The sequence below is a fragment of the Microbacterium meiriae genome (assembly GCF_025143875.1).
GTDB classification, from domain to species: Bacteria; Actinomycetota; Actinomycetes; order Actinomycetales; family Microbacteriaceae; genus Microbacterium; species Microbacterium meiriae.
Map to the genome: position 1 here is coordinate 1 of NZ_JAMBDU010000013.1, position 56870 is coordinate 56870.

Annotated in this window: 51 protein-coding genes (1 of these 51 running past the window's edge); 33 read left to right on the forward strand and 18 right to left on the reverse strand. The window is 70.6% G+C overall.

What is annotated here, in order from left to right:
• The first annotated feature begins 40 nt into the window (after positions 1 to 40).
• From M4D53_RS09550 to M4D53_RS09565, 4 genes are all read left to right on the forward strand, one after another.
• Positions 41 to 787, forward strand: coding sequence for a YaaA family protein (locus tag M4D53_RS09550; protein ID WP_259953680.1), 747 nt, complete (start codon positions 41 to 43; stop codon positions 785 to 787).
• A 136-nt stretch (positions 788 to 923) separates the two neighbouring features.
• Positions 924 to 1757 carry a large exoprotein gene (locus tag M4D53_RS09555; protein WP_259953681.1) on the forward strand — a complete coding sequence of 278 codons (834 nt, stop codon included), beginning with the start codon at positions 924 to 926 and terminating at the stop codon, positions 1755 to 1757.
• 243 nt (positions 1758 to 2000) lie between these two features.
• Positions 2001 to 2798, forward strand: coding sequence for a PP2C family protein-serine/threonine phosphatase (locus M4D53_RS09560; protein ID WP_187663825.1), 798 nt, complete (start codon positions 2001 to 2003; stop codon positions 2796 to 2798).
• Between the two features lie 57 nt (positions 2799 to 2855).
• The gene (locus M4D53_RS09565) at positions 2856 to 5621 is read left to right on the forward strand and encodes an FtsK/SpoIIIE domain-containing protein (protein WP_259953682.1); all 2766 of its coding nucleotides are present in this window, start codon (positions 2856 to 2858) and stop codon (positions 5619 to 5621) included.
• A 31-nt stretch (positions 5622 to 5652) separates the two neighbouring features.
• Here M4D53_RS09565 and M4D53_RS09570 read toward each other — a convergent pair whose 3' ends face one another.
• Positions 5653 to 6648 carry an asparaginase gene (locus tag M4D53_RS09570; RefSeq protein ID WP_259953683.1) on the reverse strand — a complete coding sequence of 332 codons (996 nt, stop codon included), beginning with the start codon at positions 6646 to 6648 and terminating at the stop codon, positions 5653 to 5655.
• 84 nt (positions 6649 to 6732) lie between these two features.
• Between M4D53_RS09570 and M4D53_RS09575 the strand changes: the two genes are divergently transcribed.
• Positions 6733 to 7230: an OsmC family protein gene (locus M4D53_RS09575; protein WP_259953684.1), complete on the forward strand. Its 498-nt coding sequence runs from the start codon at positions 6733 to 6735 to the stop codon at positions 7228 to 7230.
• A gap of 9 nt (positions 7231 to 7239) precedes the next feature.
• Here the strand turns inward: M4D53_RS09575 and M4D53_RS09580 are convergent, their stop codons facing one another.
• Positions 7240 to 8019 (reverse strand): lysophospholipid acyltransferase family protein, encoded by a 780-nt coding sequence (locus tag M4D53_RS09580; RefSeq protein WP_259953685.1) that lies wholly within the window; start codon positions 8017 to 8019, stop codon positions 7240 to 7242.
• A gap of 124 nt (positions 8020 to 8143) precedes the next feature.
• On the opposite strand from M4D53_RS09580, the gene M4D53_RS09585 reads away from it, so the two are divergent.
• A complete protein-coding gene (locus M4D53_RS09585; protein WP_187663830.1) occupies positions 8144 to 9106 on the forward strand; it encodes an FKBP-type peptidyl-prolyl cis-trans isomerase in 963 nt (320 codons plus the stop codon).
• A gap of 42 nt (positions 9107 to 9148) precedes the next feature.
• The gene (dxr, locus tag M4D53_RS09590) at positions 9149 to 10231 is read left to right on the forward strand and encodes a 1-deoxy-D-xylulose-5-phosphate reductoisomerase (protein ID WP_259953686.1); all 1083 of its coding nucleotides are present in this window, start codon (positions 9149 to 9151) and stop codon (positions 10229 to 10231) included.
• A gap of 12 nt (positions 10232 to 10243) precedes the next feature.
• On the opposite strand, the gene M4D53_RS09595 is transcribed toward dxr, so the two are convergent.
• From M4D53_RS09595 to M4D53_RS09605, 3 genes are all read right to left on the reverse strand, one after another.
• Positions 10244 to 11860 (reverse strand): Mur ligase family protein, encoded by a 1617-nt coding sequence (locus tag M4D53_RS09595; protein WP_259953787.1) that lies wholly within the window; start codon positions 11858 to 11860, stop codon positions 10244 to 10246.
• Between the two features lie 94 nt (positions 11861 to 11954).
• A complete protein-coding gene (locus tag M4D53_RS09600) occupies positions 11955 to 12629 on the reverse strand; it encodes a YcnI family copper-binding membrane protein (RefSeq protein ID WP_187663832.1) in 675 nt (224 codons plus the stop codon).
• A gap of 89 nt (positions 12630 to 12718) precedes the next feature.
• Positions 12719 to 13303, reverse strand: coding sequence for a hypothetical protein (locus M4D53_RS09605; RefSeq protein ID WP_187663833.1), 585 nt, complete (start codon positions 13301 to 13303; stop codon positions 12719 to 12721).
• A 66-nt stretch (positions 13304 to 13369) separates the two neighbouring features.
• Here M4D53_RS09605 and M4D53_RS09610 point away from each other — a divergent pair, with 66 nt between their 5' ends.
• Positions 13370 to 14683, forward strand: a complete 1314-nt coding sequence (locus M4D53_RS09610; protein WP_259953691.1) for a M50 family metallopeptidase — start codon at positions 13370 to 13372, stop codon at positions 14681 to 14683.
• A 15-nt stretch (positions 14684 to 14698) separates the two neighbouring features.
• On the opposite strand, the gene M4D53_RS09615 is transcribed toward M4D53_RS09610, so the two are convergent.
• Positions 14699 to 16582, reverse strand: coding sequence for a chorismate-binding protein (locus tag M4D53_RS09615; RefSeq protein WP_259953699.1), 1884 nt, complete (start codon positions 16580 to 16582; stop codon positions 14699 to 14701).
• Between the two features lie 210 nt (positions 16583 to 16792).
• Between M4D53_RS09615 and ispG the strand changes: the two genes are divergently transcribed.
• Genes ispG through M4D53_RS09630 form a run of 3 tightly spaced genes read left to right on the forward strand, consistent with a single transcriptional unit; the run spans position 16793 to position 19187 of the window.
• Complete coding sequence (ispG, locus tag M4D53_RS09620; protein ID WP_025103167.1) at positions 16793 to 17923, forward strand: flavodoxin-dependent (E)-4-hydroxy-3-methylbut-2-enyl-diphosphate synthase; 1131 nt, start codon at positions 16793 to 16795, stop codon at positions 17921 to 17923.
• Positions 17924 to 17936: 13 nt separating this feature from the next.
• Complete coding sequence (locus tag M4D53_RS09625) at positions 17937 to 18269, forward strand: nuclear transport factor 2-like protein (protein ID WP_259953701.1); 333 nt, start codon at positions 17937 to 17939, stop codon at positions 18267 to 18269.
• Positions 18270 to 18320: 51 nt separating this feature from the next.
• Positions 18321 to 19187 (forward strand): alanyl-tRNA editing protein, encoded by an 867-nt coding sequence (locus tag M4D53_RS09630; RefSeq protein WP_259953702.1) that lies wholly within the window; start codon positions 18321 to 18323, stop codon positions 19185 to 19187.
• 85 nt (positions 19188 to 19272) lie between these two features.
• Here M4D53_RS09630 and M4D53_RS09635 read toward each other — a convergent pair whose 3' ends face one another.
• Positions 19273 to 19965 carry a nucleotidyltransferase domain-containing protein gene (locus M4D53_RS09635; RefSeq protein WP_259953703.1) on the reverse strand — a complete coding sequence of 231 codons (693 nt, stop codon included), beginning with the start codon at positions 19963 to 19965 and terminating at the stop codon, positions 19273 to 19275.
• Between the two features lie 103 nt (positions 19966 to 20068).
• Complete coding sequence (locus tag M4D53_RS09640; RefSeq protein ID WP_259953704.1) at positions 20069 to 21484, reverse strand: RNB domain-containing ribonuclease; 1416 nt, start codon at positions 21482 to 21484, stop codon at positions 20069 to 20071.
• 78 nt (positions 21485 to 21562) lie between these two features.
• Between M4D53_RS09640 and M4D53_RS09645 the strand changes: the two genes are divergently transcribed.
• Together M4D53_RS09645 and M4D53_RS09650 are read left to right on the forward strand one after the other, a co-directional pair.
• Entirely contained in the window at positions 21563 to 22333 is a 771-nt protein-coding gene (locus tag M4D53_RS09645) for an isocitrate lyase/PEP mutase family protein (RefSeq protein ID WP_187663840.1), read from the forward strand.
• 39 nt (positions 22334 to 22372) lie between these two features.
• Positions 22373 to 24133 carry a proline--tRNA ligase gene (locus M4D53_RS09650; protein ID WP_187663841.1) on the forward strand — a complete coding sequence of 587 codons (1761 nt, stop codon included), beginning with the start codon at positions 22373 to 22375 and terminating at the stop codon, positions 24131 to 24133.
• 22 nt (positions 24134 to 24155) lie between these two features.
• Here M4D53_RS09650 and M4D53_RS09655 read toward each other — a convergent pair whose 3' ends face one another.
• Entirely contained in the window at positions 24156 to 24659 is a 504-nt protein-coding gene (locus tag M4D53_RS09655) for a pyridoxamine 5'-phosphate oxidase family protein (RefSeq protein WP_187663842.1), read from the reverse strand.
• A gap of 134 nt (positions 24660 to 24793) precedes the next feature.
• Here M4D53_RS09655 and M4D53_RS09660 point away from each other — a divergent pair, with 134 nt between their 5' ends.
• The 6 genes from M4D53_RS09660 to M4D53_RS09685 all read left to right on the forward strand — a co-directional run bounded on the left by M4D53_RS09660 (position 24794) and on the right by M4D53_RS09685 (position 32891).
• Positions 24794 to 25834 carry an LOG family protein gene (locus M4D53_RS09660; protein ID WP_259953705.1) on the forward strand — a complete coding sequence of 347 codons (1041 nt, stop codon included), beginning with the start codon at positions 24794 to 24796 and terminating at the stop codon, positions 25832 to 25834.
• A 186-nt stretch (positions 25835 to 26020) separates the two neighbouring features.
• Complete coding sequence (gene nusA / locus M4D53_RS09665) at positions 26021 to 27004, forward strand: transcription termination factor NusA (RefSeq protein ID WP_187663844.1); 984 nt, start codon at positions 26021 to 26023, stop codon at positions 27002 to 27004.
• Between the two features lie 62 nt (positions 27005 to 27066).
• Positions 27067 to 27321 (forward strand): YlxR family protein, encoded by a 255-nt coding sequence (locus M4D53_RS09670; protein ID WP_083391685.1) that lies wholly within the window; start codon positions 27067 to 27069, stop codon positions 27319 to 27321.
• 94 nt (positions 27322 to 27415) lie between these two features.
• Positions 27416 to 30145 (forward strand): translation initiation factor IF-2, encoded by a 2730-nt coding sequence (gene infB, locus M4D53_RS09675; protein WP_187663846.1) that lies wholly within the window; start codon positions 27416 to 27418, stop codon positions 30143 to 30145.
• Between the two features lie 105 nt (positions 30146 to 30250).
• On the forward strand, positions 30251 to 30676 hold the full coding sequence (rbfA, locus tag M4D53_RS09680) for a 30S ribosome-binding factor RbfA (RefSeq protein WP_187663847.1): 426 nt from the start codon (positions 30251 to 30253) through the stop codon (positions 30674 to 30676).
• Positions 30677 to 30884: 208 nt separating this feature from the next.
• The gene (locus tag M4D53_RS09685) at positions 30885 to 32891 is read left to right on the forward strand and encodes a helix-turn-helix domain-containing protein (protein ID WP_259953708.1); all 2007 of its coding nucleotides are present in this window, start codon (positions 30885 to 30887) and stop codon (positions 32889 to 32891) included.
• A gap of 7 nt (positions 32892 to 32898) precedes the next feature.
• Here the strand turns inward: M4D53_RS09685 and M4D53_RS09690 are convergent, their stop codons facing one another.
• A complete protein-coding gene (locus M4D53_RS09690) occupies positions 32899 to 33795 on the reverse strand; it encodes an iron-sulfur binding domain-containing protein (RefSeq protein WP_187663849.1) in 897 nt (298 codons plus the stop codon).
• A 52-nt stretch (positions 33796 to 33847) separates the two neighbouring features.
• On the opposite strand from M4D53_RS09690, the gene truB reads away from it, so the two are divergent.
• The 6 genes from truB to M4D53_RS09720 all read left to right on the forward strand — a co-directional run bounded on the left by truB (position 33848) and on the right by M4D53_RS09720 (position 40126).
• Positions 33848 to 34741 carry a tRNA pseudouridine(55) synthase TruB gene (gene truB, locus M4D53_RS09695; RefSeq protein ID WP_187663850.1) on the forward strand — a complete coding sequence of 298 codons (894 nt, stop codon included), beginning with the start codon at positions 33848 to 33850 and terminating at the stop codon, positions 34739 to 34741.
• The gene (locus M4D53_RS09700) at positions 34738 to 35106 is read left to right on the forward strand and encodes a hypothetical protein (RefSeq protein WP_187663851.1); all 369 of its coding nucleotides are present in this window, start codon (positions 34738 to 34740) and stop codon (positions 35104 to 35106) included. Before truB ends, M4D53_RS09700 begins: the two co-directional genes overlap by 4 nt.
• Positions 35107 to 35162: 56 nt before the next feature.
• Positions 35163 to 35600 (forward strand): hypothetical protein, encoded by a 438-nt coding sequence (locus M4D53_RS09705; protein WP_232089220.1) that lies wholly within the window; start codon positions 35163 to 35165, stop codon positions 35598 to 35600.
• The gene (locus tag M4D53_RS09710) at positions 35597 to 36547 is read left to right on the forward strand and encodes a bifunctional riboflavin kinase/FAD synthetase (RefSeq protein ID WP_187663852.1); all 951 of its coding nucleotides are present in this window, start codon (positions 35597 to 35599) and stop codon (positions 36545 to 36547) included. Before M4D53_RS09705 ends, M4D53_RS09710 begins: the two co-directional genes overlap by 4 nt.
• Before the next feature lie 201 nt (positions 36548 to 36748).
• Positions 36749 to 38893, forward strand: coding sequence for a DEAD/DEAH box helicase (locus tag M4D53_RS09715; protein ID WP_187663853.1), 2145 nt, complete (start codon positions 36749 to 36751; stop codon positions 38891 to 38893).
• 204 nt (positions 38894 to 39097) lie between these two features.
• Positions 39098 to 40126: a 6-phosphofructokinase gene (locus M4D53_RS09720; RefSeq protein WP_187663854.1), complete on the forward strand. Its 1029-nt coding sequence runs from the start codon at positions 39098 to 39100 to the stop codon at positions 40124 to 40126.
• A gap of 197 nt (positions 40127 to 40323) precedes the next feature.
• Here the strand turns inward: M4D53_RS09720 and M4D53_RS09725 are convergent, their stop codons facing one another.
• Positions 40324 to 41187: a DUF559 domain-containing protein gene (locus tag M4D53_RS09725; RefSeq protein WP_259953724.1), complete on the reverse strand. Its 864-nt coding sequence runs from the start codon at positions 41185 to 41187 to the stop codon at positions 40324 to 40326.
• A gap of 285 nt (positions 41188 to 41472) precedes the next feature.
• Complete coding sequence (locus M4D53_RS09730) at positions 41473 to 43566, reverse strand: S9 family peptidase (RefSeq protein ID WP_259953726.1); 2094 nt, start codon at positions 43564 to 43566, stop codon at positions 41473 to 41475.
• 154 nt (positions 43567 to 43720) lie between these two features.
• Between M4D53_RS09730 and M4D53_RS09735 the strand changes: the two genes are divergently transcribed.
• From M4D53_RS09735 to M4D53_RS09750, 4 genes are read left to right on the forward strand one after another with little or no spacing between them, the layout of a single operon-like run.
• On the forward strand, positions 43721 to 45085 hold the full coding sequence (locus M4D53_RS09735; protein ID WP_259953728.1) for an inorganic phosphate transporter: 1365 nt from the start codon (positions 43721 to 43723) through the stop codon (positions 45083 to 45085).
• Positions 45082 to 45417: a peptidase gene (locus M4D53_RS09740; protein WP_187663858.1), complete on the forward strand. Its 336-nt coding sequence runs from the start codon at positions 45082 to 45084 to the stop codon at positions 45415 to 45417. The genes M4D53_RS09735 and M4D53_RS09740 overlap by 4 nt, the downstream gene beginning before the upstream one ends.
• Positions 45418 to 45464: 47 nt before the next feature.
• Positions 45465 to 46394 (forward strand): phosphodiesterase, encoded by a 930-nt coding sequence (locus M4D53_RS09745; protein WP_259953731.1) that lies wholly within the window; start codon positions 45465 to 45467, stop codon positions 46392 to 46394.
• A gap of 52 nt (positions 46395 to 46446) precedes the next feature.
• Positions 46447 to 47907: an aspartate ammonia-lyase gene (locus tag M4D53_RS09750; protein WP_187663860.1), complete on the forward strand. Its 1461-nt coding sequence runs from the start codon at positions 46447 to 46449 to the stop codon at positions 47905 to 47907.
• A gap of 65 nt (positions 47908 to 47972) precedes the next feature.
• On the opposite strand, the gene M4D53_RS09755 is transcribed toward M4D53_RS09750, so the two are convergent.
• Positions 47973 to 48842 (reverse strand): fumarylacetoacetate hydrolase family protein, encoded by an 870-nt coding sequence (locus tag M4D53_RS09755; protein WP_259953733.1) that lies wholly within the window; start codon positions 48840 to 48842, stop codon positions 47973 to 47975.
• A gap of 89 nt (positions 48843 to 48931) precedes the next feature.
• On the opposite strand from M4D53_RS09755, the gene M4D53_RS09760 reads away from it, so the two are divergent.
• The 3 genes from M4D53_RS09760 to M4D53_RS09770 all read left to right on the forward strand — a co-directional run bounded on the left by M4D53_RS09760 (position 48932) and on the right by M4D53_RS09770 (position 51548).
• Positions 48932 to 50233, forward strand: coding sequence for a PrsW family intramembrane metalloprotease (locus M4D53_RS09760; protein WP_259953736.1), 1302 nt, complete (start codon positions 48932 to 48934; stop codon positions 50231 to 50233).
• Positions 50234 to 50447: 214 nt separating this feature from the next.
• A complete protein-coding gene (locus M4D53_RS09765) occupies positions 50448 to 50816 on the forward strand; it encodes an FKBP-type peptidyl-prolyl cis-trans isomerase (RefSeq protein ID WP_025103196.1) in 369 nt (122 codons plus the stop codon).
• A gap of 177 nt (positions 50817 to 50993) precedes the next feature.
• Positions 50994 to 51548, forward strand: a complete 555-nt coding sequence (locus M4D53_RS09770) for a YceI family protein (protein WP_187663862.1) — start codon at positions 50994 to 50996, stop codon at positions 51546 to 51548.
• Positions 51549 to 51576: 28 nt separating this feature from the next.
• Here M4D53_RS09770 and M4D53_RS09775 read toward each other — a convergent pair whose 3' ends face one another.
• Entirely contained in the window at positions 51577 to 52872 is a 1296-nt protein-coding gene (locus tag M4D53_RS09775) for an MFS transporter (RefSeq protein WP_259953741.1), read from the reverse strand.
• A gap of 186 nt (positions 52873 to 53058) precedes the next feature.
• Here M4D53_RS09775 and rpsO point away from each other — a divergent pair, with 186 nt between their 5' ends.
• A complete protein-coding gene (gene rpsO, locus M4D53_RS09780; protein WP_017203073.1) occupies positions 53059 to 53328 on the forward strand; it encodes a 30S ribosomal protein S15 in 270 nt (89 codons plus the stop codon).
• A 141-nt stretch (positions 53329 to 53469) separates the two neighbouring features.
• Here rpsO and trxA read toward each other — a convergent pair whose 3' ends face one another.
• From trxA to M4D53_RS09800, 4 genes are all read right to left on the reverse strand, one after another.
• Positions 53470 to 53793 carry a thioredoxin gene (gene trxA, locus M4D53_RS09785; protein WP_025102859.1) on the reverse strand — a complete coding sequence of 108 codons (324 nt, stop codon included), beginning with the start codon at positions 53791 to 53793 and terminating at the stop codon, positions 53470 to 53472.
• 68 nt (positions 53794 to 53861) lie between these two features.
• Positions 53862 to 54836 (reverse strand): thioredoxin-disulfide reductase, encoded by a 975-nt coding sequence (trxB, locus tag M4D53_RS09790; protein ID WP_187662777.1) that lies wholly within the window; start codon positions 54834 to 54836, stop codon positions 53862 to 53864.
• A 79-nt stretch (positions 54837 to 54915) separates the two neighbouring features.
• Positions 54916 to 56532: a murein biosynthesis integral membrane protein MurJ gene (gene murJ / locus M4D53_RS09795; RefSeq protein ID WP_259953744.1), complete on the reverse strand. Its 1617-nt coding sequence runs from the start codon at positions 56530 to 56532 to the stop codon at positions 54916 to 54918.
• A protein-coding gene (locus tag M4D53_RS09800; protein WP_259953745.1) for a DUF6049 family protein crosses the window boundary here: on the reverse strand, positions 56525 to 56870 show its 3' end. It continues 1850 nt past the right edge of the window; the window shows 346 of its 2196 coding nt (coding positions 1851-2196); its start codon lies off the right edge, out of view; its stop codon occupies positions 56525 to 56527. The genes murJ and M4D53_RS09800 overlap by 8 nt, the downstream gene beginning before the upstream one ends.

The window sequence follows — 56870 nt, forward strand, 5'->3', positions numbered from 1 at the left end:
GGGCCGCCCCCCCCCCCGCGTCTCTTTCCCCTGAGGTCCCATGAAGATCCTGCTTCCGCCGTCCGAGACCAAGCGCGAGGGCGGTGACGGCGGCCCGCTGGATGTGCCCGCGCTGGCACTCCCGGACCTCACACCGCAGCGGACCGCCGTGATCGACGCTCTCGTCGCTCTCGCCGCCGATGAGGACGCGAGCCGGCGCGTGCTGAAGCTGAGCGATCGGCAGCGGGGGGACATCGCGCACAACCGTGTCATGAGGAGCGCGCCCACGATGCCCGCGGTGGACCGCTACACCGGTGTACTGTTCGACGCCCTCGACGCGGCGTCGCTCTCGACCGCCTCCCGTCGCTGGCTGGACGCCCACGTGTGGATTCACAGCGCTCCGTTCGGCCCGGTCGCGGCCCTGGACGCGATCCCGACCTATCGCCTGGCAGCCGGCACCACGCTTCCGGGGATGCCGCCGCTGCGTCGCCACTGGGCCGATCCGACGGCGGCGGCGATCGCGGCCGATGCCCCGGCTTTCGTGCTCGATCTGCGCAGCGAGGCGTACGCGGCACTCGGACCCGTGCCGGCCGGGGTGCCGTCCGTGTACGTGCGGGTCGTCACGGCGCAGGGGAGGGCGCTGAACCACTTCAACAAGAAGTCCAAGGGGCTGCTCGTCCGGGCACTTTCCGAGGACCGGCCGCGTCTCGGCTCGCTCCGAGGGCTGCACCGGTGGGCGCGGGCGCACGACGTCGTTCTGCGGGACGGCGCCGCACCGGGGGAGATCGAGCTGGTCGTCGCCGACTGACGGTCCCGAGGCCGGCGAATCGCCCCCGGCGGTCGTTGCCGCCCCCTGGGCGCACCGCTACCATGTCCAATGCGAGGCGGGGAGTCTCGTGGCGGGGGACGAGAGCCGTCTCCCCTGACCAGAGAATGTGAGCCTCATGGGTTACGACGACTACGGAGCGGGCTATCTCGGCCTGCTCTTCGCCTACTTCTTCGTCATTCTGCTGATCGCGGTCGCCGGGTACGTCCTGGTGTCGCTCTTCTACATGAAGATCTTCCAGAAGGCCGGCGTGCAGGGCAACTGGCGTGCCTGGGTGCCCGTCTACAACATGATGATCTTCTTCAAGCTCGGTGACCTGAGCCCGTGGCTCGTCCTGTACGGCATCGCCGGCACGGCCCTGCTGAGCTGGATCGGCATCGGCTTCCTGTTCTCGCTCGCGCTCTCGGTGCTCTCGGTCATCGCCGCGTGGCGCGTGGGCCTCAAGCTCCAGAAGGACGCCGTCTGGGTCGTCCTCTACGTCTTCCTCTCCATCGTCTGGCTCGGTATCAACGCGTTCGACAAGTCGCGCTGGAACCCGAACATCCAGCCGGCGTCCTGGGCGGGCAACGGCTTCCTCGGCGACCGCACGGTGTGGGACGGCATTCCCGTCCAGCCGGCAGCGGCCGCCCCGCAGCAGGGCTACGGTGCGCCGCAGGGATATGGGGCACCGCAGGGCTACGGCACCCCGCCGCAGGGCTACGCGCCGCCGACGCAGGCGTACACGCCGCCTTCGGCACCCGGCTACACGCCGCCTTCGGCACCCGGCTACGCGCCGCCCGCCGGCCCCGCCGCCCCGGCGACGGGTGCGCCGATCCCTCCGGTGCCGCCCACGACGCCTCCGGCGCCTCCCGCGGCTCCGCCCACGACGCCTCCGGCCCCGCCCGCGGCTCCTCCCGCCGCTCCTCCGGCTCCGCCGACCACACCGAACGATCCCACGCAGCCGCCTGCGTGACGACGTGAGGAGAACCCCCGGTCTTCGGATCGGGGGTTCTTCGCGTCCGTGGCTCCTCCGTGTCCCCACATGCCGCTAACGTGGAGACATGGACTCGTCGCAGCGGAGGGAAGTCGTCCCTCCTCCCGTCGCCCCGCGCCCCGTCCACCGCCATCCCGGTGCGGTCCCGAGGAGCGAGTTCCACTACGATGTGTGAGTATCCTGCGCCCGCCCCATCCGCCGCAGGTCCATCGGAGGCAGTTCGTGGCTGAGACCAAGACGCACACCCTCACGGTTGCGCATCGTCCGTTGCGGCTGTCCTGGGCCGGCGTCACCGACCAGGGGCGCCGCCGGGAGACGAATCAGGACGCCCTCCTCGCCGAGTACCCGCTCTTCATCGTCGCGGACGGCATGGGAGGTCATGCCGGCGGGGAGATCGCGAGTCAGAGCACAGTCGCGCGCCTGCGGGCGATGGTCGATGCCGACGACGTCACCCCCTCCGCGATCGAGAAGGCTCTCGCGCTCGCGGTGGACGACATCGCCGAGCACCCGGACACCACCGACGAGGGGACCGGCACCACGCTCACCGGCGTCTACCTGGACGAACAGGGAGACGAGCCGCACTGGGTGGCACTGAACATCGGTGACTCGCGCGTGTACCTGCTGCGCGACGACCGGCTGCTGCAGGTCACGACCGATCACTCCGTCGTGCAGGAGCTCATCACCGCCGGCAAGCTCAGTCCCGAAGAGGCGGAGGGCCACCCGTACAGCAACGTGATCACCCGCGCGGTCGGTGCGAGCGAACTCACGGCGCCGGACTACGTCACCATCGACGTGCGGCCGGGCGACCGTTTCGTCATCTGCTCCGACGGTCTCACGAAGGAGCTCACGGACTACGGCATCCAGCACTTCCTCCGCGCTCATGCCGACCCCGCGGAGAGCGTCGACGCGATGCTCGCGGCGGCCCTCGACAACGGAGGGCGCGACAACGTCACCGTGATCGTGCTGCAGGTCGACGATCCCGAGGATCCTTCCTCCCCACCCGCGGACTCGGGGGAGTAGCGCTCCGTCCCCTGTGGAGAGGCCCTATCCGCCCCGGTGGTGGGCTCCACTGGAGGCATGCACTCCTCGCCCCTGGTCCTCCCGTCCGCCATGGCGCCGGCCCGGCGGCGCCCGCTTCCCGTCATCGCCGCCGTCGTCCCCGTGGGAGTCGGTCTGGCTCTCTGGTTCACGACCGGTGCGGTGCATGCGCTCTGGTTCGCGGCTCTCGGGCCGCTGATGCTGGGCGCGTCGCTCCTCGACGCAGCCCGCGGACGTCGTCGCGAACGGCGAGCCGAGGCGCTCCGGATGGACGACGCATGGGCAGAGGTCGAAGCCCAGCTGCACCGCCGCCACGCGGAGGAGCGCGCAGACGAGGAACGTCGTCACCCGGATGCCGCCTCGTGTCTGCGCAGCCGCCCGTTGCAGGATGCCCGGCCGCCCGACCACGACACTCCGCTCGTCGTGGGACGCGGATCCCGGGTCAGCACCGTGCGCTGCGAGGGCGGTGACGACGAGCGCGCCGCTGCGTTCCGCCGCCGGTGCGGTGTCCTGGAAGACGCGCCGCGGGTCGTCCTCCTCGGTGGAGGAGTATGCCTGCGGGGCCCGCAGCCGCTCGCCAGGGCCGCCGCACGTGCGCTCGTCGTCCAGCTCTGTCTCCGCTTCTCCCCGAGTGTGCTCTCCCTCGTCGGCGACCCGGCGCGGGACGGGGCGCTGGCGGGCTTCCCGCACATGCAGCAGGCGCGACGCGGTGGTTTCCGGCTCGCCCTCGCAGAGGAGGCCTCATCGGCCCCGAGCGCCGATGCGGTGATCTGGACCCTGCCGACCGGTGCGGACGTTCCGGACGGCATCACGACGGTGGTCGACATCGTGGAACCCGGTGCGGCGACTCTGCGCACCCCGGACGGCGAGGACGGGGTGGACGTCGAGTACCTGTCGTCGGCGCAGGCGACGGCGGCCGCCGAGCTGTGCGGCGGGAAAGGGTCCGCGACGGAGGCGACCGGGGCGGCGGTGGCGCTCCGGGACCTTCCGCAGCCACCGGTGGGCCCAGGCCTCCTCGTGGCGCTCGGTCGCGGAGCACACGATGCCGCGGTGGTGGCCGACATCGTCGAGGACGGCCCGCACGCGATCGTGACGGGGATGACGGGGACAGGCAAGAGCGAACTCCTCATCACATGGGTCGCCGCCGTCTGCGCGGGGTACGGGCCGGAGCGGGTGAGTGTCCTCCTCGCGGACTTCAAAGGAGGAACGGCCTTCGATCGCCTGCGTGAGCTGCCGCAGGTCGTCGGCGTCCTCACGGACCTCGACGAGACGGAGGCGCGGCGCGGCGTCGCCAGCCTGGCCGCAGAGATGCGCCGCCGTGAGGGTGCCCTCGCGGCGGCGCAGGCGCGCGACGTGCGTGAGACCGACCTTCCCCGACTCCTGATCGTCGTCGACGAGTTCGCCGCCCTGCTGCAGGAGCACACAGAGCTGGCGGCGGTGTTCACCGACGTCGCGGCGCGGGGGCGCGCCCTGGGCATGCACCTGGTCCTCGGCACGCAGCGCGCCGCCGGGGTCATCCGCGATGCGCTCGCGACGAACTGCCCGCTGCGGCTGAGCCTGCGCGTCGCCGAGACTTCTGACAGCAGGGCGATGCTCGGCACCTCCGGCGCCGCCGAGCTTCCCGGCGGAGCGGAGGGCCGAGGCCGTGCGCTCCTCCGTCGCCCGCAGGACGACGAGCCGCTGCCGGTGCGCATCGCCCTCACCGATGACGACGTCATCCGACGGATCGCGCAGCGATGGGCGGGAGCGCCGACGTCTCCACCTCCGTGGCGACCCGCTCTCCCGACGCGCCTGCCGCTCGACGCGCTGCTGACCGCTCGGGCAGGGTCCGCGCCTTCGGAAGCCGGGCCCTGCCTGGTGCTCGGACGCGCTGACGAGCCCGAGAATCAGGCGCAGCCGCTGGAGGTTCTGCATCCTGGCCGCGACCGCGGGCTCGTGGTCCTCGGCGCCCCGGGAACGGGGCGGACGACAGCCTTGCGTGTGATCGCGGCGCAGCATCGCCACAGCGCGTGGTTCCCGGATGATCCCGAAGCGGCCGTCGACCTGCTCGCCGCGTGGGTCGCGGGCGGCACGGCGCCACCCGACGTCGTGCTCGCGGATGATCTCGATCTGCTCCACGCGCGCCTGCCTCTCGACGTCGGCCACGAGTTCGTCCAGCGGTGGGAGCAGCTGGTGCGATCATCGGCCACCGTCACCTGGGTGCTCGCGGCCGGTCGGGCGACGGGTCCGCTGGCACGCGTGCTGGAGGCACTCCCGCGTCGGGCCCTGCTGCGGATGCCGACACGCGTCGAGCACATCGCCGCGGGCGGCGAGGTCGCTCACTTCCGACGCGATCGTCCGCCGGGGAGGGCCGTGTGCGGAGAGCGGGAGATGCAGTTCGCCTGGGTCGAGGGTCCCGGGGTGGAGTCGCGCTCCGGAGAGCTGCGGGGGAGCACGCCGGTGTGGGTGCCGCAGGCGGAGATCACGGCGTTGGTCACCCCGGGCGTCGTCGGCGTCGTCGCGGCGTTGGCGGCCGCGCATCCCGACTGCGACGTACAGGCGGTGGGTCCGGAGGTGAGCGGAACGGGGCGACCGCTCGTGCTGGTGGGCGATGCCGAGAACTGGCAGCGTCAGTGGGCACTGTGGCAGCGGGTGCGATCGCAGGGGGAGGTGCTCATCCGGGCGGAGCGGCCCGGCGAGCTCCGCCAGCTCGTCGGCATCCGCGCTCAGCCGCCGTACGCGCGACCGGACGCCGGGCGGGCCTGGTCCGTGATCGGAGACCGCCCTCCCCGGCGGGTGGTCCTCCCGGCGCTGGACCGGCGATGACGGTCAGCGGCACGGGGACGACGAGGTCGGGTCAGATGCCCGCACCCGGACGGATCGCGCCGACGTTCGCGCCGCCTCCGAGCACCGTGAGCGGCAGGGAGTCGGCCAGTCCGGTCACGTCGGCGTCGCTGAGCCCGCCCGCGCGTGCCAGCAGCGTGGCGGCCACGATCGTGGACGCGCGTGCGCCGCCGTCGAGCATCTTCAGCGCCACCGTGGTCCCGTTCGGGGCGACCATCACCATGACACCCTCCGCGCCGCCCTTGGCGAAGACCCCGAGCCGTTCGATCGCGATCGTGTCAGGGCGCCCGGGGCCGTCGATGGTCCAGGGGTTCTCGCGCACCGCCTTCACCAACGAGCCCGCCACGCGGTGCAGCGCGAAGGGGGAGCGCTCGGAGGCGGTTCCGATGCGGTGGATCGCGCGGGCCAGTCCGGTGAGGCTGAGCGCGTACACGGGGGCACCGCAGCCGTCGATCGCGGTGTGGGCCATCTTCTCGCCGGTCAGCCGGGCGATCACATCGCGGATGTGCGCCTGGAGCGGATGCGAGGGGTCGAGGTAGCCGTCGGTCGGCCAGCCCGTCGCGACGCAGGCGCGGAGCATCGCGGCGTGCTTGCCCGAGCAGTTCATGCGGATGCGCGCCTCCTGGCCGTGCTCGCGCACCATCTCATCGCGGGTCGCGGAGTCGCTCGGCCAGGCGGGAGGACACGCGAGGTCGTCCTCGTTGAGGCCGCCCGCGGTGAGCATCTCGCGCACGACCTCGGCGTGCCGATCGGTGCCGGAATGGCTCGCCGTCGACAGCGCCAGCTGCTCGCCCTCGAGTACCGCACCGGCGGTGAGGCAGGCGACCGCCTGCAGGGGCTTCAGGCTGGAACGGGGGAGGATCAGCGCATCCGCATTCCCGTGCCGCGCGACCACCTCGCCCTCGGGGGAGAGCACCACGGCCGCCCCGGCGTGACGCGACTCGATGAAGCCGCTCCGCTCCACGACGGCGAGCTCGACGGAATCCTGAACGGTGAGAGTCTCCAGCACCCGACAACTCTACCGGCGGGTCCGGCCCAGCCTGGTCGGGTGCCGAGTCGGCGCCGTGTCGGCCGCACCTGGCAGACTGAGCGCATGCCAGAGCAGACGACTCCGCGGTCCCTCGGCGAGCACCGCTACGCCCTCACCTCCACCTGGACCGGCAACACCGGATCCGGCACGAGCGGCTACCGGGACTACCGCCGCGATGTCACGATCGAAGTCGCGGGCAAGCCCGAGCTGCTCGCCTCCTCCGACAAGCCGTTCCGCGGCGATCCGGCGCGGTGGAATCCGGAGGATCTGCTGCTGGCCTCGCTCTCCGAGTGCCATCTCCTGTCGTACTTGCACGCCTGCGTGACGGCCGGAGTGGTGGTCGTGTCCTACCGGGACACCGCGAGCGGCCTGATGCGCGAGAACGGCGCCGGCGGCGGTTCCTTCGTCGAGGTGCTGCTGCGCCCGGAGGTCGTCGTCGCCGAGGCCTCGATGATCGAGGCGGCCGAGCGCGCGCACGCTCAGGCGAACGAGTGGTGCTTCATCGCCAACTCGGTCAACTTCCCCGTCCGGCACGAAGCGACGGTGACGGCCGCCGGCTGAACGGACTCCTCAGCGGCGTTCGTGCGGGAGCGCCTGCTTGATCTTCTCGATCGTGTTCTGAGCCGGCGCCTCGTTGTAGGTGCCCGCGAGCTCCTGTCCGGAGAGCGCGTGGATCGCGGCCATGATCTCGTCGGTCGCGAGCCGGCGCGCGCGGCCGCTCGTGGCCGGTCCGTGCGGCGACAGATCCAGGGGCTCGCCGAAGCGCACGGTGATCCGCTCGGACAGCGTGGGCATCTTGGCGCCGACCGGCATCACCTTGTCGGTGCCGATGAGTCCCACGGGGACGACGGGTGCTCCCGTCTGCAGAGCGAGGAAGGCCACGCCCGTGCGGCCCTTGTACAACCGGCCGTCGGTGGAGCGGGTGCCCTCAGGGTAGAGCGCGACGGCGAGGCCCTCGTCCAGGAGCTGACGCTGCAGGTCTAGGGCGTCCAGCGCCGCCTGGCCGGCGCCGCGGCGGACCGGGATCGCACCGATCGCCTCGAAGAACGTCTTGGACGCCCAGCCCTTCATGCCGGTGCCCTCGAAGTAGCTCGACTTGGCGAGGAAGTGCACGGGACGCGGAGCCGCCACCGGGATGGCGATGGAGTCGATGAACGACAGGTGGTTGCTGGCGAAGATCACCGGGCCGGTGGTGGGGACGTGCTCACGTCCTTCGATACGCGGCCGATAGACGAGCCGGGCGAGCGGGGCGATGAGGCTGCGGCCCAGCGTGTAGGTGAAGCCGGCGTGCCGGGGCTTCGGGGAGTCCTCTGAGGGGGTTTCGGGGTCCACGGACTGCTCAGAGCTCATCAGAGCAGGCTACTCCCGGATCCATGCCGACGTGGGAATGAAGACTCGCGCCGCCGCTTCCCAGCGCGAGCAAAGGGCGATGAGGCAGGATGGAAGCTCCCGCCCGCGATCGTGAGGTCTTCCTGTGCGCACCCGTCCGCTGCTCGTCCTGTCCACCGTCGCTGCGGCGACCCTGCTGCTGGCGGGATGCTCCGGGAACGGCGATCCGCAGAGCACCTCCTCTCCGGACGCTTCCGGGTCGAGCCAGTGCCTCGTGAACGCGAAGGCCGGCGACACCTCGGACGCCATCGAGGTGGACGGCGAAGGTCTCGACGCCAAGATCACGGTTCCCGCCGATGCGGAGTTCGCGAACGTCGAGCGGACCGTCGTGTCCGAGGGCGAGGGAGACGACCTCGCGGCGAACGACCTCGTCTCCGTCCAGTATCAGATCGTCGATGCCGCCAGCGGCGACGTGGTCGACTCGTCGGCGCGCGGCGAGGACGGCACGCTCCCCGTGCTCCTCGACCCGAACCAGTCGTCGCTGTTCGTCGCCGCGCTCGAGTGCGAGCCGGTCGGATCCCGCGTCGTCCTCGCCATCCCCGGCAGCGCGCTCGGTGAGGGGCAGAGCAACATCGTCGTCTACGCGGAGGCCGTCGACCGGCTCCCCGAGGTCGCCTCCGGCAAGGAGGTCGAGCCGACCGCCGGCATGCCCGAGGTCGAGCTCGACGACGATGGCAAGCCGTCCGTCACGATCCCGGACGGCGATGCGCCGACCGAGACGAAGGTCTCCGTCCTCAAGCAGGGCGACGGCGCAACGGTGGCGTCCGGCGACCTCGTCGTGGTCCAGTACCTCGGGGTGAAGTGGTCCGACGGCGAAGAGTTCGACTCCAGCTGGAGCCGCGATGCGGCCCCCGCCCAGTTCCAGACGACCGGAGTCGTCGCCGGGTTCCAGAAGGCGCTCGAGGGTCAGAAGGTCGGTTCGCAGGTTCTCGTCGTCATGCCGCCGTCCGATGGCTACGGCGCGAGCGAGGGGCACGAGCTGCAGGACGAGAGCCTCGTGTTCGTCGTCGACATCCTCGCCACGACTCCGGTCCAGCCGCAGCAGTAGCCGCGGCCCGGGAGAGCCGGCGGCGTGTCCTAGGCTGGCGTCATGCGTCGCGTCATCATCCTCGGCTCCACCGGTTCCATCGGCACGCAGGCGCTGGATGTGATCCGCGCCAATCCGCGACGCTTCGAGCTCGTCGGTCTCGCCGCGGGGTCGAACGCCACGATGGTGGCCGAGCAGGCGGCGCAGTTCCAGGTGGAGCACACGGCTCTCGGCGCGGTCGAGGCTGAGCAGCTGGTCCGCGACGTCGAAGCCGATGTGGTGCTGAACGCCATCACCGGCTCGATCGGTCTCGGCTCGACGCTCGCTGCGCTGGAGGAGGGGCGGACCCTCGCGCTGGCGAACAAGGAGTCGCTGATCGTCGGCGGTGATCTCGTGCTCGCCGCCGCGGCACCCGGGCAGATCGTCCCCGTGGACTCCGAGCACTCCGCGCTCGCCCAGGCCCTGCGCTCCGGCACACACGATGAGATCCGCCGTCTGGTGGTCACGGCCTCGGGTGGCCCGTTCCGCGGCAGGTCGCGCGACGAGCTCACCGGAGTGACCCCGGAACAGGCGCTGGCGCATCCGACGTGGAACATGGGTCGCACGGTCACCACGAATTCGGCGACCCTGGTCAACAAGGGGCTTGAGGTCATCGAGGCGCACCTGCTGTTCGATGTGCCCTACGACGACATCGACGTCGTCGTGCACCCGCAGTCGATCGTCCACTCCATGGTGGAGTTCGTCGACGGCTCGACCATCGCGCAGGCCTCGCCGCCGGACATGCGTCTGCCGATCTCGCTGGGCCTGGACTGGCCGCACCGCGTGGGCGGTGTGGGCCGTCCGCTGGACTGGAGCACGGCGACGTCCTGGACCTTCGAGCCGCTCGACGACGACGCCTTCCCCGCGGTGGCGCTCGCAAAGGCCGTCGGGCGCGCCGGAGGCACTTTCCCCGCCGTCTACAACGCCGCCAACGAGCAGGCCGTGGACGCGTTCCACGAAGGGCGCCTGCCGTTCCTCGGCATCGTCGACACCGTGCAGCGGGTCGTCGACGCGCACGACGCTCCGGACGCGTCGACCGTGGAATCGCTCGCGGCGGCCGAGGACTGGGCGCGGCGGAAGGCCGACCAGCTCATCGCCGCCGTCTGACGCGGCGCGGGCTCAGTCCTCGTCCGGGTACGGCACGGGCCAGCGCGGCTCCGGCACCGGCCAGCCGGCGGCCTTCAACGCACGCCGGGAGAGCTCGCGGGCCGAGTACGGCGTCCGCACCCCTCGGATGTCGCGGTAGTCCTGGTGCCCGGGGCCGGCCCAGAGGATCGCGTCGCCGTCGCCGACGAGTCCGACGGCGGCCACGATCGCGGCCTCCGGCGGGGAGTACTCGTGGATCTCGGCGTCGGGACGGGCGCGACGCGCGCCCTCGACGAGCGTCGCGCGGATCGACGCCGGGTCTTCGAATCGCGGGTGGTGATCCGTCACGACGAGGATGTCGCTGCCCTCCACCGCGGTGCGAGCCATGTCGAAGCGCTTGCTGGCGTCCCGGTCCCCGTCGGCGCCGAAGAGCATGAGCACCTTGCCGGGAGTCACCCGGCGCACGGCGGCCAGGGTTTTCTCGAAGGCGTCGGGCGAGTGGCCGAAGTCGACGAAGACGGCCGGCCCCCGCGCGCCTGAGACGAGCTGCGTGCGCCCTGGCAGGTAGGCGTGGATGCCGCCGTCGCGCTGCAGGGCCTCGACGATCCGCTCCCAGGCATAGCCGCCCTCGAGCAGCATGACGATCGCGAGCGCCGCGTTCGCGGCCATGTGGGGGCCGATCACCGGGACGGTCGTGGTGAGCGTGCCAGCCGGTCCCGTCATCGTGAACGTCGTTCCGGTCGTCCGCTCGTCGTCGATGACGACCACCCAGTCCGCTCGCGATGCCTGATCGGCGTCGGCGGCGATGGAGGGCGTCCCGACGGTGATGACGGGGATCTCGGAGCGCTCCACGACCAGGGCCCCGGAGGAGGAGTCGAGGCACACGACGCCGCGGACGGCGCGATCGGGCCGGAAGAGCGGCAGCTTCGCCTCGAAGTACTCCTCCATGTCGGCGTAGTCGTCGAGGTGGTCGTGGCTGAGGTTCGTGAATCCCGCGACGTCGAACCGGATGCCGTCGACACGGTGCCGGGAGAGGGCCTGGGCGCTGACCTCGACCGCGACGGCCTCGACCTCGCGCTCCCGCATCAGCGCGAGCAGGGCGTGCATCTCCGACGCCTCAGGGGTGGTGAGCCGCGAGACGATGACCTCACCCGCGATGTGTCGTTCGGCCGTGGAGGAGAGCCCGGTGACGACGCCCATCTGTTCGAGGATGCCCTCGAGGAGGTGCGAGACGCTCGTCTTGCCGTTCGTCCCGGTGGTCGCGAAGAGGAGGGGAAGCGGGTCCTCCGCTCCCGTGCCGTACACCCAGGCGCTCAGCGCGCCGAGCACGCCGCGGGGGTCGTCGACGATGAGGATCGGGAGGCCGGCGTCCGCGGCGATGTCGGCGCCCGCCTGGTCCGTGATCACGGCGACCGCCCCCTTCTCGGCAGCGGTCTTGGCGAAGTCCGCGCCGTGGCGGTTCACGCCGCGGATCGCGACGAACGCCTCGCCGGGACGCAGGTCCGCCGTGGCGAGGGTGATGCCACTGAGAGCGACGCCCTCCACGTCGCCGCGCACGGAGCGGGCGAATCGGGAGGCGAGTTCGGACAGCTCGCGCCGGGGCGGGTTCGCGGGGCGGAGCACGGGGGGCAGGGTCGGCTGTTGTTCCATCGACATGTCGTCTCCATGTTCTCATGACGGTGGTGTCGCCCCGCGCGGGTCGGTCCGCCGCGCGCCGGAGCAGGGCGCGGCGGACCCGGGACGCTCAGGCGCGGCGGCGGAACGCGAGCACGGCGACCACGAGCGCCGCGACACCGGCCAGGAGGCCGCCGGCGCCCAGCGCGATACCCAGGGCGTCGTCGCCGGTGTCGGCCGTCGCGGGCTGCGGTACGGTGCTCGTGCCGTGACCGCCCTCGGCGTTGTCCGTCACCGTCACGACGGGAGCGGGGGAGTCGAGGTCGTGCGGGTCCTCGCCCTTCTCGGCGAGCTGCGTCCACTCCGTCGCCCCGTCGACGCACTGCTGGACCACCGGGAAGGCGAGCGTCTCGGGCGTGTCCTCATCCAGTCCCACCGACATGCTCACGGCGCCGCGGAGGTCGGTCGGCACGGGCGTGAGGGCGGTGTAGGTGACCGCGCTCACGAGACCGTCGTCGCCGCGTTCCACCTGGATGCTCCAGTCGCCGTCGAGCGTCGGGGCGACGGAGGCGAGGCCCTCCGGCATGGTGACGCGCAGGGCTGTGGTGGGCGAGGTGCCGCACCCGTGCGAGAAGGAGAAGGTCAGCACGCCGTGGTCACCGGCGGCGAGCTCGTCCGGGCTGACGGTGACGTGGGCGCCGGCCATCGCCGGGACGGCGAGGGCGAGGGCGAGTCCGCCGATGATGCCGGTGGCTCCGAGGAGGGCGCGGCGCGGACGGCGGGGGCGGATGGTGGGGTTCGACATGGGGTCTCCAGATGCTCGTGTGGGGGCGCGCGGGAACAGCGCGGCCCGAAGGGGCCGTCTCTCGAGGACGGCAGGGTCGGCGGGGCGGCTCAGCCGCCGACGGGCACCGGCGGACCGCGCCGCGACACCACCACGGTCATCGCGGCATCGAGCGGAGAGCGGAGAGCGGAGCGCAGCGGACGCGGCGGTGCGGGAGGCGCGGAGGTGGGAGTCGCCGCGCGCCGGAGCGCGGCCTGGAACCAGCGGGCGATCGCGCGCAACACGCTCTCGCCGTGCCACAGCAGCAGCGTGGTCAGCACCGCGCAGGCGAGGTGCGCCGACAGCATCAGCGTGTCCGGGCCGGGAGCCGGGGACAGCGGTGCGAGCGCGCCCAGGTCGAGGTGATGCGCGTGCGTGCCGATGACGGACGCGCCCCCCGCTGTGGGCGCACCCAGAAGCTGGAAGAGCAGGTGGAACGCGGCCTGCGCCAGGAGCACGGCCACGGCGACCCGTGCGCGTGACGGCCGACCGCCGGCCACCGCGGCGGAGAGGGGGACGAAGAGCACCGCGACGGCGGCGATGAGCAGGGGGTGCGGAGCGGCGCCGCCGGCGAGCGTGTGCGACACGGCTGCGAGGAGCGTGGCGATCGCGGACACGGCGGCGGCGCGGAGGAAGCGCAGCTGCCGGGACGTCATCCCGCCAGCCTAGCCATGCTGTGCGAGCCGGGCGGATTCCTAGGCGGTGGGCAGTAGCGTGGGCACGTGGAATTCCTGCTCTATCTGGGCGGCATCGTGTTCATGCTGATCGGCCTCGGGCTCTCGATCGGTCTGCACGAGGTCGGTCACCTCGTCCCTGCGAAGCTCTTCGGCGTGCGTGTCGGCCAGTACATGATCGGCTTCGGGCCGCGCCTGTGGTCGAAGCGGATCGGCGAGACGGAGTACGGCTTCAAGCTCCTGCCTCTCGGCGGCTTCATCTCGATGTCGGGGATGTATCCGTCGTCGAAGGACAGCGGACCCGCGTCCGGCGCGTTCCGCACGCTCATCCAGGATGCGCGCTCGGCCAACGACGAGACGATCGCCGAAGGCGCGGAGGATCGGGTCTTCTACAAGCTGCCGGTCTGGAAGCGCGTGATCGTCATGCTCGGCGGACCGCTCATGAACCTCGTGCTGGCCGTGGTCATCTTCACCGTCCTCGTCAGCGGAATCGGCGTGCAGCAGGGCACCACGACGGTCGCGGCGGTGAACGAATGCGTGGTCCCTGCCTCATCGTCGGCGACCGAATGCGGTGCCGACGATCCGGAGTCTCCGGCGGCGGCGGCCGACGTGCAGCCAGGGGACGTCCTCGTCTCGATCGACGGGACACCGGTGGCGACCTTCGCCGAGGCGACTGCGATCGTGCAGGCCTCGCCGGGACAGCCCCTCGATCTCGTCGTGCGCCGGGACGGCACGGAGCAGACGCTCACCCTCACGCCGATCGCCGCGGAGCGCACCATCACGGATGCGAGCGGGCAGCCGGTGCTCGACGACGACGGCGAACCCGTCGTGAAGGAGGTCGGCTACGCGGGCATGATCGCGCAGATGGGCTACGTGCAGCAGCCGCTCACCGCCGGACCGCAGATGGCGGCGGACACGGTCGCCCGGGTCGGCTCGCTGATCGTCACGCTGCCCGTGCGGCTGTGGGACGTGGGTGTGTCGTTGGTGACGGGTGGGGAACGCGATCCGAACGGGCCGCTGAGCGTCGTCGGTGTCGGGCGTCTGGCGGGCGAGGTGGCCGCGACGGACGCGCCGGTCCTCAACCGCTTCGCCGTGCTGCTCGGCCTCCTCGGGTCGCTCAACGTCGCGCTCTTCGTGTTCAACCTCATCCCGCTGCTGCCCCTCGACGGCGGACACATCGTCGTCGCGCTCTGGGAAGGGATCAAGCGGGCGTGGGCGAAGCTCTTCCGGCGGCCGCCGCCGGCTCCGGTCGACGCCACGAAACTCGTCCCGCTGACCGTCGTCGTCGCGACGCTGCTGATCGCGATGGGAGCTCTGCTGCTGGTGGCCGACCTCTTCAACCCGGTCAAGCTGCTGGGCTGAGCGACCGGGACGCACTCAGCGCAGGGCGTGTGCGACCAGACGCTCCAGCGTGCGGATGCCGTCGCGGGACAGGATCGACTCGAGGTGGCCCTGCACCGATGCGAACCCGTCGCCCCGGAGGGCGTAGACGTCGCCGGTCGCCGGATCCGCCGACACCTCGGCCGCGCCCACCGTCGTCACTCCGGGGTTGACCCGTGCCGTGAAGGTGTTGTAGAACCCGATCGAGGCGTCCTCGCCGAACACCGGCACGGCCTTCTGTAGCCCCTGGTGCGGAGCGTCGAGGGGCGTCAGCGCGATCCCCATCCGGTCCGCCAGGATCTGGTGGCTCAGGCAGACCGCGAGCAGCGGGGCATGCGCCTGCAGGCGGGCCGCCACGACCTCGCGCATCCGGGCGATGCGCGGGCTCGCGTCGTCTCGGGGGTCGCCGGGGCCGGGGCCGGCGACGACGAGATCGGCCGTCTCGACCGCCTCGTCGTCCACGTCGTCCCAGGACGCGATGGTCACGTCGAGCCCGAGGTGCCGCAGCTGATGCGCGAGCATCGTCGTGAAGCGGTCCTCGGCGTCGACCACGAGGGCGGAGCGGCCGGAGAACGGCCCCGTGAAGTCCTCACCCTGCGGGTTCAGCCAGAACTCGGCGAGGCGGGCGTTGCGCGAGGAGAGGAGCGCGGCGACGTCCGGGTCGTCGGCGAGACGCCGGGGCTCACCGGGGGCGTCGGCGTCGCTGCGGGCTTCCGCCACACGGTCCCGGTCGATCGCGCCGATGGCGCCGAGCACACCCGCTGCTTTGCCGTGGGTCTCGGAGACCTCGCCGTGCGGGTCGGAGTGGCGGACGAGGGTGGCGCCGACGGGAACGCTCAGCTCGCCGTCCTGCAGATACACCGTGCGGATGAGGATCGGCGCGTCGAGGTCGTGGCCGCCGTCGGCGTTGGGGGTGAAGAGCGCGGCGACGCCGGAGTAGTAGCCCCGCGGCTTGCGCTCGTGCCGCCGGATCACGGCGCAGGCGTTCTGCATGGGGGAGCCGGTGACGGTGGGGGCGAACATCGTCTCGCGGAGGATGTCCCGGGGGTCCAGAGCGCTCCGGCCGCGCAGCATGTACTCCGTGTGCGTCAGCCGCGACATCTCCTTCAGATGCGGGCCCGTGATGCGTCCGCCGTCGGCGCAGACGGCGCTCATCATCTTGAGCTCCTCGTCCACGACCATGAACAGCTCCTCGGTCTCCTTGGTCGAGGCCAGGAAGTCGGTCAGCGTCTCCTTCGTCGCGCCGCCCGCCGGATGCCGGAAGGTCCCCGAGATGGGGTTCATGGTGACGACGCCACCGCGAGCCACGACGTGTGCCTCCGGGCTCGCCCCCACCGCGATGTGGCCGGGGGTGAACACCGCGAACGTCCAGTAGGCCCCGCGCTCATGGGCGAGCAGAGCCCGGAACCAGGTGAGGGCCGCCTGCCGTTCGTCCGCCTCGACGGTCGCCGTGAAGTCGCGACGGATGACGAAGTTCGCCCCCTCGCCGCGGCCGATCTCGTCGGCGATCACGGTCTCGACGATGGCGGCGTACTCCTCGTCGGCGATGTCGAAGCCCTCGTCGCGCAGTGGGATCGGCGCGGTGGGAAGCGCATCGAGCACAGCCGCGGTCGGCAGATGGAGGTGCTCGTCCACGACGATGCAGCGCAGCGGCGCCCCGTCGTCCTGCGCGACGAATCCGCGCTCTCGGACCTGCCGGTAGGGGACGAGGGCGAAGACCTCCCGGGGCTCTCCCTCGGACGTCAGAGGGATGTCGGAGAGCAGCTCGACATCGGTCACGGCGCCGGTGAGCAGCTCCACGGTGTCCGCGCCGTCACGGGCGATCAGCACGAAGGACGCGGTGGGATCGGCGCTGAGCTCGTCGAGGCGAGAGAGGGTCATCGATGTCTCCTGTGCGAGGGCTCCGGCTCGGCGCAACGAAAAGACCGCCCCGGAGGCGGTCTGGATTCGAGGGAACGCGAACACACCGCCTAGGAGGCGGGCCACCAGGTGATGTGCGCGATCATGGGGCGAAACTACCACACCCGCCGCATCCAGCCCTTCCGCATCCTGGCGGCGTAGGCTGGGATCGTGCCAGCAGTGAATCTTGGGATGCCGAAGGTCCCCGAAGTCCTCGCCCCGCGTCGCAAGTCCCGTCAGATCAAGGTGGGCAAGGTGCTTGTCGGCGGCGATGCGCCCGTCAGCGTGCAGTCGATGACGACGACGAAGACCACCGACATCAACGGGACTCTGCAGCAGATCGCGGAGCTCACCGCCTCCGGCTGCGAGATCGTCCGCGTCGCCGTGCCGTCGCAGGACGACGCGGATGTGCTGCACATCATCGCGAAGAAGAGCCAGATCCCGGTCATCGCGGACATCCACTTCCAGCCGAAGTACGTCTTCCAGGCGATCGACGCCGGCTGCGCCGCCGTGCGGGTCAACCCGGGCAACATCCGCAAGTTCGACGACCAGGTCGGCGAGATCGCCAAGGCAGCGAAGGACGCGGGTGTCTCGCTCCGTATCGGCGTCAACGCGGGCTCCCTCGACCGTCGCCTGCTCGAGAAGTACGGCAAGGCCACTCCGGAGGCCCTCGTCGAGAGCGCTGTCTGGGAGGCGTCGCTGTTCGAGGAGCACGACTTCCACGACTTCAAGATCTCGGTGAAGCACAACGACCCCGTCGTCATGGTCAAGGCCTACCGTCAGCTCGCCGAGCGGGGCGACTGGCCGCTGCACCTCGGCGTGACCGAGGCGGGACCGGCCTTCCAAGGCACGATCAAGAGCGCGACCGCCTTCGGCATCCTGCTGGGGGAGGGCATCGGCGACACCATCCGCGTCTCGCTGTCCGCGCCGCCGGCCGAGGAGGTCAAGGTCGGTCACCAGATCCTCCAGTCCCTCAACCTCCGGGAGCGCAAGCTCGAGATCGTCTCGTGCCCCTCGTGCGGTCGGGCTCAGGTCGACGTCTACACGCTCGCGGAAGACGTCACCGAGGGGCTCAAGGAGATGACGGTGCCGCTGCGCGTCGCCGTCATGGGCTGCGTCGTGAACGGCCCGGGTGAGGCACGCGAGGCCGACCTCGGCGTCGCGTCCGGCAACGGCAAGGGCCAGATCTTCGTCAAGGGCGAGGTCATCAAGACCGTCCCGGAGGCTGACATCGTCGCCACCCTCATCGAGGAGGCGAACCGCATCGCCGCCGAGATGGGCCCGGACGCTCCGCTCGGCACCGCCCAGGTCGTCACGGCCTGACTCGAGGAGCGCCGTGTCCGACATCCTCCTGCCCGCGCCGGTCCAGACGATGATCGACGCGATCAATGCCGGAGACACCGAGGCCTTCGTCGCCGCGTTCACCGCGGACGGCTTCGTGAGCGACTGGGGCACCGTGAAAGCCGGTGCCGACGGCGTGCGCGGCTGGGCGGACAGCGACGCGATCGGCGCCGGGGCACGGATGACCGTGCTCTCCGCCACCACGGACGGCGACATGACGCGCATCCGCTTCGGGTGGAGCAGTCGCGTCTTCAACGGCGAGTCCGATGGGATCTTCGTCGTCGACGACGACCGGCTCGCCAGCTTCACGATCCCACCGTCCCACTGACACCCCGTGCCTGATCGGCACCATCGTTCCGTCGTCTCTCCGAGGAGCCCCATGACCACGCCCACGATCGTCACCTTCCCGGACGGCAGCCTCCGCGGAGACGCCGTCGTGACCCGCGTGGCGGACGATGCCGACGGAGCCGTGGTCGTCGTCGACGCCACGCCGTTCCACCCCGTCGATCACACCTGGCCCGATCAGCCCGGCGATACCGGCGAGATCTCCGGCGAGGACGGAGCCGTCCACGTGACCGAGGCGCTCATGGCGGCGGTCTCGGATGACGGCGCGTTCGCGGTGGGCAGCGCGATCCCCGTCAAGCGCGGGACCGAGGGGTGGACCTGGCTGGTGGGCCACCGGCTCGATGGTGCCGCGCCCGCTTGGCTCACGGAGGGGACGCGCGTGGCGCTCTCGGTCGACGAGGCGCACCGTGCCGGCCTCAGCCGCGGTCACACCGCGTGCCACCTCGCCTCCCTCGCCCTGGATCTCGCGGTCGCGGACCTCTGGCGCAAGGACCCGGGGGAGGATGCGCTGGGAAACCCGGACTTCGAGGGACGGGCGAACCAGTCCAGCCGCATCCACGAGGACGGCGCCGTCGACGAGTACCGCCTGGGCAAGAGCCTGCGCCGCGCGGGATTCGACACCGAGACGTTCGCGGCGACGCTGTCCGACCGCGAGCACCGCATCAACGCGCAGCTCGCCGCGTGGGTCGCCTCGGCTGCCGCGAGCCGCATCGAGGTGGACGGACCGACGATCGTGGACCGGCGGCGCTGGCACTGCGAGCTCCCGGAGGGCGAGGCCGTCATCCTCTGTGGCGGCACCCACGTCCGTTCCCTCGCGGAATTCGCCGCCATCACGGTGGCCCTGGACCTGTCCGACCCTCAGCTGCTCGTGATGACGACGACTGCGACCCCCGCCTCCTGAGCCCTCGCGTCAGGCGATCACGCGAGGACAGGCGCCAGCCGCCGGTGTCGCCTGCTGTCGCGTGACTGCCTGTGAACGAGTGAGGTCAGCGCACGAACCCCGCCTGCACTCGACCACCCGCCATCGTCAGCTCCTCATCGACCCGCGCCGCGAAGCCGGGGAAGTCTCCAGCGAGCAGCGGAGTGCTGAGCTGGTCCGCGCGCTCGGGGCTCCACGCGCGCAGACGTCGGGGGAGCCACTTCCCGGATCCGATCCACTGCCCGCCGGCCAGCAGCATCAGCTCGGCCATGCGCTCGAACAGCAGGCCGGCGACGACGCGCTGCTCGAGAGGGTCCGTCGCGTCCTGGAGGTCGTCGAGGAGATCGGTGATCACGTACCGCCGGATCCGCGACTCCGTCTCACTCAGCACAGAGCCGAGAGCGAGCACAGCGGACCACCGCGTCCGCAGTTCCGCGAGCGCGGGCGTCGACCGGATCGCGGCTCCTTCCACGAGCATGTGCGCGATGACGGGGCGGTGCTGGGCCACGCCGCGGTCCGCCCACTCCCGGAACCCTTCCACCGTGTACGCGAACACCTCGAAGATCTCGTCCTCGAACGCGTGGGTGGCGGCCTCGCTCACCTGTGACACGTCGGCGAAGAGGTCGTCGTCGATGAGGAGGAGGTCGATGTCACTGGTGGGCGTGCGCTCCCCACGGGCCGTGCTCCCGGCGACGATCGCGATCCCTGCACGCGGATACCGCGCCGCGAGGAAGCGCTCGATGCGCTCTGCCTGATCCATCTCGACAGGGTATCCGGCGCGGACGCAGGCGGCCGCTGCGGTACAGGCAGTCCTGCCCGTGAGCGCCTGATTCGACGTCTTCGCCTGATCCCCGGCGGCGGGCTCAGAGGGCGAGCTCGATCTCACCCGTCCCGATGTCCACGCGCACGACGCGCACCTGCACCACATCGCCGGGCTTGGTGTCGGGGGCCACCGGCGCGGTCGTGGTCACTGCAGGGTTCGCGATCTGGACGGCGGCCCGCTCGCCCCGGAGCTCGATCACCGTGGCCTCGATGGTCTGTCCGACAAGCGGAGTGAGCAGCGCGGCCTCGACGCGGTTCACGGTGTCCGCGTCCAACTGCGACGCCCGCCGACCCGATTCCTGCATGAGCGCGGGGAGCTCTCCGAGGGAGGAGCGGACCCATCCCGGCACCGGCAGCCCGGTCGACACGGCGAGGCAGATGGCGAGCACCCAGCGGTCGACCAGTCGGCGCAGGGGTGCGGTCGCGTGCGCGTACGGTGCTCCGATCGCGGCCTGCACGGCGTCGGCGGGTGGTTCGCCGTCGAACACCAGGTACCCCGCGCCGCGGAACAGCGAGGCGGCGGCCTCCAGCACCGGGAGCGTCATCGGGTCGGAGCGGTCGAGGCCCCGGAGGTACTCGCCGTAGGTGCCGTCGGTCCACGGGCGCCCGAGTGCCTCCGTCTGGTGCCGGAAGGCAGTGAAGGCCGCCTCGTCGGGTTCCGGCATCGTGCGGAGGATGCCGACGCCCGCGTCGATCATGAGCGCGGCGGCCGCCATCCCCGTCATGAGCGACAGCTGCGCGTTCCACTCCTCGACGGGCAGCGGGCTGCGGCGCTCGATCGCATAGGAGCCGTCGTCGGTGCGCACGACCTCCTCGTCCGGCATGTTCAGGCTGGCGCCACCGCGGCGGCGCTCCTGCTCCAGACGGAGGGAGCCGATCTCCGGCAGCAGGGCCGCGTGACCGCCGTCGCCCCGGTCGAGCGCCTCCTGGGTGGAGGCGTAGTCGAGCTGGGCCCGGGAACGGATGAGGGCGCGCTCCAACCGGAAGTCGATCACGGATCCGGCCGCATCCAGGTGGAACGTCCACACCAGGGCGGAGCGGTCGACGTCGGGGAGCAGGGAGGCACGGTCCTCGCTCAGCACGGGTGGGTGCAGCGGGATCGAGCCGTCCGCGGCGTACAGGGTCTGTCCGCGCCGGCGGGCCTCCGCGTCCACGGCACCACCGGGGGTGACGAAACCCGGCACGTCCGCGATCGCGTAACGCACCCGATAGCCGTCGCCGTCCCGTTCCAGGTGGAACGCCTGGTCGAGGTCGCGGGCACCGGCCGGATCGAGGGTCGCGAACGGCACATCCGTGAGGTCGAGGTCGGGGAGAGTCGCCGTGGCGGCTTCCGCCTCCGCGAGTACGTCGGCGGGGAACTCCGTCGACGCGTCCAGATCCTCCCGAAGGGCCGAGAGCGCCGCGGCGAGCTCGGTCTGGGCGGCGGAGGGGGCGACATGCGAGCGGCGCTGGGGCATGCTGCCAGCCTAGGTCGACCGCCGCAGGGAACCCGGGCATCCGGCCCGCGTGCCCGCACCGGCCGCTAGCGTGGGGACATGACCACTGCTGCCAAGGCCCAGACCCTCGTCGGACTCTATGACGCCCCGGAGATCCTCCGCGTGGTGAACGTGTGGGACGTCGTCTCCGCGCGTGCCGTCGCCGCACTGCCGGAGACCACGGCGATCGCGACCGCCGGTCACGGCATCGCGGCGTCGTTCGGCTACGACGACGGGGGCACCCCGCGCGACGTCATGATCGACATGGTCGGACGGATCGCCGCGGCCGTGTCCGTTCCCGTCACCGCCGACCTGGACGACGGATACGGGGACGCCGGGGAGACCACCCGCCTCGCGATCGCGGCCGGCGTCGTCGGCGCGAACGTCGAGGACCGCCTCAAGCCGCTCGACGAATCGGTCGCCGTCGTCGAGTCCATCGTGAAGGCTGCGGAGGCCGAGGGCGTGCCCTTCGCCCTGAACGCCCGCACCGATGCGTTCGTGCGTGCCGGGTCGCGGCCCGTGGAGCAGAGCATCGCGGATGCCATCCAGCGCGGCCGCGCCTTCCTCGACGCCGGTGCCACCGCGGTGTTCGTCCCCGGCATCCTCGATGCGAACGTCACGCGACAGCTGGTCGAGGGCATCGGGGAGCGCAAGGTCAGCGTGATCGGAATCCCCGGGGCGCTCGCCGCATCCGAGTACGAGAAGCTCGGCGTGGCCCGCATCTCCTACGGTCCGCTGCCGCAGCGGGTGGCGCTGACCGCGCTGCAGGAGCTCGCCGAGAGCCTCTACCGCGGCGGCGTCGTGCCGCAGGGACTGCCGGCCCTCAACTGAGCGACGAGGCGGGTGACCGCGGCTCACTACACTTGAGCCGTGGTCACTCGTCTTTCGAACTTCTTCCTCCGTACGCTCCGCGAAGATCCTGCCGGTGCCGAGGTCGCCAGTCACAAGCTGCTGATCCGCGCCGGGTACATCCGACCGCAGGCAGCAGGCATCTTCGCGTGGCTGCCGCTCGGGCTGCGCGTCAAGGCGAAGATCGAGACCGTCATCCGCGAGGAGATGGCCGCCGCCGGTGCCCAGGAGGTGCACTTCCCCGCACTGATGCCGCGCGAGGCGTACGAGGCGACCGGGCGCTGGGACGAGTACGGCGACCTGCTGTTCCGCCTCCAGGACCGCAAGGGCGGCGATTACCTCCTGGCGCCGACGCACGAGGAGGCCTTCACGCTGCTGGTGAAGGACCTGTACTCGTCGTACAAGGATCTGCCGCTGACGATCTTCCAGATCCAGGACAAGTACCGCGACGAGGCCCGGCCGCGCGCCGGTCTCCTCCGCGGGCGCGAGTTCACGATGAAGGACGCCTACTCCTTCGACGCCTCGGACGAGGGGCTGGACGTGAGCTACCAGGCGCAGCGGGACGCCTACGAGCGCATCTTCCAGCGGCTGGGCCTCGAGTACGCGATCGTGCAGGCCGACGCCGGCGCGATGGGCGGTTCGCGGAGCGAGGAGTTCCTGCACCCGACGCCCGTCGGGGAGGACACCTTCGTCCGCAGCGCCGGGGGGTACGCGGCCAACGTCGAGGCCTTCAGCACGCCCGTGCCCGCTCCGGTCCCGTTCGACGCCGATGGCGCTCCGGTGATCTTCGATTCGCCCGACACGCCCACCATCGAGACTCTCGTCGCGCACTGCAACCGAGAGCTCGACGGCGAGTACACCGCCGCCGACACGCTCAAGAACGTCGTGCTCGCCCTGAAGCACCTCGACGGCACCCGTGAGCTCGTGATCGTCGGCATCCCCGGCGACCGCGAGGTGGACGAGAAGCGTGCCGAGGTGGCCTTCGCCCCTGCCGAGGTGGAGACCGCGACCGCGGACGACTTCGAGAACAACCCGCTCCTAGTGAAGGGGTACATCGGTCCCTGGTCGCCTACGGGTGCGGTGCTCGGCGAGGAGTCCGCCACGGGCATCCGCTACCTCGTCGACCCCCGCGTGAGCGAGGGCACGAGCTGGGTCACCGGCGCGAACATCGACCAGAAGCACGCGCACTCGGTCGTCGCCGGGCGCGACTTCGAGGCGGACGGCATCGTGGAGATCGCGAACGTGCGCGCCGGCGACCCGGCGCCCGACGGCTCCGGTCCGGTCGAGCTCGCCCGCGGCATGGAGATCGGTCACGTCTTCCAGCTCGGGCGGAAGTACGCGGAGGCGCTCGGCCTGAAGGTCCTCAACGAGAACGGCAAGCTCGTCACGGTCACCATGGGGTCGTATGGCATCGGCGTGACGCGGATCCTGGCGATCATCGCCGAGCTCAACAACGACGACAAGGGCCTCATCTGGCCGGCCTCGGTCGCGCCGTTCGACGTGCAGGTCGTCGCCGCCGGCCGTGACCAGGTCGCCTTCGACGTCGCGGAGGGCCTGTCCGCGCAGCTGGAGGCGGCCGGCCTCGACGTGCTCTACGACGACCGCCCGAAGGTGTCGCCCGGGGTCAAGTTCGGCGATGCCGAGCTCGTCGGCGTCCCGAAGATCGTCATCGTCGGCCGCGGAGCCGCCGACGGGCAGGTGGAGTTCTGGGACCGTCGGACGGGCGAGCGTGAGGCCGTCTCGGTCGCCGAAGCGGTGGAGCGGGTCTCCGCCGCGCGCTGAGCCGGCGCTCGGAGCGGGCCGCTCAGCAGGTGATGCGGCCGTGGTTCATGATGTCGTCGTCCGGGGTGTCTCGGGTCACCAGCGCCTTGAGCGCCCCGGCGGCCATCGCGACCTTGCCCTTCGCGGGCTCCCAGAACTCGGCGACGACCGGAGTGACCTTGAGCAGCGCGATGCCCGGGGTCCCCAGGCCGTCCTCGAACCAGATGTCGAGGGAGGGGGAGTAGAGCTCCTCCATCTTCGCGCGGTCGTGGACGATCTCCGCGGTGCCGGCGACCGACACGTAGCGCATCCCCTTGGCGTCGCAGTAGGCCAGCCCCACGTCGTGATGACGACGGGCCTCCTCGACCTTCTCGGTGTCCTCCGCCGTGAAGAACCAGATGGCGCCGGCATCGTCCATCTGCCTGGTCGACATGGGGCGGCTGACGAGGTTCCCGTCCGGATCGGTGGTCGTGAGCATGGTGAAGTCGATGTCCTCCACGAGTTCGGCGACGCGGGCGAGGGCTTCGGGACCGGTGATCTCTGTCATGTCGCCATGGTGACGCCTTCCCCGGCGGCGGGCACGGGTGTTGACACCGCTCCTTCTCCGTGCTCCGGAGCCCCGGGGTACGGTCCCTCGGCGTTGCGTCCCGCCGACCGGATGCCGCGTGGGACGCTGGGGGCATGACCGAGGAACCGCTGCCGGCAGCCCTGAGCGACGAGATCAACCGTGTGCTGGACGAGGCGGGTGTGGCCACGGACCGTCGCCTCGTGATGCGGATGCTCCGCACCGCGCTGCTGCTGGGGGAGGACGGCACCGACCGCCTCGACCTCAAGATCGCCTCCGCCGCCCTGGCCGAGATGCGGGACGCGTTCCGCCTGTTCGCGCCCTTCCGCGGGGTGCCGAAGGTGACGGTGTTCGGGTCCGCCCGCACCCTCCACGACGACCCGCTGTACCTGCAGGCGCGTGATGTCGCCGCGGCCCTCGCGAGCGACGGCTGGATGGTGGTCACGGGCGCCGGGCCGGGGATCATGCAGGCCGCGGCCGAAGGAGCCGGGCCCGCGCTGTCGCTCGGTGTCTCCATCCGTCTCCCCTTCGAGGAGAAGGCGAACAGCCTGGTCGCGGGAAGCGATCAGGTCGTCGCGATGAAGTACTTCTTCACCCGCAAGCTCATGCTCATCAAGGAGTCGAGCGGCTTCATCTGCCTCCCCGGCGGATTCGGCACGCTGGATGAGATGTTCGAGCTGCTCACCCTCCAGCAGACGGGCAAGGCCGAGCCCACGCCGATCGTGCTGCTCGACGAGAAGGGCGCATCGTTCTGGCAGGGCATGCGGCGCTTCGTCGACGAGCACCTCGCGCCGATGGGGGTGATCTCCCCCGGTGACTTCGATCGGGTCGTCGTCACCGATTCCGTGGAGGAGGCTCGCGCCGAGATCACGGGGTTCTGGCGCAACTACGATTCGCTGCGGTGGGTCGGCGACACCCTGGTGCTGCGCCTCAAGGCCGAGCCGACAGACGCCGAGATCGAGGAGCTCAACGCCGGCTTCGCAGGGCTGCTGTCCACCGGGCGCATCGAGCGCACGGCTCCGCGGTCCCCGGAGGTCGCCGACGACGACCGGCTCGACCTCCCGCGCCTCGCCCTGCACCTGAATCAGCGTCAGGTGGGCAATCTCTTCCGTCTGATCGGGGCCCTCAACGCGCTCCCGTCCGCGCCGAGGGTCTGACCCCGCGACGCATCCCACGACGCAACAGGCTCCCACGCGGAATCAGGCTGTTCCCGCGGTGGGCGCCTGCTGCCGCGCGAATGCCTGTGCCCGGGCCCGGATGGCCCGGGGGCGCGGCACACGGTATCGTGGTACGGATGTCGCGCGTGCATTCGGGCGCGACGAGAGCTGAATAGGGAGGCCGTCATGGACATCGAACTGAGTCTGCTGCGAGGGATCGAGAAGGAGAAGGCGATCCCGTTCGACGAGCTCGTCGCGATCATCGAGCAGGCGATCCTGACCGCGTACTCCAAGCACGTCTCGCCCGAGGGCGCCGCGCCGGAGGGCGTCCGCGTGCACCTCGACCGCAAGACCGGCCACGTCGCCGTCCTCCAGGTCGTCCGCGACGACGAGGGTGCGATCATCGGCGAAGAGGAGGCGACGCCCGACGACTTCGGGCGCATCGCCGCGTTCGCCGCCAAGCAGGTCATCAGCCAGCGCCTCCGGGACATCGCCGACGACGCCGTCCTCGGCGAGTTCAAGGGCAAGGAGGGCGACATCGTCGCCGGCGTGATCCAGCAGGGGCCCAACCCGCGCATGATCCACGTCGACCTCGGCTCCGTCGAGGCGATCCTCCCGCCCGAGGAGCAGGTGCCCGGCGAGGAGTACACGCACGGGTCCCGTCTGCGCGTCTACGTCACCAGCGTCGCCAAGGGGCTCAAGGGTCCGCAGATCACCGTGTCGCGCACGCACCCCGGCCTCGTCCGCAAGCTCTTCGCCCTCGAGGTGCCGGAGATCGCCGCCGGACTCGTCGAGATCGTCGCGCTCGCGCGTGAGGCGGGCCACCGCACCAAGATCGCGGTGAAGGCCAACGACCCGGCGATCAACGCCAAGGGGGCGTGCATCGGTGAGATGGGGCGCCGTGTGCGAGCCGTCACGGAGGAGCTGGCGGGGGAGAAGATCGACATCGTCGACTACGACGCCGACCTGCCGACGTTCGTGGCGCACGCGCTGTCGCCCGCCAAGGTCACGAGCTCGTTCGTCCTCGACGCGAGCACCAAGGCCGTCCGCGCCCTCGTGCCCGACTACCAGCTGTCGCTCGCGATCGGCAAGGAGGGTCAGAACGCGCGTCTGGCCGCCAAGCTCACGGGTGCGAAGATCGACATCCAGCCGGACAGCGTCCTCGACTGATCCCGGTCCGTCCTCGACGCCACGCCCGGTGGCGGCGAGGACGGACGGAACGCAGGTGTAAGATGGAACCCGTACGAACGTGCGTCGGTTGCCGCACGCGTGCTCCCCGCTCCACTCTGCTCAGGGTGGTTGCCCAGAACGACACCCTCATCCCCGATGAGCGTGCTGTCCTGCCGGGGCGCGGCGCGTGGGTGCATCCGACACCCGAGTGCATGGAAGCCGCTCTGCGGCGTCGAGCTTTCGGAAGAGCACTGCGTGTGACCACTCAGCTGGACACACGGACCTTCGAACAGCACCCACCAAGAAACAAAGGCTGAACAGCTATGGAAACAAAGTGAACGGCTCGAAATGAGACCCGTCCGCGACTAGTGGTCTGCCCTGTCTGGGCAGACCGACCCAGACAGGAGAATTGTGGCTGGTAAACCACGCGTACATGAGATCGCCGCCGAACTCGGCGTCGACAGCAAGGTCGCACTTGCGAAGCTCAAGGAACTCGGCGAGTTCGTGAAGAGCCCGTCTTCGACGGTCGAGCCCCCGGTGGCGCGCAAGCTGCGCGCCGCGATCGAGGCCGACCCGTCCCTCAAGGCCGGGTCCGAGCCCGCTGCGGCGAAGCCCGCCGCGAAGCCGGCACCGAAGTCCTCGGCGCCCACCCCTGGCCCGAAGCCCGGACCCAAGCCGGGTCCTGCGGCTCCGGCCGCCCCGGCACCGGCGCCCGCCCCCGAGGCGGAGAAGGCTCCGGCACCGTCGGCGCCCGCGAAGCCCGCGGCTCCGGCCCCGGCCGCGCCGTCCTCCGGTGACGGCAACGCGCCGAAGCCCGGCGCGCCCCGTCCCGGCAACAACCCGTTCTCGTCCGCTCAGGGCATGGGCCAGCGTCCCGCCGGCCCTCGTCCCGGCAACAACCCCTTCGCCTCGGCGCAGGGGATGGGCCAGCGGCCGACCCCCGGCAACATCCCGCGTCCGCAGGCGCCGCGCCCCGGTGCTCCGCGCCCGGGTGCCCCGCGTCCCGGCTCGCCGCGTCCCGGTGCTCCCCGCGGCGGCCAGGGTGGTCGTCCCGGTGCTCCGTTCCAGCAGCGTACGGGCGGTCCCGGTCGCCCCGGCGGCGGTGGCGGTCCCGGTGCGGGTCCCCGTCCCGGTGGCGGTTTCGCCGGTCGTCCGGGTGGCGGCGGTGGCCGTGGCCGTGGTCCCGGTGGTGGTACCGCCGGTGCCTTCGGTAAGGGCGGCGGCAAGAGCAAGCAGCGCAAGTCGCGGCGGGCGAAGCGGCAAGAGTTCGAGATGCGGAGCGCCCCGGTCGTCGGTGGCGTCAACGTCACCCGCGGCAACGGGGAGATCATCCGCATGCGTCGCGGTGCGTCCATCGCGGACTTCGCCGACAAGATCGAGGCCCTGACCGGCTACACGGTGCAGCCGGGCACCCTCGTCACGATCCTCTTCAACCTCGGCGAGATGGCCACGGCCACCGAGTCGCTGGATGAGGCCACGTTCGAGGTCCTCGGTGAGGAGCTGGGCTACAAGGTCCAGATGGTCTCGCCCGAGGACGAGGACAAGGAGCTCCTCGAGGGCTTCGGTCTCGACCTCGAGAAGGAGCTGGAGGAGGAGAGCGAGGACGACCTAGAGATCCGTCCCCCGGTCGTCACCGTCATGGGTCACGTCGACCACGGTAAGACGCGCCTCCTCGACGCGATCCGTCAGACCAACGTCATCGAGGGTGAGGCCGGCGGCATCACCCAGCACATCGGTGCTTACCAGGTCTGGACCGAGCACGACGGCATCGAGCGGGCGATCACGTTCATCGACACCCCGGGTCACGAGGCGTTCACCGCCATGCGTGCCCGTGGTGCGCAGGTCACCGACCTCGCGATCCTCGTGGTCGCGGCCGACGACGGCATCATGCCGCAGACGGTCGAGGCGCTGAACCACGCCCAGGCGGCGAACGTGCCGATCGTGGTCGCGGTGAACAAGGTCGACAAGCCGGAGGCCAACCCGGCCAAGGTGCGTCAGCAGCTCACCGAATACGGTCTGGTGGCCGAGGAGTACGGCGGCGACGTCATGTTCGTCGACGTGTCGGCCCGTGCCAACACCGGCATCCAGGAGCTCCTGGACGCGGTGCTGCTCACCGCCGACGCGGGACTCGACCTCACTGCCAACCCGAACAAGGCCGCTCGCGGTGTCGCCATCGAGGCGAAGCTCGACAAGGGCCGCGGTTCGGTCGCGACGGTGCTGATCCAGTCCGGAACCCTCCGGGTCGGCGATGCGATCGTGGCGGGCACCGCCTACGGCCGTGTCCGCGCGATGATCGACGAGAACGGCGAGGTCGTCGAGGCGGCTGCGCCGTCCCGACCGGTCCAGGTGCAGGGTCTGAACTCCGTGCCGCGCGCCGGCGACGTCTTCATCGTCACCGAGGAAGACCGCATGGCGCGTCAGATCGCGGAGAAGCGCGAAGCCGTCGAGCGCAACGCCCAGCTGGCCAAGGCCCGCAAGCGCATCTCGCTCGAGGACTTCACCCGTGCTCTCGAAGAGGGCAAGGTCGAGTCGCTCAACCTCATCATCAAGGGTGACGTCTCCGGTGCCGTCGAGGCGCTGGAGGAGTCCCTCCTCAAGATCGAGGTCGACGATTCGGTGCAGCTGCGCATCATCCACCGCGGTGTCGGTGCGATCACCGAGTCCGACGTGAACCTGGCGACGATCGACAACGCGATCATCGTGGGCTTCAACGTCCGCCCCGACACGAAGGCGCGCGAGCGTGCTCAGCGTGAGGGCGTGGACATCCGCTTCTACTCCGTCATCTACAACGCGATCGACGAGATCGAGAGCTCGCTCAAGGGCATGCTCAAGCCGGAGTACGAAGAGGTCCAGTCGGGTGTCGCCGAGATCCGCGAGGTGTTCCGCTCCTCGAAGTTCGGCAACATCGCCGGTGTCATCGTGCGGTCCGGGACGATCACGCGCAACGCGAAGGCCCGTGTCATCCGAGACGGCGTCGTCATCGCCGATGGCCTCGCCATCGAGTCGCTGCGCCGGTTCAAGGACGACGTCACCGAGGTGCGGACGGACTACGAGGCCGGTATCGGCCTCGGCAAGTACAACGACATCCAGATCGGCGACGAGATCGAGACGACCGAGATGGTGGAGAAGCCGCGCGGCTGATCCGCACGGCTCCGGCGGCTGCCTCCTCCTCCCATGACGGGGGAGGGGGCAGCCGCCTCCGCGGTTCGCTGGGAACCGCGATGCACAGAGGTGGGAGAAGGAACAATGGCTGGTGAACGACAGGCCCGACTCGCGGATCGCATCCGCGTGATCCTCGCCGAGCGCTTGGAGAAGGGGCTGCGCGACCCGCGTCTCGGCTTCGTGACCATCACCGACGTCCGCGTGAGCGGCGACCTGCAGCACGCTTCCGTGTTCTACACGGTGCTCGGTACGGAAGAGGAGCGCCTCGCCAGCGGTGCCGCGCTCACGTCCGCGACCGGAATGCTGCGCAGCGAGGTCGGTCGACAGCTCAGCACGCGACTCGTCCCCACGCTCGAGTTCATCCCGGACGCCCTCCCGGAGAACGCGGATCACATCACCGCCCTGCTCCGTGAGGCGCAGGAGCGGGACGCGGAGGTCGCCAAGCTGGCCTCTTCCGCGACCCACGCCGGTGAGGCCGACCCCTACCGTGCGGACGACGACGAGGACTGATCCCGTCTGATACCCTCAGGTCCGCGGCGGGACAACCGGTGGATCTGGGGGGATCGACATCGAGTCTCGGAACGCGCCTGCGGGGTCGTCCGTCGCGCCCGGCGACGTCGAGGCGCTGCTGGACGAGCTTCGGGCTCGAGAGCTCGCGTGTGCCCCGCACGTAGCCGCGCGGCTCGTCGCCGCGCTTCCGGAGGATCAGGCTGCCGTCATGGCGGTGGCGGCCCGCCTCACACCGGAGCAGCGGCGAGGTCTCGGCCGGCTGCCGTGGCCGCTGCCGTCCGCCGCCGATGCCGTCCCTCTCGGCATGCTGTCGACCCCGGACCGGCTGCTGCTGCTCACCGTGGCGTTGGCGTTCGAGGATGACCTCTATCCGGTTCTCGCGGTGGACGGGCGCGGCGTGGAGGAGGTGCGGGCGAGCGGCGCCTCGCCTTACCTGGTGATCCACGCGGGACGCGTCCGGTTCGCCGATCCCCGGATGGAGACGCGAGTGCACGCGACCGCGTCGGCGGCTGAGGTCGCGTATACTCACGCGCGCCTCGCCGCGGTCGCCGTCCGGCGGCGAGATCGGGTGGCTGCGGCCTGGCATCGCGCCCGTGGAGGCGCCGCCCGCGATCGTCTGTCCGCGGCGGCGTTGACGGCGGGTGCCCGCGCCGCGGCCGCAGAGGGACGCACGGAACGCGTGCTGCTGCTCGCCGCCGAGGCCGCGAAGCACGCGGCCGGCGACATCGGCGAGGAAGCGCGAGTGCTCGCCGGGTGCGCGGCGCTCGCATGCGGTCATGCGGCGGATGCCGAAGAATGGTTGGGAAGCCTCGTCTGCGGTGCCGCCGAGCACCGTCGGGGGCGAGCGCTCGGACCGTTCCTCGTCGCCCGCACGTTCCGGTACGGAGCGGTGCCGGCCGTCGATCCGCAGCGGCTCGCTCCGCTGCGTACGGCGGACGGCGACTCCTGGGCGCGGTCCGCGGCGCTCCTGGCGATCCTGTGCGCGGAGCGCGGTGACCGCAGGGCGGGGCGCCGCTGGCTCGCCGATGTCCGTGACGGTGCCTCGCGCGTCGGCGGGGACGGCGTCCTGCGGGACGCGGTCGAGTCGCTGTGCGGCCTCCTCGCCGGGGAGGTCGTCACGGGTGACGTGCCAGGAGCCGGCGGGCTGCTGGGCGCCGTGTCGGGGGCGCTGTTCGCCGCGTGCGGCGGCGACATCGACGAGGGCCTGCGGCTGCTGCAGACCGCGGATCTCCCCGGGGTGGGGGAGCGCGATCCGATGAACCCCGGTTTCGAGCACAGCCCACTGGGCCGGGCCTACCGGATCGTCACCGAGGTGCTGCTTCTGGTCTGGCGGGGAGACATCGGTCGCGCCAGGCTGCTGCTGCGGCGGGCAGCGGTCGAGCTCCCCGTTGCGATCCCGTTCGCGGGACTCGGCGTGGTGCTGGCGCGGCGGCTCGATCTCGCGGTCCTCGGCGCTTTCAGCCCGATCGCCAGGGCTCTCACCGCCGTGCTCCCTCCGGCCGCAGACATGGACGTACTGGTGGACCGCGCTGTCGAGGCGTTCCTGAACGGCTCCTTCGAGGCGGCCGCCGGTGCGATCGGGCTGTGGCGGGATCGCGGGGAGCCGCAGGCGCGCTTCGCGGTGCCGGGGGTGGAGGAGGTCGTGCTCGTCCCCGAGGCCGGACGGGCGTCACCGGCGGTGCGCCCACCGGAGACGGAGTTCGCCGACGCCCTGCGTCACGCCGTCGCGGCGTCCGGCGACGGTGCCTGGCGCACGGAGCAGGAGACCCTGCGAGAGGCGGCACGACGGCTTCGGTCGCCCTTCGCCCGCGGCCGTGTCGAGACGCTGTTGGGGGTCAGGTCCGGGCTGCACGGGGATCCGATCGAGGCCCGCAGTCACCTCGCGCAGGCCGAGATACTGTTCGAGGCCGCCGGGGCGAGCGCGTGGGGGCGTGCCGTCCGCCGGCGTCTGCAGCGGCTGGAGACCGACCCGCATGTCACGGGCGGCGCGCATCTCCCCGTGTGCCGGAGCGCCTGGGCGCAGCGGCTGACGTCGCGGGAGCTGGAGGTCGCGATGCTCGCCGTCGAAGGGACGGGGAACCGCGCGATCGCGGAGCGCCTGTCGGTGTCGATCCGGACGGTCGAGGTGCATCTCGGACGCGTGTTCGCGAAGCTGCACGTGCGCAATCGTGTCGAGCTGACCGTGTTGGCGCACCGGACCGAGCAGTACCTCTGAGCAGCGCTCACCGCGGCAGCGAGAGTCCCTTCCCGTCCGCTTCCGCGAGTCCGTCTGCGATCAGGGAATCGATCGCCCGATCCCGCTGATGCAGGTCGGGCCATGCCGGGAGGACCGCCGTGAGCGGAACCGGCTCGGGGGCCGCATCGCGCAGGAGCCGGAGCACGGCGCCGCGGGCCTGGCGGTCCGACCCCTCGAACGTGGCCTGTCGCCGTCGCTCGTCTCCGGTATCGGGTCGGCCGGCTGCGAGCCACGCGCAGGTGTCAGCCAGCGGGCAGCGCTCGCACCGGGGCGCGCGCGACGTGCAGATCGTCGCGCCGAGTTCCATCGCCGCGGCGTTGAGGACGCTCGCCTCAGTCACCCCCTCGGGAAGCAGGGAGGACATGAGAGCGAGGTCGCGGCGGGATGGTGGCCCCGGCTGCGCCCGTCCATCGACGGCTCGTGCCAGGACGCGCCGTGTATTGGTGTCGACGACGGGATGTCGGTCGCCGTACGCGAAGACGGCCACGGCACGGGCGGTGTAGTCGCCGATGCCGGAGAGGGCGAGGAGGGCGTCGACGTCGCGCGGCACGACGCCTCCGTGCCGTTCGACCACCTCGATGGCGGCCCGGTGCAGCCACAGGGCCCGCCGCGGATAGCCGAGGTTCGCCCACTGGTGCACGACGTCCGCCGTGGACGCTGTCGCCATCGCGCGGGGCGTGGGCCACCGTGTCAGCCACGCGTCGAGATGCGGGATCACCCGGGTCACGGGCGTCTGCTGCAGCATGAACTCACTCACCAGGACGCCCCAGGCGCCGAACGTCGCATGGAAGTCCGGCCGGCGCCACGGGAGGTCGCGTGCCGCCTCGGCGTACCAGCCGAGCAGGGGCGTCAACGTCGCAGGGGACGGTGCGGGCGCGGCCATCCCTCCAGCCTAGGCGAGCGGTCGCCGCTCTCGGCCTCGGTAGGCTGGAGGGATGGCGACCCCCGGTATCCTCCTCGTCGACAAGCCCGGCGGGCTGACCAGTCACGACGTGGTCGCCCGCACCCGACGGGCCTTCGGGACCCGCAAGGTCGGCCACGCCGGGACTCTCGACCCGATGGCGACGGGGCTGCTCGTCATCGGCATCGAGGGTGCGACCCGCCTCCTCACGTACATCGTGGGCGCCGACAAGACCTACGAGGCGACCATCCGGCTCGGTGCCGTCACCTCCACGGATGACGCGGAGGGCGAGATCCTCCACACTGCGGACCCCGCCGCCCTCGTCGCTGTCGAAGACGCGGCGATCGATGCCGGGGTGGCCGCGCTGACGGGCGCGATCTCCCAGGTCCCGAGCGCGGTGTCGGCGATCAAGGTCGACGGTCGTCGCGCGTACGACCGGGTCCGTGCGGGGGAGGAGGTCGTCCTCGAGCCGCGGGAGGTCGTCGTCTCCCGGTTCGATGTCCTCGCCCGTCGCCGCGACGACCACGCCCTCGACCTCGATGTCGTGGTGGACTGCTCGTCCGGCACCTACATCCGCTCGCTCGCCCGCGACCTGGGCGCTGCCCTCGGCGTCGGCGGTCACCTGACGGCGCTCCGCCGCACCCGCGTCGGCCCGTTCGACGTGCGCGACGCGGTGTCGATCGACGCGCTCGACACCGCTCCCGTGCTCACCCCCGGCGAGGCCGCCGCTCGCGTGCTCCCCGTACTCCCCGTCACGGCGGACGAGGCCCGCGATCTGCGCCACGGCAAGCGTCTGGCGGGGCAGGCGGTGCGCCTGGACGGTCCGCTCGCCGCGGCCATCGAGGACGACGGCGCGCTGGTGGGGATCGTCGAGAAGCGCGGCGCCGATGTGAAGAGTGCCATGAACATGCCGGAGGTCTCCCGATGATCCTGTGGTTCACGATCGTGGAGATCGTCGTCGCCGTCGCCGCCGGGCTCTTCTGCCTCGGTGCCGGGTTCGCCGGTCGGCGCCCCAGCGACTTCTCGGTGGGCGCACTCGCGCTCGTCGAGCTGCTGCTGCTCGTGCAGGTCGTGGTCGCCATCGTCGCGCCCCTCGCGGGGAATCCGCCGACCGGGGACCTGCTGGAGTTCTGGGTGTATCTCGTCTCGGCGGCTCTGCTCCCGATCGGTGCGGTGCTCTGGGCCCTCATGGAGCGCAGCCGGTGGAGCACTGTCGTTCTCGGCGTGGCCGCCCTCGCTATCGCGATCATGCTGTGGCGCATGCAGGTCATCTGGACGATCCAGGTCGCCTGAGCGCGGGCCGGGAGCGGACGCCGGGCGGCTCACCCGGCTCTAGGATGGAATGCGCTATGAGCTCCACCGCCCCCTCCACCCGGATGACCGGTATCGGTCGTGTCCTGGTGATCGTCTACGCCGTGATGGCGCTGGCGGCCACCGGGCGCAGCTTCGTGCAGATCGTCCGTCGATTCGACGAGGCCCCGCTGGCCTACACGCTGTCTGCGCTCGCCGCGGTCGTGTACGTCCTGGCGACGCTCGCACTCGTCTTCGCGCGGCGTCGGGGCTGGTACACCGTCGCGTGGGTCGCGATCGTGTTCGAGCTCACCGGCGTCCTGGTCGTCGGCGTCCTCAGCCTCGTCCTCCCCGAGCTCTTCCAGCACGAGACCGTGTGGTCGCTGTTCGGGCGCGGTTACCTCTTCATCCCTCTCGTCCTCCCGGTCTTCGGGATCTGGTGGCTCCGCACGCACCGGCCCGTCGAGGCCGCGCGTCCGGTCGAGGTCGCCGCGTGATCGTGTTCCGGAATCCGGACGAGGTCCCGGACGGCTACGGCCCCAGCGCCGTCGCCATCGGGAAGTTCGACGGCGTGCACGAGGGGCACCGGGCGGTCATCCGCCGTCTGGAGGAGGCCGCCGCGGCCTCGGGGAGCCGTGCCGTCGCGGTGACGTTCGACCGCAACCCGCTCGCCGTGATCCGTCCGGACCGGTGCCCCGAGAACGTCGTGACCGTCGACCGCAAGCTGGAACTCCTCAGCGAGCTCGGACTCGACGCGACGCTCGTGCTCACGTTCGACGAGACGCTCGCCGCCCGCAGCGCCGAGGACTTCGTCGTCGACATCCTCGTCGGCGCGCTGCACGTGTCCACCGTGCTCGTCGGTGCCGACTTCCGCTTCGGGCACCGGGGTGCAGGAACGCCCGAGCTGCTGCGCGCACTCGGCCCCCGCTACGGCTTCTCGGTCGAGGTCGTGGACGACGTCTACCTTCCGGGTTCCAGCAGACGGGTCTCGTCGAGCTGGATCCGCGAGCTGTTGATGGCGGGGGATGTCGCCGAGGCCACTCGCGCGCTCGGACGGTATCCCGACGTGCGCGGCGTCGTGGTCCACGGCCTGAAGCGCGGACGCGAGCTCGGCTTCCCGACCGCGAACCTCTCCACGATCGTCGACGCGTTCGTGCCCGCCGACGGCGTCTACGCCGGATGGCTCGTCGACCACGACACGGGGATCCGGCATCCGTCGGCGATCTCGGTGGGAACGAACCCCACCTTCGACGACGTGCTCGTGCGTCAGGTCGAGGCCCATGTGCTGGGGGAGACCGGTCTCGACCTCTACGGTCATGACGTGACGGTCGAGTTCGTCGAGCGGCTGCGCGGCATGGTCGCGTTCGAGGGCATCGAGAAGCTGATGACGCAGATGGCCGCCGACGTCGCGCAGGCCGCGGCCATCCTCGACGAACCCGTGTAACACGGCGGCACCCTGCTTCCGCGGCCGGGGGCCGGGATGGCATAGAATGGCATCAGGCTCCCACCGGTCCCGCACGTATCGCGTGCTCCGGCGGGAACACCGATCCACAGTCCGCACGGTCCTGGCTCACGCCACACGCGGACGACGAGAACGGCTCACGGCTCCCTGAGGGAGCCGGAGCCCTTCAGGCTCAGGAGGAGCATGCCGACCACGGCAACCGCCGCCCCGCGGCGCAAGAAGACGTCCCGTCGCGATGACGAGGCACCCCTCATCCCGATCCTCGCGCGCAAGGTGCGCGAGATCGAGGCGAAGTCCCAGCGCGGCAAGCTGGGCCCCACGAACCGCACGAAGTTCCAGGTGATCGCGTTCCTGGTGCGCGAGGAGCGCGCCAGGGTCAAGGCCGACACCGAGATCACCGATGCGGCCCGCGCCGAGCTGCTCAAGCGGCTCGACGGCGTCGCGACGATCCTCGCGAAGACGGCCGCTCGGGACACCTCGCTCATCCAGCTGCTCGAGGCCGACCAGGCCACCTCGCCGGTCGCCAAGCGGATGCGTCGCGACTGGCTGCTCGAGTCCGGTGCCGAGCTTCCCCCCGAGGAGCTCATCATCGCCGACCCCGCGCCCGTACAGGTGTCGGTGGTGCCCGCGGCCATCGCGGAGCGTCAGGTCACCCCGCCGTCGGTCGAGGCCCGCCAGCTCGCCAACCCGTTCCTGGCGCCCGACCTGACGCCGCGTCCGGCCAGCACGCCGCGCCGCCGTCTCGACGGCTGGGAGCTCATGGGGCCGCTGTACAAGGCATTCGAGACGGGTGCGGGCGGTGCCGCGGCGTCGATGGAGCTTCCCCCGGCCCCCGAGTTCGATCACCTCTCGCCCAAGGGCCGCGAGATCATGGTGCACCAGTCGCGCTTCCTCGAGGCCGTCCGTGCCGGGCACCGCAGCTTCCTGCTCGCCGACGAGCCGGGCCTCGGCAAGACGGCGCAGTCGGTGCTCGCGGCCTCCGTCGCCGGCGCCTATCCGCTGCTCGTCGTCGTGCCCAACGTCGTGAAGATGAACTGGGCGCGCGAGGTCGAGCGGTGGACGCCGCAGCGTCGTGCCACGGTCATCCAGGGCGACGGCGATGACATCGACGCCTTCGCCGACGTGTTCATCGTGAACTACGAGATCCTCGACCGTCACATGTCGTGGCTGGCGTCGATCGGTCTGCGCGGCATGGTCGTCGACGAGGCGCACTTCATCAAGAACCTCTCGTCGCAGCGCTCGCAGAACGTGCTCTCGCTCGCCGCGCAGGTGCGCGAGCGCACGCCGGGGCACGATCCGCTCATGCTCGCGCTCACCGGTACCCCGCTCATCAACGACGTCGAGGACTTCGACGCCATCTGGCGTTTCCTCGGCTGGACGAACGGCGAGAAGCCCGGACCGGAGCTCATGGAGAAGCTCGACGCGACGGGACTGACGCCTGCCGACAAGGCCTTCTACCCGGAGGCCCGCGACGCGGTGATCTCGATGGGCATCGTGCGACGGAAGAAGAAGGACGTCGCCGCCGATCTGCCCGACAAGCTGATCGCCGATCTGCCCGTGCAGCTCGACGACGAGTTCGGCCGCAGCATCCGCCAGGCCGAGCGCGAGCTGGGGGAGCGGCTGGCCGCCCGTTACCGTCGCATCATCGAGGCACGCGGCGACCGCGGCCTCGCCCCGGGCGAGATCGACGACGACATCGTCCGTCTCGTCGCGCAGAACGAGCTCGAGGAGTCGAAGGCGGCCGGCACCGGGGGAGACAACGTCTTCACCATGGTGCGCCGCATCGGTCAGGCGAAGGCGCTTCTGGCGGCGGACTACGCCGCGCAGCTGCAGCGTTCGGTCGGCAAGGTCGTGTTCTTCGCGAAGCACATCGACGTCATGGACCAGGCGGAGGCGCACTTCGCTTCGGCCGGCATCCGCGCGGTGTCCATCCGCGGTGACCAGACGAACACAGCACGGCAGCAGGCCATCGACGACTTCAACGGCGATCCCGAGGTCGGCATCGCGGTGTGCTCGCTCACGGCGGCCGGCGTCGGCCTCAACCTGCAGGCGGCGTCGAACGTCGTGCTCGCGGAGCTGTCGTGGACCGCGGCCGAGCAGACGCAGGCCATCGACCGCGTGCACCGCATCGGACAGGACGAGCCCGTCACGGCGTGGCGGATCATCGCCGCCCACACGATCGACACGAAGATCGCGGAGCTCATCGACCAGAAGCAGGGGCTCGCGGCTCGCGCGCTGGACGGCGAGGCGACAGAGGAGACCGCCAGCGAGTCGGTGCAGCTGGCCGCGCTGATGCATCTTCTGCGCGAGGCTCTCGGCGGCCGCTGAGCGAGCGTCAAGAACAAGAGTTCTTAACGCCGCTGCGGGCGGATTTTCCTGCCGCGGCGCGAAGTTCGGTGGCATCGGTCGTTGCAGTCGTCAAGATCGCCCGTTTTCGACGCGCTCGAATGGCCACGCGAGGGGGCGGCGCGCTAGTGTCGATCGCAGGCACTGTCGCCTCACCCCCATCCCTCGACCTCCGAAGGCAGCAGCATGAAAATCGGCATCCTGACGAGCGGCGGCGACTGCCCCGGACTCAACGCGGTCATCCGCGGCATCGTGCTCAAGGGCACCACGACCTACGACCTCGAGTTCGTCGGCATCCGCGACGGATGGCGCGGCGTCGTCGAGGGCGACTTCATGCCCCTGACCCGGCACGAGGTGAAGGGCCTGTCCAAGGTGGGTGGCACGATCCTCGGCACCAGCCGCACCAACCCGTACGAGGGGGAGCGCGGCGGTGCGGAGAACATCGCGAAGACGCTCTACGGCCACAAGATCGACGGCATCGTCGCGATCGGCGGCGAAGGCACCCTCGCGGCGGCGGACCGTCTCGCCAAGGACGGCATCAAGGTGCTCGGCGTTCCGAAGACGATCGACAACGACCTCCGGGCCACGGATTACTCCTTCGGCTTCGACACCGCCGTGAACATCGCCACGGACGCCATGGACCGGCTCCGCACCACGGGTGACTCCCACCAACGCTGCATGGTCGCCGAGGTCATGGGTCGTCACGTCGGCTGGATCGCGCTGCATGCCGGGATGGCCGCCGGGGCCCACGTCATCTGCATCCCCGAGGTGCCGATGTCGCTGGACGAGATCACCGCTCTCGTCACGAGCGCCCACGATCGCGGTCGCGCACCGCTCGTCGTCGTCTCCGAGGGCTTCAAGCTCGCCGGCATGGACGAGGCCTACAGCGACAAGGGCCTGGACGCGTTCAACCGACCGCGGCTCGGCGGCATCGGCGACCTGCTCGCCCCCGAGATCGAGCGGATCACGGGCATCGAGACCCGCGCCACGATCCTCGGCCACATCCAGCGCGGCGGCTCGCCGTCGGCGTTCGACCGCGTCCTCGCGACCCGCCTCGGCCTGCACGCCGCAGACGCCATCGTTGACGGCGCCTGGGGGCAGATGGTCGCGATGCAGGGCACCGACATCGTCCGCGTCCCGTTCGCCGATGCTCTCGGCGAGCTGAACACGGTGCCGCGCTACCGCTACGACGAGGCCGCCGCCCTCTTCGGCTGACCTCCGCCCGGCTTCAGGCTCTCGCGCCGCTTCAGGCGTCTTGCTGTCTTTCTTGCCTGAACTTGCGTGAGGGCCTGTGTCCGCGTGGCCGCCTGTTCTCACGACCTCACGCCGTGTCAGGCTCTCGCGTGGCTTCAGGCATCGTGCTGTCTTTCTCGCCTGAACTCCCGTGAGGGCCTGTGCTTGTGTTCGGTTAGCTACCCGCGACCCGTCGCTCGATGGTCTGCGCGATGGAGCCCCTGCGCGAGCGCGGCCAGGACGGTGTCCTCGACATGACGGTCGTCGACCATGACCTGGTGATAGTCGAAGCGGAGGACCGTGTAGCCGCGGAGTGCGAGCCTTGCGTCAGCAGCGAGGTCGCGCCGCCGGTCGCCCGCGGCGCTGTGGTGGCGGAAGCCGTCGATCTGGATGGCAAGACGCTCGCCGATGACGCCGTCGAGCGGATGGCCGTCCACCCACACCTGCTGTCGCACGTCGATGCCGACCGCGCGCATCCGTTCGACGAAGACCGTCTCGGGACGGGAGTCCGACCGGCCGCGGACGGTTCGAGCGAGGCGGTTCGCGGCATCGCACCGCCACCGGACGCGTGCGAGGGTGTCCAGTTCCACGGCCCCATGGCGGACGGCGGACTCCCAGATCGCGCGGGCCTCGATCAACGGCCGGCATCGCGCGACCTGGAACAGGACGCCTAGGACGGGATCGACCGCCGCCCGCGGATGCACCGGAACGGGCCCCTGTGCGCAGTGCACCTGGACGCCGACGCGATCGAATCGAGAGGCGGTGCGGGGGAGGGCGACGTGCACCTCCGCGGCCCCGACATCCCACCATCCGGCGAGGGCCGCCGCGCTCACGCAGGTGACCCTTCCGCCCACGGATGCTGCGGCCCTGCACCGTGGATCGACCTCAGGGACGAGCAGCCACGACCGGCGCACGCGCTCGAGCGTCCCTTCCCGCACCGCCCGACGCATCTGGTACTCGGTGAAGCCCGCCTCGCGCACGCGCGACGAATGCGCGGATCCTCCCTGCTCCCGGACCCAGCTCTCCACCCGTGTGCGTGTCACCCCTCCACCCTGCGGGCTTTCGCTGCCGCGCTTCACCACGCCACCGCGGATGGGGAGGCGCTTCCCGGAACTCTCCGCCTGTGCAGGAGCAGTGCTCGGTCGTGAGCACAGGCCTTCACGCGAGTTCAGGCCAGGACAGGCATGGGCGCCTGACGCCTCGCGCGTGCCTGACTCCGCGTCGATGCCTGTGCCGGCGTCGCTCCCCGCCAGCACAGGCGTGCGCGCGAGTTCAGGCCAGGTCAGCGCGCAGGCGCCTGATGCCGCGCGAGCGCCTGATGTCGCGGGTCAGGCGAGGTGGAGGGTGTCGAGGAGCCAGGCGATCTCGAACGCCCGCTCGCGCCAGGAGTTGTACCGTCCGCTCACGCCCCCGTGCCCCGCGACCATCTCGCACTTCAGCAGCACGTCCTTCGCGCCGGCCTCCCGCAGTCGGGCGACCCACTTCGCCGGCTCCACGTAGAGCACCCGGGTGTCGTTCAGCGAGGTCACCGCGAGGATCCGCGGATACTCCACGCCGTCGCGCACGTTCTCGTACGGCGTGTACGACTTCATGTACGCGTAGACCTCGGGGTCGTGCAGCGGGTCGCCCCATTCGTCCCACTCGATCACGGTGAGGGGGAGCGACGGGTCGAGGATCGTCGTCAGCGCGTCGACGAACGGCACACCCGCGAGGATGCCGGCGAAGAGCTCCGGGGCGAGGTTGGCGACCGCGCCCATCAGCAGACCCCCGGCACTGCCGCCCTCCGCGACGAGCTGGGCCGGGGTGGTCGTCCCCTCGTCGACGAGGTGCCGGGCGCAGGCGACGAAGTCCGTGAAGGTGTTCCGCTTGTGCAGGAGCTTGCCGTCTTCGTACCACTGCCGACCCATCTCGCCGCCTCCGCGCACATGCGCCACGGCGAAGACGACTCCGCGGTCCAGCTCCGAGAGCCGTGCGACCGAGAAGCCCGGGTCGATGGAGTGCTCGTACGAGCCGTAGCCGTAGAGGTGGACGGGACGCGTGGTCGCACCGGGCTCGCCGAAGGAGCGCTTCCACACGAGGGAGATCGGCACGCGGGTGCCGTCCTCCGCGGTGGCCCACTCCCGACGCTGTCCGTAGTCGGCGGGGTCGTAGCCGCCGAGCACCGTCACCTGCTTGCGCAACACGAGTTCCCGCGTCGCGAGGTCGAGCTCGTACACCGTACCCGGCGTGACGAACGACGTGTACCCGAGTCGCAGGAAGGGGGAGTGCCACTCCGGGTTGCCGCTGACCCCCGCGGAGTAGAGGGGCTCGTCGAACCGCAGCTCCTCCACCGTGTCGGTCGCGTAGTCCAGGAGGCCCACGCGCTCGAGGCCCTCGCTGCGATACTCCACCGTGGCGAAGTCGCGGAAGGCGTCCACTCCGAGCAGTCGCCGTCCTGGCTGATGGGCGACGACGACGCGGCGCTCGCCCTGCGGGTCGTCCGCCGCTACGGAGACGAGTTCGAAGTCCAGGGCGTCGTCGTTGTGCAGGATGAGGAGCCGGTCCTCACCGTCCACCACCGCGTGCTCGAGCGAGTACTCCACGCCTTCGCGCCGCGGCCACACCGTGCGCGGCTCCGCCGTGATGTCGCCGGCGAGGTCGACGAGGTACTCCTCGCTCGTGATGCTGGAGCCCACACCGATCACGAGGTAGCGCCGGCTCCGCGTGATCCCGGCGCCGAGCCAGAACTTCTCGTCGGGCTCGTGGAAGAGCGTGATGTCGTCCGACACCGGGGTCCCGAGCCGGTGCAGCCACAGGGTGTCGGGGCGCCACGCATCGTCGCGGGTCGTGTAGAGGATGCCGGTGCCGTCCGGGGTGAAGAACGCGCCGCCGGTGTTCGGGATCTCGTCGTCCAGCGTGACGCCCGTCTGCAGGTCCCGCACGCGGACCGTGTAGAGCTCGTCGCCCTCGAAGTCCGTCGACCACAGCAGCTTCGTCGCATCATCGGAGGTGTCGAACGCGCCGAGCGAGAAGAACTCGTGCCCTTCGGCCTCGACGTTGCCGTCCAGCAGCACCACCTCGCCGGGCACGGGCACCCCCGGCTCGAGACGCGGCGGCGTCCAATCGCCTTCGACGGCGGCGGCGCGACAGTGGATGCCGTACTGCGCGCCTTCCTCGGTGCGGCTGTAGTACCACCAGTCTCCACGCCGTGTCGGCACCGAGAGGTCGGTCTCCTGAACCCGTCCCTTGATCTCCTGGAACAGCGTCTCGCGGAGCGCGGCGAGGTGCGCGGTCTCGGCCTCGGTGTGCGCGTTCTCCGCCTCCAGGTGTGCGATGACCTCGGGGGAGTCCTTGGCGCGCAGCCACTCGTACGGGTCGTCGACCGTGTCGCCGTGATGCGTGCGGAGGGTGGAACGGCGGGCGGCGATCGGGGCGTCAGTCACCGTCCCACGCTATCCCAGGTCGAGTTGACCGGCACGGGGGACGGTGGCAGGATTTACCGGGGCCGGTAAACGGAAGTCAAACCCACGGTGAACTCTTCGTTCGTCACGTCGATCCCGTCGACATCTCCCTCTTCCTCAAGACCGAAAGCGAACGGTGGAAACCGCAGCCCTCATCGTCGTGCTCGTCATCGCGCTGGCACTCTTCTTCGATTTCACGAACGGGTTTCACGACACCGCGAACGCGATGGCCACGCCCATCGCGACCGGAGCGCTCAAGCCCAAGACAGCGGTCCTCCTGGCCGCTCTCCTCAACCTCGTCGGCGCCTTCCTGTCGACCGAGGTGTCCAAGACCATCTCCGGCGGCATCATCCAGGAGGATGCGATCATCGCCGCGGGAGCGGAGCTGTTCCTCTCGTTGATCTTCGCCGGACTCATCGGCGCCATCACCTGGAACATGCTGACGTGGCTGCTCGGCCTGCCGTCGAGCTCGTCCCACGCGCTCTTCGGCGGGCTGATCGGCGCGACGCTCGTCGGCGCCGGTCTCGGCGGCATCGACTTCGGCGCCGTGCTGTCGAAGATCGTCCTCCCCGCCCTCATCGCCCCCATCACGGCCGGCATCATCGCGTACGTCGCGACGAAGATCGCCTACTCGGTCACGCGTCGCTACGACGGCAAGCCGGACGGACGGGACGGATTCCGCTGGGGTCAGATCTTCACGTCCTCCCTCGTCGCCCTCGCACACGGCACCAACGACGCGCAGAAGACGATGGGCGTCATCACGCTCGCCATGATCACCGTCGGCTGGCAGTCCGGTGCGCACCACGAGCCCGAGCTCTGGGTCATCATCGCCTGTGCGTTCACTATCGCCCTCGGCACGTACCTCGGCGGCTGGCGCATCATCCGCACGCTGGGCAAGGGCCTGACCGACGTCAAGCCGGCTCAGGGCTTCGCGGCGGAGAGCTCGACGGCCGCGACGATCCTCGCCTCCAGCGCCCTCGGATTCGCGCTCTCCACCACCCAGGTGGCCTCGGGCTCGGTCATCGGATCCGGCCTCGGTCGTCGCGGGTCGACGGTCCGCTGGCGGACGGCAGGACGCATCGGCGTCGGCTGGCTGCTGACGCTGCCCGCGGCCGGAGGCGTCGGCGCCCTGGCGGCACTGCTCGTCGTGTGGCTCGGCCCGTGGGGCGTGGCCATCGACGCCGTCCTCGCGGTGGCGATCATCCTCGGGCTGTACATGCGCTCTCGGCGCAACGCCGTCACGCCGGCCAACGCCATGAGCGACGTCGCAGAATCCCACCTTGCCGTCGAGGTTCCCGACACCCCGCCGCCCACGCGTCGCCAGCAGCGCATCGCCCAGGCGAAGGCGGAGGCGAAGGCCCGTGCCGAGGCCAAGGAGAAGGCGAAGGCCGAGGCGAAGGACAAGGCGAAGAAGAAGGCCAAGGCCAAGGCGGACGCGAAGGCCGCGAAGACCGGCAGCGCCTCGTCGTCCGACGCGTCGCAGAACGGGGACTCGGCATGAACGTCACGATCGACTGGATCGCCTTCCTGCAGGTGTTCGCCGCCGCGCTCATCGGCGCCGCCGCCATCGTCACCTTCTACGCCCTGGGCCTGCGTCTGCTCGTGCGCAGCGGGCGGGCGCCCGTCGTGAGCCCCGCGGAGTTCACCGACGCCATCACGGTGATCTCGGAGAAGGAGCTCAAGCGGGCCGCCAAGCAGGCGGCGAAGGCAGCGAAGAAGAGTCCGCTCACCGAAGGACAGAAGACCCTCGCGCTCGTGGGCGCCTACGGCTGCTTCGTGCTCTGCGCCGCCGCGGTCATCGCCGGCATCCTCCTGATCGTCATCGGCCACTGAGTCCGCGGTGCGCCGGGTGCGTCGGTGACCGGCCGTAGGCTGAGGACATGTCCGCAGCGAAGGGAACACCACCGGTCTTCGGTCGGTACGCCCCCGCCTCCCACGTCCTGATCCATGTGAGCGATCCGCACTTCCTCGCCGGAGGTGCGGCGCTGGGGGGACGGTACGACGTCGAGCGCACGTTCGCGCGGACGCTCGAGGCGATCCGCGCCGTGCATCCCGCTCCCGCCGCGATCGTCGTCACCGGGGACCTCGCAGACCTCGGCGAGCCGGATGCGTACCGCCGGCTGCGTGCGGCGATCGAGCCGGTCGCCGCCGAACTCGGCGCTCCCGTGGTCTGGGTCGCGGGCAACCATGACGAGCGCCCGGTGCTGCGCGAGGTCCTCCTCGATGCCGAGCCCACGGAAGAGCCGGTCACCGGGGTGTGGGATCTCGACGGGCTGCGTCTGGTGGCCCTCGACACGAGCGTTCCCGGGTGGCATCACGGCGACCTCGACCCGGCGCAGCTCGCGTGGCTCGCCGAGGTCCTCGCCGAGCCGGCGCCGCACGGCACGCTCCTGGCGATGCACCACCCGCCGCTGCCCAGCCATCTGCCGCTGTTCGACATCCTCGAGCTGCGGCATCAGGACGAGCTGGCCGCCGTCATCCGGGGCACCGACGTCCGCGGCATCCTCGCCGGTCACCTGCACTACTCCTCGCACGGGCTGTTCGCCGGCGTCCCGGTGAGCGTGGCGTCCGCCACCTGCTACACGATGAACGTCGCGCGCCCCGCGTCTGAGGTGAACGGCATGGACGCCGCCCAGGCGTTCCAGCTCGTGCACGTGCGGCCGGAGACCATCACGCACACCGTCGTCCCGGTGGTCGATGCGCCGACCGGCGACTACTTCTCCGAGGAGTGGGTCGCCCGCATGGCGGCGCTGACGCCGGAAGGGCGCCTGGAGGCGTTCTCCAGAAAACCCCCGCAGGGACCGGCGTAGACTGGACGCATCCCCCGACCTTTCCGTTCGCCACGACCCACGAGGATGTGACATGGCTTCTGCCGCGCCCGCCAATACCCGTACCGAGACCGATTCGCTGGGGAGCATGGAGATTCCCGCCGAGGCGTACTGGGGGATCCACACCGCCCGCGCCGACGCGAACTTCCCGATCACGAAGCGCCCCATCTCGGTGTACCCCGAACTGGTGATCGCGCTCGCGATGGTGAAGCAGGCCAGCGCGAGGGCCAACAAGGAGATCGGGGTCCTCGACGCCGAGCGCGCCGACCTCATCGACCGCGCGGCGCAGCGCGTCATCGACGGCGAGTTCCACGATCAGTTCACGGTCGGCGTCATCCAGGGTGGTGCCGGCACCTCGACGAACATGAACGCGAACGAGGTCATCACCAACATCGCGCTCGAGATGGCCGGACGCGAGAAGGGCGACTACGCCTTCCTCTCTCCGATCGACCACACGAACCGCAGCCAGTCGACCAACGACGTCTACCCGACCGCGGTCAAGATCGGCCTCTCGCTGACGCTGCGCTCGCTGCTCGACGAACTGGACGCCCTGCGCGTGGCGTTCCTCGGCAAGGCGGGGGAGTTCCACGACATCCTCAAGGTCGGCCGGACCCAGCTCCAGGACGCGGTGCCCATGACTCTCGGCCAGGAGTTCCATGGCTTCGCCACGACCCTGGGCGAGGATCACAGCCGCCTCACCGAGAACGCCTCGCTCATGTTCGAGATCAACATGGGCGCGACCGCCATCGGCACCGGCATCACCACCCACCCCGACTACGCGCCGGCCGTGCTGAAGCACCTGCGCGAGATCACGGGGCTCGACCTCGAGACGGCCACCGACCTCGTCGAGTCCACGAGCGACACGGGCGCCTTCATGTCGTTCTCGTCGTCGCTCAAGCGCAACGCCATCAAGCTCTCGAAGATCTGCAACGACCTGCGGCTGCTGTCGTCCGGTCCGCAGGCGGGCCTCGGCGAGATCAACCTGCCCGCACGGCAGGCCGGTTCCAGCATCATGCCCGGCAAGGTCAACCCGGTGATCCCGGAGGTCGTGAACCAGGTGGCCTTCGCGGTCGTCGGCGCCGACATGACGGTGACCATGGCCGTCGAGGGCGGTCAGCTCCAGCTCAACGCCTTCGAGCCCGTCATCGCGCACTCGATCTTCCAGTCGATCACCTGGATGCGTCAGGCCATGTGGACGCTGCGCGTGAACTGCGTCGAGGGCATCACCGCCAACCGCGACCGGCTGGGCGCGATGGTCGGCGCGTCGGTCGGCGTCATCACGGCGCTCACGCCCTTCATCGGCTACGCGGCGGCCGCGGCTCTGGCCAAGACGGCTCTGCTGACCAACCGCAACGTCGCCGACCTGGTGGTCGAGGCCGGGCTCATGTCCCGCGACGAGGTGACCAAGCAGCTCTCTCCTGCCCGCCTGTCGGGCCTGGAGGCGGTCACCGCGGCCATCCCGATCGTCACCCCGGACGACCTCATCCAGATCTGAGCGTCGACCGGATACGGGAAGGGGACGGGAGCTCGAGCTCCCGTCCCCTTCGTCGCGTCCTGGTGTCAGTCCAGAATGCGGCAGTGCGTCGTGAGCTCGCCGATCCCGTCGATGCCGACCGTGACGGTCGAGCGGTCGCGGAGGAAGATCTGCGGGTCGCGGGAGTAGCCGGCGCCACCCGGGCTGCCCGTCGAGATCAGGGTGCCGGGCAGCAGCGTGAGCGACTGGGAGAGGTGCGCGATGAGCTTCGCCACCGAACGCACCATCTGGTCGGTGCTGGCGTCCTGCACGGTGTGCCCGTCGACGACGGTCCAGATGTGGAGGTCCTGCGGGTCGGCGATCTCGTCGGCGGTCACCGCGAACGGGCCGGTGGGGGTGAAGCCGTCGAACGACTTGCAACGGGACCACTGCGCCTCGGAGAACTGGATGTTCCGGGCGGTGATGTCGTTGACCACGGTGTAACCCCAGACGTGCGCGAGGGCGTCCGCCTCCGGGACGTCCTTCGCGGGGGTGCCGATGAGCACGCCCAGCTCGGCCTCGTAGTCGACTGCCTCGCTGAGGCTCCGCGGCCAGGAGGTCGTCTGATCGTGACCGGTGAGCGAGTTGGGCCACAGGGTGAACACGGTCGGCGCGGCGTCGGTCTTGAGGCCGAGCTCGCTGGAGTGGGCGGCATAGTTGAGCCCGACGGCGAGCACCGCCGGCGGCGCGATGACCGCGGAGGCGAAACCCCAGCCGGTCAGCGGGTGGCGCGGGGCCGTGCCGTCGCGGAGGGCGGCGCGGAGCTCGTCGAGTCCGGCGTCCCCTCGCTCGATCAGCTGCTGCAGGGTGGCAGGCGCGTCGGACAGGAGATCGGAGACGAGGATGGCGTCCGAGCCCTCCACCACGGCGAGAACCGCACGGGAGGAGTCTGGACGGCGCAGGTGAGCGAACCGCATGGTTCTACGCTACCGGGTGCCTGCGGCCGGTCGGGTGGAGGAAGCCCCCAGAGCCCGGCGCGGATGCTTGTGCCCCATAAGCTTTGACCATGACCTTCGGAGGACCGTCCGACCCCCAGCAGCCCGCGCGATACACGCCCCCGGCGGGGACACCACCACAGCCCTCGGCGTACTCCGCCGCGCAGTACGCGAAATCGCCCTACCTGCCACCGTCCTACGGACAGCAGCCGGGCTATGCGTCGGCTCTCGCGCAACCCACGCCCTACACACCGCCGGCGCCGGTCGCGCCGTCGCCCGCGGAGTCGCTGCCGGCTCTCCCGGTGCCGAACAAGAAGGGCCGCACGATCTCGCTGTGGCTCTTCGGCTTCCTCGGCTTCCTGCTGCTCGCACTCATCGGCTACTTCGGCTGGGCCCTCGGCCCGACCGCCTCGGTGATCGGGCTCGTCCTGGCTGTGATCCCGCTCACGATCGTCTTCCTCGGAGTGCGCATGATCGACCGTTGGGAGCCCGAGCCCAAGCGCCTCGTCGCGTTCGCCATCGCCTGGGGTGCGGTCGCCGCCGTCGGCCTCACGCTCCTCGTCGACATCGGGCTCACGATGCTGCTGGGCATCCGGTCCGAGGAGTTCTCGGCGGTGGTGCAGGCCCCCATCGTCGAGGAGTTCTGGAAGGGCCTCGGGGTCTTCCTCATCTTCCTGCTCGCGCGGCGGTCCTTCGACGGGCCGGTCGACGGCGTCGTCTACGGGGCGCTCGTCGGTGCAGGCTTCGCGTTCACCGAGAACATCCAGTACTTCGCCATCAGCCTCATCGAGGGCGGCGGAGAGCAGCTCGGCGTCACGTTCATCGTGCGGGCGGTGCTGTCGCCGTTCGCGCACGCGATGTTCACCTCGCTGACCGGATTCGCGATCGGCCTCGTGGCCCGCCGGCACGCCTCCGCCGGAGCGGCCGCCGGGGCCGGCCTGCTCGGCATGGTCGGGGCGATCCTCCTGCACGCGCTGTGGAACGGATCGGCCACATTCGCGGACTTCTTCGGCCTCTACTTCACCCTGCAGGTGCCGCTGTTCATCGGCTTCATCCTCGGGATCATCGCCTTGCGCAGGGAGGAGGCGCGGCTCACCCGGGCCCGCCTGGCCGAGTATGCGGCCGCCGGCTGGTTCACGCCGGAGGAGGTCACGATGCTGGCCACGCCGGCCGGGCGCAAGGTGGGGCTCGCCTGGGCCGCGCAGCTGCGCGGCGACCGCCGGCCGCTGATGCGCGAATTCATCAAGGATGCGACGGCTCTGGCCGCGGTCCGCCAGCGGGCGATCACCGGACGAGACCCGCTCGCCGTCGAGGACGAGCGTGCCCTGTTGATCCGGACCAGGGCGGCACGCGCCGCGCTGCTGGCCTACTGAGCGGCGCCCCCGCAGACAGACTCAGCGCCCGGTGCTGCGGCGATGCCTGCATGTCTCCCGGGCGCTGAGTTGATCTGCCACCAGGGTGCACCCGCGTCCCGCGAACTGTCAAGAGCCCCGGGGGACTTCGGAGCGGAGTCCCTCGGCGAGGTGTTCGCTGTGAGCAGGTGCCGTCGCGTTGACCGGCCGCGCGACGGTCGGGTTGGATGGAGCCATGACTGATCGCACAAAGCCCGAGTTCGACGCCCCGACCGGCCCTGCCCCCGCAGAACTGGTCATCCGCGACATCATCGAGGGTGACGGCGCCGAGGCCAAGCCCGGCGACACCGTGACCGTCCACTACGCCGGTGTGGAGTTCGAGTCCGGCGAGGAGTTCGACTCGTCGTGGGGTCGCGGGGAGACCATCCAGTTCCCGCTCCGCGGCCTGATCCAGGGCTGGCAGGACGGCATCCCCGGAATGAAGGTCGGTGGCCGCCGCGAGCTGATCATCCCGCCGCACCTCGCGTACGGCCCGGCCGGGGGAGGACACTTCCTCTCCGGCAAGACGCTGATCTTCATCATCGATCTCGTCGCCGTCGGCTGACTTCGTCGCTCCGAAGCGCCCTGCACCCCGTGGTGCGGGGCGCTTCTGCATGTCGAGACATTTCTGATCGTCACGGGAATACATGCGAGTGAATGTATGTTGTCGGAAGGGTGCCGCGGACGATCGCGGTGCCATCCCTTCGCCGCCGCCGCGGCCGACGTCTCCTGAGGAGCAATCATGAGCAGCATCGACATCCCCGGTTACCGCCCCGGCACCTGGGTCCTCGACCCGTCCCACAGCGAGGTGACGTTCAGCGTCCGCCACATGATGATCTCGAAGGTGCGCGGCACCTTCGGTGTGAAGAGCGCGACGCTCGTGGCTCCGGAGAACCCCCTCGAAGCCAAGGTCGAGGCCTCCGTCGACGTGACCTCCGTCGACACCAAGGACGAGGGTCGCGACCAGCACCTCCGCTCCGCCGACTTCTTCGACACCGAGAACTTCCCGACCATGGAGTTCGTCTCGACCGGCGCCCGCGTCGAGGGCGGCGACTTCCTCGTCGACGGCGACCTCACCATCCGCGGCATCACGAAGCCGGTCACCTTCGAGCTCGACTTCGGCGGCTTCGGCAGCGACCCGTGGGGCAACTACAAGGCCGGCGCCTCCGCCAAGACCGTCATCAACCGCGAGGACTTCGGCCTCACCTGGAACGCCGCGCTGGAGACCGGCGGCGTGCTCGTCGGCAAGGACGTCACGATCACGCTCGACCTCCAGGGTGCGCTGCAGCAGGACTGACGCGCAGACCCTGTGAACCCCGGGCCCGTCAGGGCTCGGGGTTCTCTGCGTCGTAGTCGCGGAAACGAGGATGCCGCCGGGCGAGGACCGCGACGAGGGCGATCACGATGATCCCTCCGAGCAGCGGCGGGAACCACAGTGACGTCAGCGTCGCGAGCGTCCCGGCGTAGAGGGCGCCGACGCGGGGGCCACCGGTCACCACCACGACGAACAGGCCCTGCAGGCGTCCGCGCATGACGTCCGGCACCGCCGCCTGCATCATGGTGTTGCGGTAGATCGAGCTGACGTTGTCCGACGCGCCGGAGAGGGCCAGCGCCACGCAGGCGGCGACGATCAGTGCGACGTGCGGCCGGTCCTCTCCGGCAGGCGTCGGGGAGAACGCGCCGGCCAGGAGAACGAGACCGAACAGCGCGATGGCGGCGCCGTAGGCCTCCACCGCGCGGGCGATGCCGCGGCCGTGCCACCGGTACTGCACCACGCGCCCGGAGAACAGGCTCGAGGAGAAGGTGCCGACGGCGACCGCCGCCGTGAGGATGCCGGTGGTGAAGGCCCCGCCGCCGAGGATGACCGTGCCGAGTGCCGGGAAGAGCACGAGCGGCTGTCCGAACGTCATCGCGATGATGTCCATCACGTACTGCATGCGGATGTTGCCCGCCCGGCGGAGGAAGCGCCAGCCGTCGACGAGCGAGGCGAGGCCGGGACGCACGATGTCGCCTTCAGGGAGCAGGGCAGGGAGCGTCCACAGGCCGAGGAACATCGACAGCATGAGCACGACGTCGATCGTGTACGTCCAGCCGTATCCGGTGAGCGCCACGAGGAGCCCGGCGAGGGCCGGACCCGCCATGACCGTGAGCCCGAACGCGACGCCGTTGAGCGCGGACGCGGCCGCGAGCATGCTGCGGGGGATCAGGCGGGGGACGATCGCGGTCCGCGTGGCCATGCCGACGGAGTTCGCCGCCGAGTTCACGATGCTCAGCGCGTACAGCCACCAGATCGTCTCCGTGCCGGTCCAGGTGAGCGCCGCGAGCAGCCCCGTGGAGGCGAAGGTCACCGTGGCGGCGATGAGCGCGACCCGCCGCCGGTCGAACGCGTCGGCGAGCATCCCGCCGTAGAGGCCGGCGAGGATCATCGGGAGGAGGCCCGCGACGGCGATCATCGAGACGGCGAACGTGCTCGCGGTCAGATCGAACACATGCAGCATCACGGTCACGATGGTGAGCTGACCGCCGATGCCGGCGAGTGTCGAGCCGATCCACATCCGGGCGAAGGCCGGGCTCGCCTTCAGCGGAGTCAGGTCGATCAGATGGCCGCGTCGGGAGCTCACAGGGCGGTCTTCTTCTGCACATCCCGAGCCTAGTTGACCCCACGCGCCTCGTCCCCGGCGCCGTGTCCCGCCGTGGTCGTCCGGGCTGGTAGACTCGTCAGGTTGCCGTTCGATCGGCCGCGGATAAAGAGAGCTCACGCATCAGGCGTCGGGCGCCGCGCAACAAGCAGAGAGGGGATCGAATCTATGGCACTGGAAGCAGACGTCAAGAAGGCGATCATCGAAGAGTACGCGACGCACCCCGGTGACACCGGATCCCCCGAGGTGCAGGCCGCGATGCTGACGCAGCGCATCAAGGACCTCACCGAGCACCTGAAGGAGCACAAGCACGACCACCACTCGCGTCGTGGTCTGTTCCTGCTCGTGGGTCAGCGCCGTCGTCTGCTCGGCTACCTCCAGAGCGTCGACATCGAGCGTTACCGCTCGCTGATCGCACGCCTTGGTCTTCGCCGATAAGGCACCACGGACCCCGCGTTCAATCGCGCAGAACATTCTTGAGAAGGGGGGCGCCCCCCGGGGGGGGGGGGGGGGGGGGGGGGGGGGGGCGGGGGCCCGGGCCGCGGCGGGGCCCCCCCCCCCTTCTCGTGGTCGTGGGGATCAGCCGAGGAAAGCGGCGAGATCCTGCTCGAGAGCGAACTTCGGCTTGGCGCCGATGATCGTCGTCTTGACCTCTCCGCCCTGGAAGACCTTCATCGCCGGGATCGACGTGATCTGGTACTTCATGGCCAGCTCCGGGTTCTCGTCCACGTTGAGCTTGAGGATGGTGATCTTGTCGGGGTTGTCGGACTGGATCTCGTCCAGCACCGGCGCGACCATACGACACGGACCGCACCACTCGGCCCAGAAGTCCACCAGCACGGGACCATCGGCCTGCAGCACGTCCTGCTCCCAGGTCGCCTGGCTCGTTGCCTTTGCACTCATCAGAGTTCTCCTTGTTCGAGGTTCGCCTGTTGCAACAACGGGCGGGGGGAAAGTGTTCCCGGCCCTGGTCAGGCCGTGATGACCTCGGCGGCCTCGGCTGCGGGGACCTCGACGGACGCGTCCTCGAGGTCGGCGAGGAAGTGCTCGGCGTCGAGAGCCGCGATCGTGCCCGTCCCCGCGGCGGTGATGGCCTGGCGGTAGGTGGGGTCGATCACGTCACCGGCGGCGAAGACACCGGGGACCGACGTCCGCGAGGAGCGTCCGTCGACCCAGATCGTCCCCTCGGGCGTGAGCTCGAGCTTCTCGTGCACGAGGTGCGTGCGCGGGTCGTTGCCGATCGCGATGAACAGGCCGTCGAGAGGGAGGTCGCGCAGCGACCCGTCCTCCGTGGAACGCAGCTGCACGCCGGAGACGGCGGTGTCGCCCAGGATCTCGACGACCTCGCTGTTCCACACGAACTCGATCTTCTCGTTCGCGAAGGCGCGCTCCTGCATGATCTTCGAGGCGCGGAGGGAGTCCTTGCGGTGGATGACGTACACCTTGTCCGCGAAACGCGTGAGGAAGGTGGCCTCCTCCATCGCCGAGTCGCCGCCGCCGACGACCGCGATGGTCTTCTGACGGAAGAAGAAGCCGTCGCAGGTGGCGCACCAGGAGACGCCGAAACCGGAGAGACGCTCCTCGCCCGCGATCCCGAGCTTGCGGTAGGCCGAACCGGTCGCGTAGATGATCGTCTTGGCCTCGTGGGTGGCACCCGAACCGAGGGTGACCTTCTTGACGGGACCGGCGACATCGAGCTCCGTGACGTCGTCGTAGAGCACCTCGGTGCCGAACTTCTCGGCCTGCTCCTGGAACTTCGCCATGAGCTCAGGGCCCTGGATGCCCTCCGGGAAGCCGGGGTAGTTCTCCACCTCGGTCGTGTTCATGAGCTCGCCGCCGACCTCGACGGAGCTCGCGATGAGGAGCGGCTCCAGGTTCGCGCGCGCCGCGTAGATGGCAGCCGTGAATCCGGCGGGGCCGGAGCCGATGATGATGACCTGACGCATGTGATCTCCGTTAGAAAGGCGGTGCCGTCGAAAGACGTCCGACTGCTTCAACCCATGGTAACCGCGGGGCATTCCCGCGTCAGCGGCCGGGCAGGAAGCGGCGGACGAGCCCGCCGGCGGCCTTCAGCTCCGGGGCGCGGAAGACCGCGAGGATCGCGACGTAGACGATCACGACGACGAGGCCGACGACGGCGGTCGCCAGGGCGCCGGGGATGACTCCGGACGTGGCCCATCCGGTCGTCCCCCCGATCAGGAGGAACGTTCCCCATCCGGCGAGCCCCGCCGGGATCGCGGCGACCGCGAAAAGCGCGAGGGCACGCAGCCAGGACAGGATTCCGATGCCGCCGATCTTGCGATGCAGCAGCCAGGTGGCGACGATCGTCTGCAGCGTGCTGGCGATGGACTGCCCCAGAGCCACGGCGGCGGCCAGCTGCGTGAGGTCGATGACCTCCGCCGACAGCAGGGCGACGGCTCCCAGCGCGGTCACGACGATCAGCGCGCACTGGAAGATCGTGAACCAGAAGGGCGTGCGCGTGTCGTCGTACGCGTAGAAAGTGCGCTGCACGATGAACAGGATCGTGAGGGGGATCAGGCTGACCAGGTAGCAGAGGAGGACGACGGCCGCCCCCTCGGCGTCGGAAGCACTCTCGGTGAAGACACGGGAGGCGGGGATCGCCGCGGCGGCCACCGCGGCGACGGCGGCGACGATGAAGAACAGCAGCGTGCGGATGCTGCGCGAGATGTCTCCGCGAACCTCGTCGTGCCGCCCGGCGGCGGCGTGCTCGCTGATCTGCGTGAAGTACGGGGTCCCGATCGACAGCACGATGACCGAGTAGGGGAGCATGAAGATGAGCCAGGCGTTCGTGGTCACGGCGAGCGAGGCGCCCGACTCCGAGGCGTTGCTGACGATGTTGCCCTGCAGCACCCCGGCGGACAGTGAGGCGAACGCCATCAGGAAGGTCCATCCCGCGAGCTTTCCCACGTTGCCGAGGCCGACGCCCCGCCACTGGAAATCGGGGCGGAGCGAGAGTCCCGTCCGACGCCAGAAAAGCAGCAGGACGAGCGCCTGCACGGCGATGCCGAGGGTCGCCGTGCCGCCGAGCAGGGCGATCATCTCCGGCGTCCAGTCGGCGGAGTCGCGGGACACCGGCGAGAACGCCCATCCCAGGATCAGGAATCCGATGATCGAGACGATGTTGTTGACGACCGGTGCCCAGGTGAACGGCCCGAAGATGCGCCGCGCGTTCAGGGCTTCGCCCAACAGGGCGTACAGACCGTAGAAGAGGATCTGCGGGAGACACCAGTAGGCGAGTGCGGTGGCGAGCGCCTGGGTCGTCGAGGAGAGCCCGCCTGCCACGATCTGCACGAGCCAGGGCGCTGCGATCGTGGCGAGAGCCGTGACGGCGACGAGCACGACCGTCCCGAGGGTGAAGAGCTTCGAGATGAACGCGTTGCCCCCGTCGGCGTCGGCGGTGGCCTTGACGATCTGCGGCACGATCACCGCGGTGAGGATGCCGACGGAGATGAGGGAGAAGACGCTGTTCGGGAGCGTGTTCGCCGCGGCGAAGGCGTCGGCCGGGCCCGACTTGAACGAGCCGATCACCGCCACGAGGACGATACTGCGCAGCAGCCCGGTCACGCGGGAGACCAGGGTGCCCGCGCCGATGATGGCGCTGGCGCGCCCGAGACTAGTCACGCGACTCCTTCGTGGGAGGGGCATCCGGGCCGTCGGGGCGCTCCTGCACCGCGGCTTCCGCTTCCTTCTCCTCGATCAGTTCCTCGACGGCGGCCTCCACGGCCTGCTCCTCGATGGCCTCCCGACGCTTCCGGCGCACCGTGCGCACCACCCCGAGGGCGATGAGGAGCACGGCGAGGCCGCCGAAGACGATAAGACCGATGGTCTCCCATTCCGCGCGCACCGCGACCCGGATGGTCTGCTCCGACTGGATCGGCACTCCGGTCGGGCTGGTCAGGCTGAGGCGCAGGTCGAGCTCGCCGCTGCCGACCCGGGCCGACACCGGCACCTTCGCCCTC

Excerpts from the sequence above, each read along its gene's own strand:
- M4D53_RS09635 (WP_259953703.1), bottom strand. The coding sequence starts at position 19,965 with ATGGATCAGGCAGAGCGCATCGAGCGCTTCCTCGCGGCGCGGTATCCG.
- M4D53_RS09765 (WP_025103196.1), top strand. The coding sequence starts at position 50,448 with ATGACTGATCGCACAAAGCCCGAGTTCGACGCCCCGACCGGCCCTGCC.
- rbfA (WP_187663847.1), top strand. The coding sequence starts at position 30,251 with ATGGCTGGTGAACGACAGGCCCGACTCGCGGATCGCATCCGCGTGATC.
- dxr (WP_259953686.1), top strand. The coding sequence starts at position 9,149 with ATGCGTCGCGTCATCATCCTCGGCTCCACCGGTTCCATCGGCACGCAG.
- M4D53_RS09655 (WP_187663842.1), bottom strand. The coding sequence starts at position 24,659 with ATGACAGAGATCACCGGTCCCGAAGCCCTCGCCCGCGTCGCCGAACTC.
- M4D53_RS09720 (WP_187663854.1), top strand. The coding sequence starts at position 39,098 with ATGAAAATCGGCATCCTGACGAGCGGCGGCGACTGCCCCGGACTCAAC.
- M4D53_RS09750 (WP_187663860.1), top strand. The coding sequence starts at position 46,447 with ATGGCTTCTGCCGCGCCCGCCAATACCCGTACCGAGACCGATTCGCTG.
- M4D53_RS09685 (WP_259953708.1), top strand. The coding sequence starts at position 30,885 with ATGGCGGTGGCGGCCCGCCTCACACCGGAGCAGCGGCGAGGTCTCGGC.
- M4D53_RS09645 (WP_187663840.1), top strand. The coding sequence starts at position 21,563 with ATGACCACTGCTGCCAAGGCCCAGACCCTCGTCGGACTCTATGACGCC.
- M4D53_RS09760 (WP_259953736.1), top strand. The coding sequence starts at position 48,932 with ATGACCTTCGGAGGACCGTCCGACCCCCAGCAGCCCGCGCGATACACG.
- M4D53_RS09615 (WP_259953699.1), bottom strand. The coding sequence starts at position 16,582 with ATGACCCTCTCTCGCCTCGACGAGCTCAGCGCCGATCCCACCGCGTCC.
- M4D53_RS09660 (WP_259953705.1), top strand. The coding sequence starts at position 24,794 with ATGACCGAGGAACCGCTGCCGGCAGCCCTGAGCGACGAGATCAACCGT.
- M4D53_RS09705 (WP_232089220.1), top strand. The coding sequence starts at position 35,163 with ATGAGCTCCACCGCCCCCTCCACCCGGATGACCGGTATCGGTCGTGTC.
- ispG (WP_025103167.1), top strand. The coding sequence starts at position 16,793 with ATGCCGAAGGTCCCCGAAGTCCTCGCCCCGCGTCGCAAGTCCCGTCAG.
- M4D53_RS09715 (WP_187663853.1), top strand. The coding sequence starts at position 36,749 with ATGCCGACCACGGCAACCGCCGCCCCGCGGCGCAAGAAGACGTCCCGT.
- M4D53_RS09555 (WP_259953681.1), top strand. The coding sequence starts at position 924 with ATGGGTTACGACGACTACGGAGCGGGCTATCTCGGCCTGCTCTTCGCC.
- M4D53_RS09580 (WP_259953685.1), bottom strand. The coding sequence starts at position 8,019 with ATGAGCTCTGAGCAGTCCGTGGACCCCGAAACCCCCTCAGAGGACTCC.
- M4D53_RS09700 (WP_187663851.1), top strand. The coding sequence starts at position 34,738 with ATGATCCTGTGGTTCACGATCGTGGAGATCGTCGTCGCCGTCGCCGCC.
- M4D53_RS09755 (WP_259953733.1), bottom strand. The coding sequence starts at position 48,842 with ATGCGGTTCGCTCACCTGCGCCGTCCAGACTCCTCCCGTGCGGTTCTC.
- M4D53_RS09740 (WP_187663858.1), top strand. The coding sequence starts at position 45,082 with ATGAACGTCACGATCGACTGGATCGCCTTCCTGCAGGTGTTCGCCGCC.
- M4D53_RS09565 (WP_259953682.1), top strand. The coding sequence starts at position 2,856 with ATGCACTCCTCGCCCCTGGTCCTCCCGTCCGCCATGGCGCCGGCCCGG.
- M4D53_RS09745 (WP_259953731.1), top strand. The coding sequence starts at position 45,465 with ATGTCCGCAGCGAAGGGAACACCACCGGTCTTCGGTCGGTACGCCCCC.
- M4D53_RS09600 (WP_187663832.1), bottom strand. The coding sequence starts at position 12,629 with ATGTCGAACCCCACCATCCGCCCCCGCCGTCCGCGCCGCGCCCTCCTC.
- M4D53_RS09690 (WP_187663849.1), bottom strand. The coding sequence starts at position 33,795 with ATGGCCGCGCCCGCACCGTCCCCTGCGACGTTGACGCCCCTGCTCGGC.
- trxA (WP_025102859.1), bottom strand. The coding sequence starts at position 53,793 with ATGAGTGCAAAGGCAACGAGCCAGGCGACCTGGGAGCAGGACGTGCTG.
- M4D53_RS09670 (WP_083391685.1), top strand. The coding sequence starts at position 27,067 with ATGGAACCCGTACGAACGTGCGTCGGTTGCCGCACGCGTGCTCCCCGC.
- M4D53_RS09595 (WP_259953787.1), bottom strand. The coding sequence starts at position 11,860 with ATGGAACAACAGCCGACCCTGCCCCCCGTGCTCCGCCCCGCGAACCCG.
- trxB (WP_187662777.1), bottom strand. The coding sequence starts at position 54,836 with ATGCGTCAGGTCATCATCATCGGCTCCGGCCCCGCCGGATTCACGGCT.
- nusA (WP_187663844.1), top strand. The coding sequence starts at position 26,021 with ATGGACATCGAACTGAGTCTGCTGCGAGGGATCGAGAAGGAGAAGGCG.
- M4D53_RS09605 (WP_187663833.1), bottom strand. The coding sequence starts at position 13,303 with ATGACGTCCCGGCAGCTGCGCTTCCTCCGCGCCGCCGCCGTGTCCGCG.
- M4D53_RS09630 (WP_259953702.1), top strand. The coding sequence starts at position 18,321 with ATGACCACGCCCACGATCGTCACCTTCCCGGACGGCAGCCTCCGCGGA.
- M4D53_RS09770 (WP_187663862.1), top strand. The coding sequence starts at position 50,994 with ATGAGCAGCATCGACATCCCCGGTTACCGCCCCGGCACCTGGGTCCTC.
- M4D53_RS09550 (WP_259953680.1), top strand. The coding sequence starts at position 41 with ATGAAGATCCTGCTTCCGCCGTCCGAGACCAAGCGCGAGGGCGGTGAC.
- truB (WP_187663850.1), top strand. The coding sequence starts at position 33,848 with ATGGCGACCCCCGGTATCCTCCTCGTCGACAAGCCCGGCGGGCTGACC.
- M4D53_RS09575 (WP_259953684.1), top strand. The coding sequence starts at position 6,733 with ATGCCAGAGCAGACGACTCCGCGGTCCCTCGGCGAGCACCGCTACGCC.
- rpsO (WP_017203073.1), top strand. The coding sequence starts at position 53,059 with ATGGCACTGGAAGCAGACGTCAAGAAGGCGATCATCGAAGAGTACGCG.
- M4D53_RS09640 (WP_259953704.1), bottom strand. The coding sequence starts at position 21,484 with ATGCCCCAGCGCCGCTCGCATGTCGCCCCCTCCGCCGCCCAGACCGAG.